The following is a 57,671-nucleotide window of genomic DNA, read 5'->3' as shown; positions in this document are numbered from 1 at the left end:
AACATCCTCCAGGTCTTACAGGGTAAATCATACAACTTCCTTCTTCTGAAAGCATTGGACAAGGTAGATTAAGAGCAAAGTAATCTGCCATAAAATGATAGATTTCTTTTTCTGCTGTTCCAGATATATAATATTTATTCTGATCTGTATCTAAACCACTTGCTTCGATGCAGTTCTTCCATTCCTCTACTTTTTCTAAAATACTTTCTTTAATCTCTGGTGCAAATTGACTCATATAAATAGCAATAGCTTTTGCTTCTGTGGGAAGCACTTGAATAGCTTGCTTACAGCATGCACTACATCCCACAATGCATACACAATGTATTCCTGTTTCTTGTTCAACCTGATCTAACTTACTTGTAACCTTTCTAATCTCGTTACTTATCCATTTTGTTAGAATCTTATCATCGATACTATTAGGTAATGTTATTAATCCTTGTTCTTTAGCTACTGCTACTTCCTCCATAGATTTTTGCCAAAGCCTATCCATTTTTTCTCCCAAATGCTCACGCATTTTATCTCCTCCTGTAATGGTCATCATTTATTGGCCTTTTTGTATGTATGATTTATCCTTTAGTTGACACTACTTCTTATACAGATACAGTACTTAATAAATTACTTTATTCTTCTATTCATATCTTGGTTATGCAATGAAGTGTACAAATGAATAAATTAGAAGTATAAGTAGTTTATTTCTAGTATAAGCAAATGTCTTTATAATCACAATATTTATAAAATATTTAAAATTTAATTTTACAAAACTTTATTTTCAAGATATGTACTGATTAGTATTTCTTATGAAACATTCATTCCTTTTAAATATGTAATTACTTTTTTGAACCCGATCATCACTATTAATCTACAAATTTATAGCTTATCGTTCTATGGTTAAAACAGAAAAAGTGTGTATCTCATAGTTTTAGTTCACTACAAGGTACACACTTTTAGGTAAAACAACGTTTTTATCATAGCTATTTTAGAAAAAACGCTTTTTAATCTCTTCATACTTTTCTGCTGTTAGAAGTGCATCTTTATCTATATCTTTAAACTTTACAATATAAGTCCAACGTCCATAAGGTTCAATCTTAGTAATTTGAGATAAATTAATAAGATATGATTTATGACTACGTAAAAATTGATCTGGTTCTAACTTAGTCTCTATATCACTTAAGCTAGCTGTAGTGGTAAAAGCATCCCCTTTAGTATAAATGACTGTACTGCTATTTTCTCTTTGAACTAAAATAATGTCATTAATATCCACAAAACTCATACTTTCTTTACCCTTTACTAACAGTTTATTAAGACCTTGTTCATATTTAACGATTTTATCAATCTCTTCGTTTCTTTGTGGCAATTTAAGTGCTTTAATTCTCTCTAACGTTTGACTTACTCTTTCCACATTAAAAGGTTTTACTAGGTAATCAAAAGCGTAGACTTCAAAGGCATTGGACATAAATTCATTATGAGCTGTGGCAAAAATAATTTTAGTTTTAGGGTCTAAATCGGCTATTATTTTAGCACATTCTAGACCACTCCCCCCATTAATTTCGATATCTAGAAATACAACCTCTGGTTTTTCCTTAGTAAACAGCGAGATAGCCCCTAGCATTTGATCACTTTCTCCTACCACTTCAAAGCCATCTACACGCTCAATAATCTTTCTTAAAAGCGTTCTTATACCTTCTTCATCTTCTACAAGTAGTACTTTTATTGCCATAGCTCCCCCTTATCTTCTATGTCTTTTCTTATACTTTGGTTCTCCTAAAACTTCTGCCCATAAAATAGCTTCTCTTAACTGCTGCTTATTAGGTCTAGAAAAACTACTTGTTGGCATCTGCTCAGATACTGTAGTCAACTTCTTTACCTGAGTCACAGGTAATGGTGGTGCTTCAAGTTCTGAATGTGTTTTCTTTTTCTTTACGAGCTTCTTCTTCGTATGTTTCTTAGGACCACTTTCCTCTTCTAAGACATACTGGCCTTCGAATTCTTCTAAAATTCCCCTATTATTCTCTTCATCATCTTTATGCTGTTTATCATAACCATTCATTTTATCCAATTGATTTTTACTATCATATACCTTTTCTCTATTGATCTGAATCCTGTTATTATAGTTATCTACCCTATCTAGCTGATTCTGACTATTGTAACTAGCTACACTTTGCAGCTGATTGCTATCTTCATTATAGAGACTCCTATAACCATTAGCAGACTTCTTTTGATTACTCACATTATTCTTTTCCCCACTTATGGAGAAACTGTCTTCTAGTTGACGTCTCAGCTCCCCTTCTAGACCTAGTAAAGCTCCTAAATTAACTGTTGAAGTTGCCATCCCTATTACCTCCTAAAGGGCTTTCCTTTTCCTTTGTTTTAGAAAGGGCAGCTCTCATCTCGGTGTCTGCTTTTAGATTTTGCATATCGTAGTAGTCCATAATACCTAACTTACCTTCCCTAAGTGCATAAGCTAGGGCTTTTGGTACTTCTGCTTCTGCTTCTACTACATAAGCTCTCATTTCTTGTTCTTTAGCCACAGCCATGGCTCTTCTTTCCTCTGCTTTAGCTTGAGCAATATTTTTGTCTGCTTCTGCTTGAGAAATTTGAAGGTGTGCACCGATATTTCTACCCACATCTATATCTGCAATATCGATAGACAATATTTCAAAGGCTGTTCCTGAATCTAATCCTTTGCTAAGTACACGCTTTGAGATATCATCTGGATTTTCGATAACTTCTTTATGAGAAGTTGCTGAACCAACAGTGGTAACAATACCTTCACCAATTCTAGCAAGTACAGTTGCTTCTCCTGCCCCACCTACTAATCGTTCAATATCAGCTCTTACTGTTACTCTTGCTTTTACTAAAAGCTCAATACCATCTTTAGCTACAGCTGATACATTAGGTGTTTCAATCACCTTAGGTTGAACACTCATTTTAACTGCATCTAATACATCACGACCTGCAAGATCAATGGCTGCAGCCTTTTCAAAAGGTAATTCAATGCCTGCTCTTTCTGCTGCAATAAGTGCATTTACTACTTTATCTACATTACCACCCGCAAGGTAATGTGCTTCTAACTGATTAACGCTTAAACTAATGCCCGCTTTAGTGGATTTGATAAGTGGTAAGACAATTCTAGAAGGTACAACACGTCTTAGTTTCATACCTATCAGGTTAAAAATACTTACCTTTACATTAGCAGCTAGAGAAGATATCCATAACCCTACTGGTATAAAGGTAAAAAAGAAAACAATAAATAAACCAATAACACCAATTAATACAATTGTTCCTACTAAATTACTCATTTCTGTTCCCCACTTTCTTCTATGGACTTAACCATTAATTTTGAACCCTTTACCTCATAAATCTGGATTTTTGTTCCTACTTGAATATACTTACCTGCTGAAATCACATCAAAATCTATCCCATCAAAGTTTCCCATCCCCGATGGTCTAAGATCTGTAGCTGCAACTCCTTTTTTGCCTAGTAAATAATTTAAATCACTAGAGCTAATATAACCCTTATCTTTATTTTGCTCCTCATTTAAAATAATTGGAGAACGTAATTTTCCTTTGGATAAAAACCACAATATTCCTGCTAGCATAACACCTAAAATTGCTAATATAATAACTGCTAAAGTTGTACCTTCTTGTAAACTATCTGCTGAAATAATAACGCCTACTACAAGGCATATACTACCCAATACACCTGGCATTGAAATTCCCGGATGAAGCATTTCGATACCAATAAGAATAAAACCTACTAAAAATAATGCTACACTTATTAAAGTAATGCCATCTAGTAAATTAACCACCTACTAGCCCCCCTTTCTTTGACTCATTTATTTGTTTCTATATTAATCATAGCCTATTCTTAAATTAACTACTATAAAAAACCTTCAAGTTATACACTTTCGCCTTTATCCTGTCATTTTTTATTATTTATATCTCACTATGAATTAATCTTAAATTTTAACTATTTACCTCCTTAGGCAATTGAATTTGAAAGCTTGTCTTCTCCTCAGTTGATGTAACATGAATAGTTCCTCCTGAGGCTCCTATAATCTTTTTCACAATATATAGTCCCATTCCATGACCTACTTCTTTCTTAGTCGTATAGCCTTGTTTAAAAATTTGCTCTAACTGATTATTGTCAATGACAGGTCCATCATTACAGATATTAAATAAGTAGCATTCACCTTCTTCATTAATATCTACAATCAAATGCCTTTCACAAGTTTTTAAAAGAAGGGCTGTTATACCATTATCGATAATATTAGCAAGTACTTTGCAAAGCTCCCAAGGTTCTATCTTAAGGTGTCTTAAATCTGTTTTTATATTTAAGGTCATATGTACCTTGTTCTTCTCTGCTACTTCTAGTTTGGCTTGTAATAATGCATTAATGGCTGGTTGGGCTGTTTTTAAAGCTCTGCTTACCTTAATAACTTCATTAAATACCGGCTCCATATACCTTTTAGCCTCTTCATACTCCTCTAATTCTATTAAGCCATATACCACTTGAAGATGGTTTAAATAATCATGCCTTTGCACTCTTAATGTAGTATTAAGCTCTTCTAAGTTTTTCATACTTTCTAGTAGATCCTCATTTCTAAGTCTATTAGCATAAAGAACACCTACTACTGTAGCTAAGCTATTAATAAGAGCAAGACCTACTACCAAATATAAGGAAAAACCTACATTTTTCCAAGCCCCTTCCCCCTTATTAATCCACATACTTAGTACTAAAATAATTTGCATGAGATTAACAAAAAGTAACACACCTATAACTTTTTTTATATTCAATTCATTCCCTCCCATAAATACGCCTAGTATCATTATAGCATATACTCATCATATATAATGTCGCATCATGGTTGAAATAAGAGATGAAATGACTACTCATAAGCATAACTTCAAGGTATTTTTCGTGCCATTCTATGCATTGTTTAATCCTAGGTCTATTTTGTCCTACTATTGCATATGTATAGAGTATCAAATTACATGGAGGTCTACTATGCCTGATAAAGGAAAAAGCAAATCTAACTCTACTGCAAAAGGTAAATCTGCAGCTGCTTCTAAATCAAAAAATGATACTAAAAATGCAAAAAATACTAAGAAAAAATAATAAATAAGAGCATAATAATAATGAGGGTGTAATCCGTGTTATGGTTTATACCCTCATTATTATTATAGATGCACTAAAAGTCATTGGCCCATTCTTATCTATGACATTAACGTTCTAATTATATATAAAAACTCTATCTTTTAACTATGCTTTTCTCTATCTTTGAATTTCTTATATGAAGTAAATTTGACTTATACTAATTTTAAACTCATCTCACTTACTTCTTTTATAAGATCAATCTCCATAATCTTAACAGCACTACTATCTACTATCACTTCATCTTGATTATGACAGCCTACAATAAAGGAAATCCCAAACTTTCTAAAGAGTAGAAGCTTGCTTTCTTCCTTATACAGTTTGCCAAAGGCTTCACTTAACATAGCCCCCAGCATTTTTATTTCATCTACTGTAATAATGGATTGTAACAGATACTTTTCTATAACTGCTAAAATAATAAGTTCCTTTTTCTCTACTTCTTTTATATCCCCGAATAAGCTATTAAATACTTCTCTAGCGGCAGTGCTTATAGCTTCTTTTGCCATAATGTACTCTATGTCAAATACCTTTTCACCCTCTTCTTTATTAAACAAGGCAGCTATTTCTTCTAATGAAGTTCCATCCTTCATAGAAAGAATTAATTCTATACGTTCTAGAATTTTATCTCTTCTAAAAAAAGTCTCTTGCCCTGTAGTCGAAGATTTCTTAATAAACCAATCCTCTGGAATAATATTCATGCGTTTCCATCTATATAACTGTCCATATGAAATATTTGTTAAATCTAATAGCTCTTTTTTTGAAATCAATTCTTCCATCGCTCTCACCTCTGCCTTTCATTCTAGATTTGATTAACTGTATCTACTATTGCTTCTGGATCAACATCAATTTGGTCACTGTATTCCACTACACCAATTCTACAGCCTTTACCAATTTTAATATTTTTACCTCTTACTACTTTAGCTTCACAGTTTTCCAGAATAATTTCATCGCCTTCAATAGTACTAGCCACAACTTTATTTTCCTTTAAAATTTTAGGCATAAAAGGTCCAAGGAACTTTGTTACACTCTCATACCCTTGTCTAATTCTTACTCTAGCAGCTCCAACCTCATTTAAAACAGATGTTCCTACAGCTGTAAACACCAATACTTCACAGTTTAAGAATTTACCACAGTTTAAAACCCCTTCAATCTCAATCATTTCTCCTGCAATATCTTCTTTTACTTCTAAAAAGCCTTTTCCTTTAACTGTATTAGCTTTCAAACATTGTTCTATTTTAGTCATCCCATTAACACGAAGTTCCTCTGACAACTCTACATTGCCCTCACACTTTAAAACCCCTGATACATCAATATTTTCGGCTAAAACATTACCTTCTACCTTACAAGTACCTGATACCCCTAACATCTTTGTTTCAAGCTCTCCTAAAAGAGTCCCAATACCTGAAACTTGAAACTTTTCGCTTTTTACGCTTTCAGTAAATTTACCACTTCCAGCTATGCTAACTTTATCAAACTCACCTCCCCCATAGGTTCCTAGGCCATCGATTTGAATTGAATGAAGTTTACTATTTTCCATTTCCATACCTCCGTAACATTGTTTTATTATTTAAACAAATATTAGCATAACATTGTTGCGTTGTCAATTAAAATTAGATTAACGTTGTAAAACTCTTTATCATCATTTTTTAATCTTTTATACGAAAAAGAGCGTGTTTAGTTTCCAATTGCTAGAATTACTAAACACGCTCAATATAGCATTTGATCACATATCAAAGCTATTGTTGGTTCTCTATCATTTATTTAATTGTATTAATGTTTGAATAAGGTCAAGTCTGCTTCCTTTAGTATATCTCTATATACTCTTCTTCGGAATATCTATATGAACCTCTCCTATATGAGCTTTTTACATCCAAAATAACTCATCTAAAGTCTTATGAAGCTCTTTACAAATTGCAATACACAGGTTTAACGACGGATTATATTTTCCTGCTTCTATGAGTCCTATGGTTTGCCTTGTAACACCTACGGCTTCTGCCAATTGCTCCTGAGATAGGTCACATTCTATCCTAGCTATTTTCATCTTTATATTCTTCATATTCTTCTCCATCTAAACATTCAGCTTTTCTTACTTCTTGGTCTGCTTTCTTTTCGCTTATAGAAATCATTAATTTCATCATGAAATAAAAAAGAACTCCCCAACTTACTGCCATTCCTACTATCCATAAAAATCCCCAAGGATTAAACATATTATCTTTAATCATATGAGGTCCCCCCATTATAATTCCAAAGAATAAGGCTCCTATACAGGTTCTCTTTTTGAATTCTTTTATTCCAGTCTTTGCTCTCTCTTTTCCGCCCCAAATTAGTAATCCCTTTTTAATAACATAAACAGTTATAATCATAGCAGGTATAAACCATACACCCATGTAAATAGATAATATATCTATATTTTTAGGAAAAATGAGCATTAGTATAAATTCTCCTATTATCAAAATAAAAAAACTTATCCCATAACATTTCGATATGACACTTTGTTTCATTCGTAAAGTCTGCTCATCTCTTGCTTTTTGGAATAATAAGCCTCTAACACCAAGACTAATTAACATATATCCTAGAGTTATTGGAATAACAAGTATCTCTATAATATACATTGTTATTTCCTTTGTAAACTGCCATTTAATGCATATCCCTAAGATAAGTAATACTAATGTCAAAAAATACATGGGACTTAATATTTTGTTGGTTTGATTTATAATTCTTTCATCTTTTAACTTTTTCATTACATCTTCCCCTTTATAAATGAATGATACTCTATGACAAATATATCTAACGCAACTATAATATATTTATTACAAAATGTCAAATATATATTGCATTTAAAAAATACTTCTTAAGGTGTCGACTTGAAATGTAATGCATATGGCTATTATAAATTCAAAAATTTAGATGTAGAATACTACACACATACAATAAAAAAGTAGCTAAGATATATTAAAAAAATCCTCTTAACTACTTATAGTTCACCATACTTAGCATACCTTAACTATTAATATAGAATCAAAAAAAGTCTTTGAAAATACTAGCTATATCATAGCTCCTTATTTTCAAAGACTTTTTGACAAATAAAAAATCTGGCAATCACCTACTCTCCCAGTCAGTCTCCCAACAAGTACCATCGGCCGCTTAGGTCTTAACCTACGTGTTCGGAATGGAAACGGGTGTTTCCCCTAAGCGCATCATCACCACAAATTTATTAGAATTCAATTTTACACTAGATCTTAAGCAACACCTCACCGCCGTTTCACTTCGGTTCGGTGCTTTGATAGTTACATCTAGCGATGAACTCTCAAAACAAAACAGTAACTATTAAACCAGCAATTCTTATTCCTTAGAAAGGAGGTGATCCAGCCGCACCTTCCGATACGGCTACCTTGTTACGACTTCACCCCAGTTATTGGTTTTGCCTTAGACGGCTCCCTCCCCGAAGGGTTGGGTCACCGGCGTTGGGCCCCCCCAACTCCCATGGTGTGACGGGCGGTGTGTACAAGACCCGGGAACGTATTCACCGCGACATTCTGATTCGCGATTACTAGCGATTCCAACTTCATGTAGTCGAGTTGCAGACTACAATCCGAACTGGGACTGCTTTTTTGAGGTTTGCTGACTCTCGCGAGATCGCTTCCCTTTGTAGCAGCCATTGTAGCACGTGTGTAGCCCTAAACATAAGGGGCATGATGATTTGACGTCATCCCCACCTTCCTCCAAGTTATCCCTGGCAGTCTCTCTAGAGTGCCCAACTCAATGCTGGCTACTAAAGATAGGGGTTGCGCTCGTTGCGGGACTTAACCCAACATCTCACGACACGAGCTGACGACAACCATGCACCACCTGTCACTTCTGCTCTAGCAAGCTAAAGAAAGAGGCATTACCCTCTAGTCAAAAGGATGTCAAGTTTAGGTAAGGTTCTTCGCGTTGCTTCGAATTAAACCACATGCTCCACCGCTTGTGCGGGTCCCCGTCAATTCCTTTGAGTTTCAATCTTGCGATCGTACTTCCCAGGTGGAATGCTTAATGTGTTAACTTCGGCACCGAGACCCGTAAGCCCCGACACCTAGCATTCATCGTTTACAGCGTGGACTACCAGGGTATCTAATCCTGTTTGCTCCCCACGCTTTCGTGCCTCAGCGTCAGTTATGGTCCAGAAAGCCGCCTTCGCTACTGGTGTTCCTCCGAATCTCTACGCATTTCACCGCTACACTCGGAATTCCACTTTCCTCTCCCACACTCTAGTTCATCAGTTTCAGAAGCAGCTTAGAGGTTGAGCCCCTAAATTTCACTTCTGACTTAACAAACCGCCTACGCACCCTTTACACCCAGTAAATCCGGATAACGCTCGCTCCCTACGTATTACCGCGGCTGCTGGCACGTAGTTAGCCGGAGCTTCTTAGTCAGGTACCGTCATTTTTTCTTCCCTGCTGATAGAAGTTTACAATCCGAAGACCTTCTTCCTTCACGCGGCGTCGCTGCATCAGGCTTGCGCCCATTGTGCAATATTCCCCACTGCTGCCTCCCGTAGGAGTTTGGGCCGTGTCTCAGTCCCAATGTGGCCGTTCACCCTCTCAGGCCGGCTATGGATCGTCGCCTTGGTGGGCTGTTATCTCACCAACTAGCTAATCCAACGCGGGTCCATCCTATGCCGATAAAATCTTTACTATAACAATCATGCGATTGTCCATAGTTTATGCGGTATTAGCGTTCGTTTCCAAACGTTATCCCCCTGCATAGGGCAGGTTACCCACGCGTTACTCACCCGTCCGCCACTAAGTTCTAGGAGCAAGCTCCTATCACTTCGTTCGACTTGCATGTGTTAAGCACGCCGCCAGCGTTCATCCTGAGCCAGGATCAAACTCTCATAAAAAAGTTTGTCCGTGTAGTATCTCTACTACTGACTATTTTACTTAGTACAAGTTGTACTGATTCTCATCTCTTATTAGAGACGTAATGAATCGACTGGTTTATAGTTACTATTTTGTTTTCAAAGTTCATTTGTCATCAGCACTTGTTCTTGCTGACTTGTATTAGTCTACACCACTTCCTTACATATGTCAATAGTAAATTTAAATAAAAATAACAAACTATCAATATAACGCAAAAATAAGAGGAAAAAACTATTCTCAAGTACCTCTTGAACAAGTCTTCCTCTTATTTTTAATATCTAGTTAAACATCAATTCTTTTATATCCAATTTCTTTACTCTTCTATTTTAATAACTGGAGGCACATCTATACCATTTGTTTCTACTCGAATACTCTCTATAACTACATCCTCTATAGGTTTATCACTTGAGTCCGTTTCTACATTTCCAATTTCCTCTATTATATCTAAACCAGAAGTTACCTTACCAAAGGCAGCATAGTTGCCATCTAAACTTGGTGTATCTGCTGTCATAATAAAGAACTGACTTCCTGCTGAATCAGGTGCCATGGATCTTGCCATAGAGATGACCCCTTTGGTGTGTAATAGGGTATTTGCTGTATACCCATTATTAGAGAATTCTCCAGCAATACTATACCCTGGACCACCAGTACCTATACCATCCGGATCGCCACCTTGAATCATAAAATCTTTAATAATACGATGGAAAGTAAGTCCATCATAAAAACCATCATTGGCTAATGTTATAAAGTTGTTAACCGTATTAGGTGCCATATCTGGATAGAGTTCTAAAGTAACTGTTCCATAATCTTTTACTATCATTGTAACAATTGGAGTTGTTTGTATTGCCTCAACTTGGACTTTTTCGGTAGACTCACTACTATTATTGGCTTGATCTTTATTATTATCTACTTGATTGCATCCTGCACCAACTATAAGCGCTGTCATTAAAAATATAAGTCCAATTACATTTTTTAAATATCTTCTTTGAAATAAATTCATTTTTCCTTCCTCTTTCTTTAGCTTTTACGTTACTACCATTTTATTCCTTGCCTATTTGTTTTTCAATATAATTTTCCGAACCTTTATACCTATTGGTCTAGATTCCTTACTTAAAACACCTAGTTTAATTAATACTGGATTTAATAGCTTCATACAAGCTTGTAAAATAGGTCCAAACAATAACATAATACAAATTGTCCCCATACCAATAGGCCCTTGCACTAACCATGCACCTATCACAAAAAGTATCTCTAATAGGATTCTGCTATTTTGAATAGAAAGATGAAATCTTTCTTTTATAGCTAGCATAATATAATCTACAGAGCTAGTAGATATCTCCATTAAAATATATAATGCGCCACCTAGGGCTGCAATAAGTAAACCTATTAAAAACATAACGCCTTTATGCGAAGGTAGTTTTGGGCTAGTGAATCGATTAAAAAGTATCCAGCCCCATAAATCAAAAATGATACCATAGAGAATAGAGGTTACAATTGGCTTCCACTCTAAACTTCTCTTTTTTAAAATAGCACCAATTATAATAAGTGTGATACCTATTAAGTTAATAACCATTCCAAAACTAAACCCTAAAATTCTTGCAAGACCTATTGCCAAAGCATCAATTCCGCCCGTTCCTAAATCTGATAATAATAATATCCTTGCACCGAGGCCTATGGTGACTAACCCCGTAATAAAGAGAATGATTCTAACCGTCTGCTTTTTTTTCATTCTTCTACTCCACTTTCTTCTATCATTCCCTTTTATTTTGCGAAGAAGTCACATTTCTATACATTTACTTTGGTTCTTTGCCGCTAATTACTTCACCTTTATAGTAAATAACAATGTGGTCACTATTTTTATAGGAATAATCATTGCTTTGATCGTATTCTTTCCATTGATCATTAGTAATGCGAATACCAAGTGTTATCTTACCCTCTCCTGCTAGACTAATATCCTTATTATTAAAATGGATTTCTAAGTAATGGTCAGCACCGTCCTTTACTTGATCCATACGCATTATCTTTCCTGATATATTGCTATTCAAATTAATATACCATGGCTCTTTATTCATATCTATTTGTGCATTGTCGCACCAGAATTGCTGTTTATCTTGAGTGTCAGACGTGTAATAGTAGTGTATACTTAGGTCTTTTAAATCAAATTGACTCTCTTTCTTTCCTTTTATTTCAAGATTTAAGTTAATCGTGTTACTTTTGCTATTACTAGCATTCGTTTGTTTCAGTTCCACTTCACCTCCGTCTGTTTGTAATTTTTCCTCTCTATTATTTGAAGAATTTACATTTTCTTTAGCTGGATTGCTATTTGTTTTTTCTGTCGTCTGTGGTTTATTAACTAAAGGAGTTCCTTGTCCCGGCTCACTTCCAAAAACAAGTATGCCTCTATCATAAAGGGCAAAGTGTTGTGCCTGAGTTAATTGATTACTACTAGTACCTTTTAAGTCTATATATGAGTAATCCTGTGTATAATCCCACTTCCTATTACCGGTTATTCTAAACTGCACTTCTAATCTTTGCTCACTTTGTCCTCCGGGATAGAGTGTATGACCAATTAAATCAACTTCAACATAATATAAATGTTTAGATTCATTCCAAGGTAATACTTTAGAAATCATTACCTTGCCACTACTATTATTGTAGCTAGTTATTAAATCACTAGGTACTCCTCCTGCTTTTATATAGTTAGTTAAATCTAAAAAGTATTTAAAAGAAAGGTTATCTGTTACTCTAGCAGGCCAAGCTGTATGGTTATATACTAGAGCTTTTACCTCTATATATTGTTTTTCATTTTGTGAATCCTCTGCATTAATGCCGGCTTCTATATAAAGTTCTTCTCCTACTTTTTCAATAGCAGTCAAATTTTCTATTGGTGCGCCACCATATTTTTTATACATCTTAGCTAGTAAACCTGTGAAGCCTGCATTATAATCACAAGCTACTTCATTGGCTGTATAGTCACTTCTTTCATCCTTGTATTCATCATTTGCATTTGGCCCACCTACTAAAGCTCCAACTAAAATATGCCTATTTTGACTAGGTTCACCTGAAACATTATTCTCCCATCCACCATGAGCTGTTCGATGATGTGGATTTTTAGGATAATTCTCTCCATAGCCAATCATGAAGCTTCTCCCTGAACTACCAAGGGCATATTCTGCTTGGCTAAGAGCAAACGCCTGATAAATCTGTTGCTTTTCTTTACTACATCCTTCCCACTCTGAATAAATACTGGCTAAAAATGCTGTGGTTGTTGCATAACGCAAAGATCCCCATGTATCTAACCAAGCTAGGCCTTTAGGCGTATATTGTATTTTCTTCCCCTCTACTCCCACAGTCCAATAGTCTAGATTATTCTCGATGGCTTTTTTATAAAGCTCCTCCCCAGTAATGCGAGCTAATAATAAGGCGGCTCCATAATGTACGTCATCCCATGAATGTGCCCAGGTATAGTTAGCTGTATATATATCCCCACCTGCATAAAGGTCAGCATAGGTTTTGGCTTTCTCTAGATATACCTCTTCACCTGTAGCTAAATATAGCCATGCTCCTGCAAAAGCTAATTCATCATAGTAGCCACTCCATGATTTGTAGTAAGCACCGGCCACTGCATCATAGCCACTATCACCTTTCATTTCCTCTGCTAAAGCATATAAAGATTTTGCAGTCTTTAAGCACGTACTAGCATAATCTGAGTCCACTTTTTTAAATACCATACTCGATGCAGCTAAAGCTGCTGCCCCTTCCCCACAAACAGCAGAACCTGGATTATTGATATCAACCTTGTAGCTTGGTCTTTCCATTTGCAGGATTTCAGCAGCTCCCCAAAAAGCATGATCAGCGCCTCCATCCCCTACTTGAAAATAATACACCTCCTCTTTGGGGTAACATTTTATCAGGTAATCATTTACCCAACGTAGTTCTGATAGTATGTAGTCATACTGGTTTGTTTCCTTATAGACCTCCTCATCTTCAATAACAGACCAAGCTAACATTGTGGAGGTATAAGCCATAGGTAAATTAAACTTAACATGATCACCTGCATCATACCAGCCACCAGTTAAATCTAGACCTACATCCTTACCATCACTTAAACCAGAATCACCTCTCCAATTACATCTTATTTGCTCTGGTAAATCTCCTGAACGTTGTAGCTCATAGAATAAAATGGCTTTTTGTAAAGCTTCTCCATAATTGTAGTTACCCGTTTGAGAACGATATTGATTTGCTTTACCCACCTCTTCTTTGCTCTCGCCTTGTTTATCTATTGTATCTCTCTCTGTAATTGTTTCCTTTTCTGAGACGAGCACATCTGTACTTTTTTTATTAATGTCACTTCCGATGACTATTGCAATCATTAATACACATAAAATGCCTACGCCTAAAATGAAATACCTCTGTTTTATCTTCATCTTTCTCCCCCTTCTCTTTTTCTTTTTCAATCTAATCTTTTCCATCATTCTCTATAAATACTTTATATCGGCCTCTATATTTCCACTCATTTATCAAAATTTTTTAACTAATTATAATATATCAACATCACTTGCACTATTCAATTTATTCTTTTATCTAATGAGGGGAGAACATTGAAAAAGTATTTTTATTATCGCTATTTTGTTTGGTTTTATTCTAATTACAGCAACTTCTAGTACAATCTTATGCAAAAATAAGCCTTTCTCACAGGTTATTGTATTTTGGGATAGCTATTCAGATACTGGAAACACTAAGATCCTTACCTCTCAAATTACTCATTTACCGCATCCTCCTGAGGGCGCTTATATTAAGCCTTCAGATAAGTTTTATTGGAATGGTAGATATTCTATATGGTAAAGTAGCCGTAGAAATATTAGGGGAACAATTGAAGATTCCTTTAGTTAATTATTCTATTTGGGGCGCTACTTCCGGTAAGTTTAACTATTCATCTTGGTTAGATACATTAGGACCTACAGGGCTTTTAGGATAAGTTGAGAAGTTTAAAACAGATTTAAAGGGAAAGCTCGCCGATTCTAATGCACTTTACTTTATATTTATTTCAGCAAATGATTTCTATTATTATATGGACTATAATCAACCTGGAACCATAAGATAAGTAGCCGACTGGTCTATATCCAATATAGTAACTGCAATCCAAACTTTATCTGACCTAGGTGCAAGACATTTCTTTATTATTGGCAGTGCTGATCTATCACTTAATCCTTACGAAATCATAACGCAACGTATCGAGTCTGCTCAATTATTTACCTCCTATTTTAATAGTAAGCTGGCTATGTCACTGAATCAGCTACCACCTGCCAGGTATGCTTCTTTGCAAATTTTTGACTTAGCTAAATTTAATCTCTTGATTATGTCCAAAGCAAAACTTATGGCATAGATGAGCTTTATATCCCTTATCAAATGACTTTCCTGAAATAGGAGCACCGCATACCAATCCAGAGAAATATTACTTTTGGAATGAATCGCATTACTCGGCTAGGGTTAATGAACTTTTAGGTAAATATATGTATCAGCAGCTTCAAGAAGGCTGTTAATTTATTAAGCTACTTACTAAACAAAAAGATAGAACTTATTCGCTAAAAATGCTAATAAGTTCTATCTTTTAATTTATTAGTGTAAATTGAGAGTAAAGCTAAGTTCTGATTTATTACAAGTCACTTGTAACGCTTTATTTTCTTTACTCACCTTGATATGAGTAAAGTGAGCTGGATTATGATAATCCTTACTAAAACCATCATCTTGATAAAGCTCGTAAGAGGCTTCATCCTTTATAAAACCACATAGTTCTAGATGATTTTCATCTAATGCTTCTATATATTCTCCTCCACTACAGAGTGGTATGAAATGATTTGGCTTAATAAAGCATACCATTTCTTCAAGTTCTACTTGTATATAATGATGCCCCTTTTCCATGATTTTATAAGATCTATCTGTGAGGCTTTTGAATTTTATCATAAGCATTTCTTCTGGCAGATAAACATAACGTCCTCTTGCATTTTGTTCATAAACCGGAGCAACCATTAAGCTTTCTCCTACCATTAATTGATCTTCTACATTCTCGGCAAAGCTATCTTCTGGATAATCCATCATGAGGGTTCTAAAATAAAGTTCATTACGAAGTGCTGCCTTCATATACTCGCTATATAAATAAGGTACTAAACCATAGCGAATACCTATAATATTTTTAAAGCTTTCTAAATCTGTAAATTGATAAGCTTCTTGCTCTCTCGTTCCAAGTGCTGAGTGATTTCTCATAAGAGGGGTAAAGCAACCAAATTGTAGCCACCTTAATAATAAATCTTCTGTCGTATTCCCACCAAAACCACCGAGGTCTGCACCAGTATATAGTATGCCGCACATATTAAGAGATGGCATCATTTTAATATTTAAAAGTAAATGGCTCCACCATGATATATTATCACCTGTCCAAATACCACCATAACGGTGCATACCAATATAAGAAGCTCTAGAGAATAAAAGAATTCTCTTATCAGGTTCTAAAGTTTCAAAAGCTTCACCTGCTGCTCTTGTCATATTATAGCCATATAAATTATGCACCTTGTCATGACGAATACGCTGGTCTCCTACTTGATGATAAAAGCGCTGATAGTCCTTTGGATTATTCCCTGTGTGGGATACGGAATCTTTAAGGTCAAAATATTCATAAATACCAATATTATCTTTTTGTCTTATTTCATCTACCTTTTCAAAAGCTTCTTGTAAACCTTCTGGTGTGTAGAAAATAGCAGGCTCATTCATATCATTCCAAAAGCCCTCTATGCCTTCATCTAATAATATCTTATATTTTTCTCCAAACCATTTTCTTGTATCCTTATTTAAAAAATCTGGGAAATGAACAAGACCTGGCCAAACAGCAGCTACGAAGTCTTCTCCTTTTTCATTGGTACAAAAATAACCTTTTTCTACACCTTCTTCATAAACATCATAGCCTTTTTCTATTTTTACCCCTGCATCTACAATAGGTACCAACCGTATACCTTGCTCCTTTAATTCGGCAACAGTTGCTTTAAAGTCTGAAAAACCGTTAGGGTCAATGGTAAAGTCTTTAAAATTATCCATAAAGTCAATGTCCATATAAATGGCATCTAATGGAATATGATTTTCTCTGTAGCCTGCTACCACCTTTTTTAGATCTTCTTCGTTTTTATAGCCCCAACGGCTTTGCTGATAACCAAAAGCCCATTTAGGTGCTATGTAGCTTGGCCCAATAAGTTCTCTGAAGGCTTTGATAATAGCGGTGAAACTTTTTTCTTCTATAATATATAAATCAAAATCTTTACTTGTAACTGTTATCTTTAATTGATCTTTATGACTATAGCCACAGTCAAAAATCACCTTACTAGGCATATCAATGAATAATCCAAAAGTCTTTTCGCCTTTGATAATAAGAAAATTATGGGCCCCATATAAAGAGCTTTTCCCTTCATCGTGCATAGGATCATCACTGCAGTTGCTTTCATAGATATGGCCTCTTTTGTTGATACCCCTTATATTCTCACCAAGCCCATATAAACGGTCGTATGCATTCATATCGTATTCAAAAACATAAGCCTCTTCTGTTTCAGTTGCTGCTAAATAAGGAACTGTTCCTTCTGTAGGCGCTAATGTTTTTACAACTGCCTCTGTTTCTATAGGCTTACCATATATATAACGTTTAATCATCATTAGTTCCCCCTTGTTTACCAACTATTTCATATATGTTATTATAATATAAAAAATTAGGGATTTCTTGCAAAATATCCATTAAAACTAACACTATTCTGCTATGGAGGTACCAAAATGATTGTTAAAAAAGATTTAAGTTTAAAAGAAAATAATATCCATGGTGATTTTTTACTTCCTATTATGAAATATCACTGCATTGTTCCTGAACATTTTGCTTTACTCCCTCTCCATTGGCATGAAGAAATGGAATTTACACTCATACAAGAAGGAACTGCTCTTTATCACATCAATTTAGAATCCTATGAAGTTAAAGCTGGGGACCTCATTATCATTACCCCTTTTATTTTACATGACATTCATCAGCAAACGACTTCTTCTATGACCTCAGATACCTTTGTTTTTAATCTCAGCATGCTTAATCTGAAAACACCAGACGCTTGTTCTATTAAATATCTGTCTCCTATATTTGAGGAACAATACACCTTTCCCTACATTATTCATCCAGAAAACCCTAGCTATCCTAGACTTCTGGCTTTGTTTCATCAGCTTAATTCTTTCTATACAAAGCAAAAAGAAGGCTTTGAATTAGGTATTAAGGCTACTTTATTTGAATTTTTTGCTGTGCTTTTTTCCCATGGACTAGCACAAAAAAATTATAATGTTACCTTGAATAGCTCTCATTCGGAAAAGCTTAAATTAGTTTTAGATTACATTAGCCAAAATTTAAATAAACCACTATCTATTAAAGAACTGGCTAACATTTGCCAGTTTAGTGACTATTACTTTATGAATTTCTTTAAAAAATATACCGGTATGACCTGCGTACAATATATCAATATCCAACGTTTAGAGCTAGCTGCTGATTATTTACGTACAAAAAACCTACCTATTATGGACATAGCCTTAGAGGTAGGTTTCGATAATATTTCTTATTTTAATAAATTATTTAAAGCTAAATATCATGCGACTCCCAAAGAGTATCGTGCTGCTTGTAAAGCACTTCATTTTTAATACTACTTACTATATATCCAGCCTAATAAGCCTTGTAAAAGCATAAAAAATGTGCCAACTACTATACCTGTTATTGAGATTCCAAAAATAAAAATAAGCACTGCCATTTTATTTTTTCTTTCATCTTTAGTAGCATATCGACTAGGTATAACTGGTAGCTTATAATTATATTTTTTGTCTATGAAGAAACGAGCTACATAATAGATAATCAATCCTCCAACAAACATAATAATAATTTCCATATAATCTCCTACTTCTTGATTCTTATAACTATCTATCTTTAATCTAACGCCACTCATTAGCAGCTTCTAGATAATATTCTATAAGCTGTGGCCTAGATAAGGTATTCGCCAGTATTATGCCTTCATCAATCTTTTCGTCTTTGCTAAAGACAAATAGCCTCTCTAATGTCTCATCATTTAGAAATCTAGTAGGTACCTCTAACGTTAGTTTACTTACATCCATTTTATTTTTAGATACCAATTGAAATCCCCAGTCACCAAAGCTTGGCACTTGTACATGGTAAGGGATGACTTCTAATCCTTCTTCTTTTATAGTCTTATTAATGCACCAAAAAGCCTTGGGTGCATAATAAGGGCTAGTGGATTGAATACTCATGACTCCTGTCTCTGTTAAACGATTAGCTGCCAAGCGATAAAAAATATTGGTATAAAGCTTATTTAATGCATCATTATTAGGGTCTGGCAAATCAATAATGATGATATCAAAGTACTCCTGTGAGTTCTCTAAATACTTATAAGCATCCTCAATAACGATTTGTAATTTTTCACTACTTAGTGCATCTTTATTAACGGCTGTTATTTGGGAATTTGTTTTACACAGTTCCACAATCTCAGCATCTAAGTCTACTAATGTAATCTCCTTGATTTCATCATACTTAAGAAGTTCTCTCACAGCTAGTCCATCACCACCACCTAAAATAAGTGCTTTTTCCTTATGAGGATTTGCCATCATTGGAATATGTACTAAGCATTCATGATAGCGGTATTCATCACTGCTACTAAACTGCAAATTACCATCTATAAAAAGTCTTAAATCATCTTTATGTTTAGTCATGACCAGTTTTTGATAAGGCGTTTGCTTAGAGAAAATGACTTGATCTCTATAGAGGTGCCCCTCAATATTATTAGCAATATCTGCAGAGAATAAGGAACCTAATATCATTACCACTAAGCTTATTCCTGCTATGCTTCCAAAAAGCCTACTGTTCTTGATCTTCCTACGATACTCATAAACAATGATTAAGGCCACTGTAATATTAAGACTTCCTGTAATGAAAGCTGTAGTAAAATAGCCAAACTGAGGTAGTAATAATAATGGGAACGCAATAGAACCTACTAATCCACCAATATAATCAAAGCTAAATAAAGTAGATAAGGTCATTCTTAGATTAGGACTATTTTCTTCTATAATCCTCGTTAAAAGTGGAATTTCCAGTCCTACTAAAATGCCAATCAAAATGATTTGTATATACATCACTAATGCGTAGGCCTCTATATAAAGATAAGCAAAAAATAAGATAATCGTAGTAAGTCCACCTATGATCCCTACACCAATCTCTACAAATACAAACCAATCAAATAACGCTCTTTTTAAATACCTTGATAAATAAGACCCTATTCCCATAGCACTCATATATAGGCCTATAGTAATAGAAAACTGTTTAATACTATCCCCTACTAAATAAGAGCTTACCGAACTAATCAGTACCTCATAAATAATAGAGCATCCTGATATAAGTAATGTCGTAAGCATTAAAAGCCTTACATTAAATTCTTTTTCCTTGGTCACGTGATTTCCTCTATTCCGTCTTTTGCTTTTGAATTTACCCTTTATTCTTCATTCCTAATAAATAACCCCACTTATAACGATACCAAGCCCAATGAACATTCCCATAATCATAATACCTGCAGCCGTATTGCCCTTACCAATTTCATCATTTAAGTTATACTTTCTATTAAATAAAAGCATAATTAAATAACCTAAAATACAAAGTATAATGCCCGCTGCTGAATAAAGAAGTGTCCCTGTAATGCCTTCTAATAAAGTTTGCTCTACTACCGTGGCTACTGCTGGTGACATTACTGCACTTTTCACGATAATCCCAATAGCAATAGAAGCACCTGCCATAATAAAACCAACTGCTTGATTTCCTTTTTTGATTTCTTCTGGAAAATCACATGGAATAGCTAGGTCCACTAAAAAGCAACCTATCATCATTAAAATCACACCTAACACTGAATAAATCACTACATTTAATAAATCCACCAACATCTTATTTCCCCCTTTATTTTCCTGAACTTGTTCCGCCACCAGAAGATTGTCTAGCAGCTACACTTTCTTGTTTGATTGTATCTGAATATTGCTTATAACGATTATTACTATTTGTACTTACTGTACCATCTGTATAATCATCAAATGCATTAACACCTTTATAATGATTATAATCATCGTTATAGCCCGTAGTATAATAATAGCTTCTATAAAAACTCCCCGTATGAAGATAGCTATGATATGGTCTATGACGACTACTATAAACATATTTTCTAGTACTTACTTGTACCAATGTAGTATTTTCTTCTGATGTATATACAAGACAATAATGTGAATTTGTAATAATGGCAACTGAGCCATCTTCAGCATTCTCATCCACATTCTCTACACTTTCACCGGCTAATAGCAAAATGATTTTTGCAGCATCTTCAACTGTTGTATCTACCTGATAAACATCTGCTTTTTGATTATTATCAATATCGGCTGTCATAGAGGTGACGTATGTAAAACGACTATCTCTTTGTATTGCGCTGCTTAAATCAACTTTTTTATGTGAATTACCTGCAAAAATACTCCCCGCAATGGATATAAGTATACCAATACCTATAAAAGCAGCCACAAATAAAATAATTTTTCTATAGGGGTTAAGGTTAACAGAATTTCCTCTTCCATAGTCGTTACTAGAATAATTATGACTTGAATAATCACTTCTATTAGAGCTACTATCAAAAATACTATTACCATTGCTTACATTACTATAAGCTACCGGTCCTCTTTCTATCTCTTCTTCATCTAGATAATATCCTGTAGAGTATTCTACTTCATCCTCCCACATTTCTATGCCTATAATTTTTTCTTCTGTTGCATCTTCATATTCTGTAAAACTTACTTTATCAGAATAAGCTACATCTACATTCCCCTTGAAGTCCATAACCTTCGCTGTTCCTCTGTCTACCTCTTTATAGCCATATTGCTTAATATGCTGTTCTACCTGGCTACTACTTTGCGTATAAAGTGCATACTCACTATATGCAATATCTACGCTTAACCATTTGATTACTTGGTTATTTTCATCTATTAGTTTGTATTCTGTCCAGTTACAATCGTCTGCTACATTTAGGAAATTAATGTAGCCATCAATCAAGTAGCTTCTTCCATTAATCCTAATACGGTCACCTACTCCAAAACACATGTTACCTTTTGCCATATCCCCACACTCTCCGCTTTTATTTTCCTAACTTCCTACTAAATACTATTCATTCTATCAATTATATATAGATCATCTCCCCATACATTAAACCACACATATATTCTATCAATTCAAATTTGTTTAATCAACTTTTTCTCTATAATCTATTTGATTATTTCTTTTCAATTAATAAAAGGTTTAGGTAAATTTTGCTTACCTAAACCTTTTATTAATATTGTTTTAAGAGTTACTCTCTTACTATTTAAGCACCTTATTATGAAACTTACTATCTTTTAGTATCAATAACATTTTGAACAAGCGCTTTACATCTACCACAAGCTGTACCTGCTCCTGTAACTTCTCCAACCTTCTCAACTGTGTCAGCACCATTTTTTACTGCCTCAACTACAGAAGCTAAAGATGTTCCTGTACAACCACATACAGAAGCTAAAATTTCTTCAATAGCTCCAGTGCAGCGACCACAGCTTGTACTTGCTCCTGTTTTTTCTTTGATTTCTTCTATAGTACGTGCTCCTTCAATCATTGCTTTTCTAATAGTTATATAGTCAACTTGTTTACAGTGACAAATCATTCTGTTTCCTGCCATTTTTATTTCTCCTTAAATAGGTTTTATAATATATAGTATAACTTATTATAACAATAAATCTACCTATTTTGAAATACTATTTAATAATAATTATTTTCCACTTCTTGCAAGTTTGTTATTTCTTAAGGACAGGTATCTTTTCATCCTATTTTTTTTAATATATTGAGCTTTCTCTCATGGTTCCTTTTCTGGTTTTCATCTATAAAATCTTTCTCCTGATTTTCTTCAAGATCATGCCTAGAAAATATTATCATATCATTTATATTTTAACTGAAATTATAAACGTCTAGATATACGTTTATAACTGTAATTTCTTTTAGCATAAATCTTTTACAAAATAATGGTGAAAGCTCGTATCAGTCGTTAATTCTGGGTGAAAGGAAGTCGCCAGCATATTTTTTTCTTTGCATGCCACTATTTCTCCTCTTACTTCCGCTAAAATTTCTACCTGTTCTCCTATTTTACTTACTAATGGTGCTCTAATAAAAACAAGAGGAATAGCTTTCTCCACAGCATTAACCTGCTGCATTGTTTCAAAGCTTCCTAACTGTCTTCCATATGCATTACGTCTAACCGTAATATCCATGACTTCTAGATGCTTAGTAGTTTCTTCTTCTATTTCTTTGGCTAATAGAATCATACCTGCACAAGTCCCCCATACTGGCAAACCTGCTAGAACCTTTTGTTTTAAAGGTTCCAGCATATTAAAGACTCTAAGCAATCTACCTAGTGTCGTACTTTCACCACCAGGAATAATTAAACCATCTATTTCCTCTAATTGGCTGATATACTTAACATCAATACTTTTTACTTCTGGTAACTGAGCTAAAAGATGATGGTGTTCTTCTACACCACCTTGTAAGCCTAATACACCAATATATTTCATTCTACCATCCCCTTGATGCATAAAGCTGCTTTTCATCTAACTGTCTTATATCTAATGAATCCATGGCTTCACCTAATTCTTCTGATACCTCAGCTAATACATTTGGGTCATTGTAGTAAGTTGTTGCTTTAACAATGGCTTCTGCTCTTTTTTGTGGGTTTTCAGATTTAAAAATACCAGACCCTACGAACACACCATCTGCACCTAATTGCATCATAAGTGCTGCATCTGCTGGTGTAGCTATTCCACCTGCTGCAAAGTTAACTACTGGCAATTTACCAGTTTCTTTAATGGTTAAAATAAATTCATAAGGTGCACCTAATTCTTTGGCAATAGTCATTAGTTCTTCTTTAGTAGCTCCTACAACTCTTGCGATATCTCTATTCATGGTACGCATATGTCTAACAGCTTCAACGACATTTCCTGTCCCTGCTTCTCCCTTTGTACGAATCATAGAAGCTCCTTCTCCAATACGACGAAGTGCTTCTCCTAAGTTACGTGCACCGCATACAAAAGGCACTTTAAAATCATGCTTATTAATGTGATAATCTTCATCTGCAGGTGTTAATACTTCACTTTCATCAATATAATCAATCTCTAAACACTCTAAAATTTGTGCTTCTACAAAATGTCCAATGCGCACTTTCGCCATAACTGGAATACTAACAGCAGCTTGAATCTCCTTAATCATCTTAGGATCAGACATTCTGGCAACTCCACCATGTTTACGAATATCTGAAGGGACTCTTTCTAAAGCCATAACCGCTACAGCTCCAGCTTTCTCTGCAATAATAGCTTCCTTAGCATTAACAACATCCATAATAACGCCGCCCTTTAGCATTTGGGCTAAATTCTTATTAAGCTCTAATCTATCACTCATATCCATTCTCCTTCTTACATTTTTGTACCGATACAATTGTTTTATTTCTTCCGGAAATTAAAGGTATGTTAGCATAAATGATAGTATATGGAAACATTTATTTAGATTATTCACTATTGTATTTTATTTTGTATCCATACAATTTTATAACATAATAAAAGCCGTCCAATTTTAGACGACTTTTTGTTATCTTCTATTGTGTCAATGCTTTTAAATCTTTCTTCTCATACCTGTTATGTCCTTGAATACTCTTTTTATATTTCCAACACTTAATAGCATCTTCAAGAGTCTTGCTTTCATTATCAGCAAAGAAATCTCTAATATAAGTATTATATTCAAACTGTTTATCTATCTTGGTTAATCCTTGTTTCTTCTCTTCTACTATTTGATAATAGACTTCTATAGCTTCCTGATAAGTTTTTCCACTATTTGACTTTAACCATTTCTGAAATATTACATTAAAGGAAAATGATTTTCCTATTGTTTCCTTAAAAAACGCTCTATGTTTTTCAGAACATCTAAAATTATTCTCAATTATGCTATCTTTGGTTATATCTCCTATATCAATTGTTGTTTTATTCGCTGGTATTGCTCTCTTCTTTTCACCTGTCTCTAAATAATGTGCAATACGTTCTGTTAACTCTTGCTTTCCTCCAGTTGTCGAAAGCTTTTCTGCACGACAAAAGGATACTAGCTCCTGTTTCAGATAATAAAAGTCTCTAAATTGATCACTATTTATATTTTTTGATAAATTGGGTCGTTCATTCATAACTATCCCCTCTCACTATGTTACTATGCTTTATTTGAATAAGTTTAAGTAAATATCTGATAGGGAGCTAAGCTATATAGGTAAGCTTACAGGAGCAGGAACCTCTAGGTAATTTGCAAACTCTTTTATACTGCTGTCAATTGCCTCTAACATCTCACTTGTAATAGTCACTCCTGATTCCCACCACCAATTTTTAATAGTTAATGGTGTATTTCTCCTTATCTTTTCTGGTTCAAATCTAGCAATCATTCTATCTCCATATAAAACGGGTAAAACATAATAACCATACTTTCTTTTTTCTATAGGCGTATATACTTCCCAACGATAGTCAAAATCAAATAATTTAGAAACCATCTCTCTATCCCATAGCAAATTATCAAGGGGTGCTAAAAATTTCACCTTACTTTTACTATCATCAGCATCAAAAAATTGTATATGTTCTTTTGCCAAATAAAAAGGCACATTTATGTCTTCTACAAATAACTGTACTATTTCTCCCTCTTCAACTAACCTCTGCAATACTCTTTCCCTAAGCTTCTTCTCTGAAAAAAACTGTCCTTGCCAAGCACCGCCTCTTTTATCCCACAATAAACCAACACTACATACTCTGCGTTTTACATACCAATCTAGAAAATCCTCTTCGCTTTTAAAATCTTCTATTTGTAAATCTTTCTTGTTTAAAACATGAGCTGTAAAGTCATATATCTTTTGGGTCCCTATTTTATCGGCTACGCATAACTCACCTATATTATACAGATAATCAAGTGCTGCACTTGAAAGTTTCTTATGCCCCCAACGACTTTCTCTATTTTCACCAATAGAGATATCCTTTGATCCTATTCTCCCCTTTGTGATAATGCATTCCCTAATTTCATCTAATATATCAAGTGCACCAAGTTGATTACGGTAATTCAATGTATTTTTCGTGCTCTCACTTTGAGCAATTCTTACTCTGTTAAATCTATTAAAATCTTCTGCCAAGTAGATACACATTTCTTTGTCAAACCCATCCACTAGCTTATGTTGTGTATATAAAAGTTCTTGTAGCATTTCCGGTTTATAATCTTTTACCCTAGACTGTAATACTAAGTCTGCATTTCTTCCTACTACATTTAATGGATCATATTGAATACTACCTACCTGCTTAAAATAAGCAACTATTCCTGCCATTCCTACGTAACCTTGACTATCATTTAAGTTGTGATAGTTGATAAGAAACTGCCTAGCTTGCTTTCTTGATATCATTTGTTTTGAATCCCCCATAAAGTTCCCCTTTACATTTATTATCTCAAAAGATATATGACAACAGCATATCATAAAAGTAACACTAATGCCTTCCTTTTGTATAATAAAAAGCACAAAAAGATATCTTTTTGTGCTTTTTATTAACTGTTCTATGCTATTGTTCTAATTGATCTTCTATCTCCCACGCCATACAACGCTTAACGGCTCTTTTCCAACCTCTATATGCCTTATCTCGTTTCTCTTCTTCTAAGCTTGGTATAAAAGTACAATCCACTCGCCATTCTTCTAAAATCTCACGCTTATCTTTCCAATAGCCTACAGCTAAGCCTGCTAAATAAGCTGCTCCAAGTGCTGTTGTTTCAACGACCTTAGGTCTCACTACTTCTGCTCCTATAATATCTGCTTGAAACTGCATAAGGAAATTATTCTTGCTGGCTCCACCATCTACTTTAATAGAAGTCAGCTTATGTCCTACATCTTCTATCATTGCATCAATGACATCTCTACATTGATAACCTATAGACTCAAGAGATGCCCTTATAATATGATTTCTATTAGTACCTCTGGTTAATCCAACAATGCCACCTCTGGCATACATATCCCAATAAGGTGCCCCCAATCCCACAAAGGCAGGTACTACATAGACGCCTCCACTATCTTTTACCTTACTTGCAAAATAATCTGTGTCGGAAGAGTCATTCACTAATCGTAGTTCATCTCTAAGCCACTGTACTACTGCTCCACCTACAAATACAGAACCTTCAAGTGCATATTGTACTTGTCCATCTAATCCAATAGCAATAGTTGTTAAAAGTCCATTTTTACTTTTTACTAGCTCATCACCTGTATTCATGAGTACAAAGCAACCTGTTCCATAAGTATTTTTTACATCGCCTTTATCAAAGCAGCCTTGTCCAAATAAAGCAGCTTGTTGATCACCAGCAACGCCTCCTATAGGAACACGTATCCCACCTTTTGTTCCTAGATTAGCATACCCATATACTTCAGAAGAATTTTTCACTTCTGGCAAAATGCATCTTGGAATATCAAGTAGGTCTAATAATGTTTGATCCCATTCCAATGTATTAATATTAAAAATCATGGTTCTAGATGCATTCGTATAATCTGTTACATGTACTTTCCCATTGGTTAATTTCCAAATAAGCCAAGTATCTACCGTTCCAAAAAGTAACTCTCCCTTGTTAGCTCTTTCTCTGGCACCTTCTACATGATCCAAAATCCACTTAATTTTAGTAGCTGAGAAATAGGCATCTAAAACGAGTCCTGTGTTTTGCTTGATGTAGTCTTCCCACCCCTTTGCTTTGAGTTCTTCACAAAAGTCAGCTGTTCTTCTACATTGCCATACAATTGCATTGTAAATAGGTACTCCAGTTGCTTTGTCCCAAATGATTGTAGTTTCTCTTTGATTAGTAATGCCTATGGCGGCAATATTTTCCTGTGTTAAATTGTTCTTTGCCATAACCTCTTGAAGTACACCGTACTGAGAAGCCCATATCTCCATTGGATCATGTTCCACCCAGCCTTCCTTAGGATAAATTTGTGTAAATTCCTTTTGGCTACTTCCTATTATATGTTGCTGTTTATCAAAAATAATAGCTCTTGAACTCGTTGTTCCTTGGTCCATTGCAATAATATATTTTTCCATCTTATCGCCCCTTTAATAAATTACCTTTTCACCCATTCTTCTCCTAATTATATGTGTAAAGTACTAGTTAAGTCAAAAAGTATTATTTCAATCTTTACTATTTTATCTTGATATTGTTTTAGTTTTTACAGGTCTATCTTTATAATATTCTCTATGTATTCTATACATAAAATACCCTATCATAGATTGTAGATAAACTATTTTATGTAATCATTTTCAATCTTTTCGATCACTCCAAGTAAAATCCCTATATACATAAACTATATTTGCAATTGGTTTATCTACACCTATTAATCTAAGACCTATATTACAAAGGAGCGTGCTAAAATGAATACTAAGAATTTTTCAACTGCAATCTTTTTTAATGAACCTGAAATTAATTATATTAGCCAACATAATCTGTGGGATTTTTTAGATGAAAAACTCAACTGGATTACTGCTCGTGCGCCTATTGCAAAAATCTATCTAGAAACTCATCGTGGTGGCAAATATGTTTCAAAAGAAACACTTATAAGAATGAAGGATTTGTGCCAAAAAAATAATATTGAAACAGCTGGAGGAATTACTTTAACCACTACTCCTACAAATCATGACTCTGATTTATTTACCACCTATTGCTACTCCAATCCTAAAGATTTAGAAGATATTAAAGCTATTGTACGATATACGGCTGAGCTTTTTGATAGCTACGTCATCGATGATTTTTTCTTTACTCACTGTAAATGTGAGCTTTGTATTAAAGGAAAAAAAGATTTATCTTGGGCAGAGTATCGTACGCAACTTCTTAAAAAAGTATCAGAAGAAATTGTTATCAAAGAATCTAAAGCTGTTAATCCTAATGTACAAGTGATTATTAAATATCCTAACTGGTATGAAGAATATCAACAATCTGGTTATAATCTAGAAATGAGCTCATTCCTATTTGATGGTATTTACACAGGTACAGAAACCAGAGATCCTCTTCATACCCAACAAAATTTACAACGCTATTCTTCTTACTTTACAATGCGCTATTTAGAAAATACCAGACCAAATGGCAATATGGGGGGATGGTTTGATACATTAGACTGTAGCTATAACTTAAATAGTGTAGCCGAACAAGCTTATCTGACATTGCTTAGTAAGGCTAAAGAAGCAACTATTTATTCTTTAGGTACGCTTATTAGAGAAGATCTTATATCTGTTCCTGTTCTTGGCTATGCTTTTGAACATGTTGATAGACTTATGCCTATGTTAGGATCACCTATAGGTGTAGCTACTTATAAACCTTTCCACTCTTCTGGTGAAAATTACCTTCACGGTTCTTTAGGTATGTTAGGCATTCCTTTCGAGCCTACTCCATATTTTCCTATGGAGGCAAATACACTTTTCCTAACAGCATCTGCTGCTTGTGACAAACATATTATCAGTAAGCTAAAAGACTACTTAAAAGGAAAGCATACACTTATTCTTACCTCTGGCTTCGTAAAGGCCATGGCCCAAAAAGGATTAGATGAATTAATAGATATTAAAGTAACTGATTCTAAAATAAGTTCTAATCATTTTGGTGTTGGCTGGTACAGTTGTGCTTATAATCACTATGCTACAAGCCCAGAACCTATTACTTTCCCAATACTTGAGTTTGCTACAAACGATACTCAAAATACAATTGCAGCACTTACTAATAATAAAAGTTACCCTATTCTTCTACAAACCAACTATCACAATAGCCAAGTGTATGTTTTAAACATACCTGATGAATACGGTAGCTTAGAAAAGCTCCCTCAAGATGTATTAAATTATATAAGGAAATTATGCCTTAAAGATTTTAAACTTGAAGTTAATGGACCTGCTCCTTTTAGTGTATTCCTTTATGATAATGAAACGATTATCCTTTATAACTTCACGGACCATGTAGGTGAGTATTCCTTGATAATTGATAATAACTGCTGTAAACTACAAGACTTGGATAGTAATAGCTTCATTACTGGTGATATCGTAAATAGTAAAAATACCTTTAATTTTAAAATTAACTCTCACCGTTTCAAGGTGTTAAAAATAGTATCTAACTAAACCCTATCTTATATCAACTTTATATAAAAAGAAGCCTTGAGTTTTAAGCTTATAAAGTCATCTCTATAAGCTATACCTCAAGGCTTCTTTCTACTAATCATGTGTCTATTGCAAAGTTAAATATTCTCATCATTTATACTCTTATTTCTATAAACTAAATCATCTCGCTCACTAAAACCTATGCTTTTCACCCCACCTTCTACTTAATAAGTACTTTTGTTATTCAATCTCTGTTGGCAACATTTATGCTTATTTTATAAGTTATCCTCTGCTTTTGTCATAAGCACTGCCAATATAATAGCTATAAAACCACTACTTAATTTTGCTATAATCATCGGTAATAACATATCAGGAGCCACATCAGCTGTATAACCCAGATGCGCAGCAAATACCGCAATACCACTTACAAAAAATGCTGTAGTTACTACTTTTCCTCTTTCATTCATCTCTGGAAAAAGTTTAAATACCGGCAACACACTAATGCAAGAGAATAAAATTCCACCAATAGAAGATGCATTTAATCCAAGTAATTCACCTAACTTTTCAAAAGGCTTCTTAAGTAAATTTAAAATAAGTGTCATCAGTGGTAAACTTCCTAAAAGTACAATACAAATACCTGATACTGTCTCCATACAACTCATAATACTTGGCATATTAGGAATAACCTCTATATCAGTTAAATATGTAAATGCTGCTAAACCCAGTCCTATGATAGTAACCATTTTTATACCTTTTCCAAAATAGCTGAAACCTTTTACCATCTGCTTTTGCTTAAAAATAAGACCTAGCATTAAACATAGTGCAATGAGTAAAATAGGGATACTATTAATGATAACAACTTTTATAGGTAGTCCCATTAAAATACCACCTATAATGCTTCCAAAAGGAATAGGAACTAAACCTATTAATAAACCTTTAGCAAAATAGGTATGATCTTGCTTTGGAATCAAACCTAATCCTACAGGAATAGTAAAAACAATTGTCGCCCCCAACATAGTTGAAACAATAAGTCCCGAAAACTGTCCTATTTGTGGATTCTCTGCTAGTGCCATTGCTAATGGATAACCTCCCATATCAATAGCCAAAATACTAGCAAACATAGCCGGATCTGCACCTAACAAGTGAAAAGCAGGTATAATAACTGGCTTTAATACTTCTGCCAGAAAGGGGGATAAGCAAATAATTCCCACCATACTTAAAGCAGTCGGTCCTAAGCACATAAAACCCTCTTCAAATTTTGCACCTAATCCCCACTTATTACCCAGAATAGAATCAACCGCTCCAATTATAACGCCAATTCCCATAATAAACATTAAGACTTCATTTAATGACATGCGATGCCTCTCCTCAGATATTAAATATTTGTAATTATTCAGTCCTTATTAAAAATTAAAATTTAATGTTCTCCTTATCAGTTGGATATAATTTCGAGATATTCAAGTGTTCACACACTTTTATTTAATCATTTCATAAGCTAGTTATAGTTTATCTCTATCTAGCTTACCAAGTATTTCTGCCATATAACTATAAAATGCCTCTAAAAAATCCTTCTCATCTTTTAATATATCATCTAATAAATTCTGTTGTCTTCGACAGACTTCTTCTAACTGTCTTATTTCATTCTCTACATTAGGTCGTCCCATTTTTATTTTTGCTTTCAGACTATGAACAATATCAAATAAATCCTCATGCCCGATAATCCTTCCAGCTCCCCACTTTACTCTATCTATAGGTTGACAAAGCACATAGTCTGTAAAATATTCATAGACTTGTTTTTCAAATAAAAAGGCATATTTGTTATTATCAATTTGATAAATTGAAGATAATGCTTCTATAATCTCTTTTTCCTCTAAAGCTAAAATAGCTTTCTTTATACACTGTAAATTCTTAATGATTATTTCATGTGGAAAGTATACCTCATCATGCCAATTAAGTCTTACAAGTTCGTCCTGTTCTCTAGCAAAACCGGCTAATAACTGTTTTTCTAACCAACGATAATCCCTATATATCTCCGCCGCTTTTTCAGTATTCTCCTGCATTAAATAGGTCAAATATTGCTTATTTACACGCTGCACATAGGCATAAAGCTGTTTACTCAATCCTTTTAGCTCATTTAGTAAGATATTAATTACCTTTATATCCATTAATGATTGATCTATGGAACAGAGACTTCTCCCCATTTCTTCAAATAATCTCATAAAGTTTAGTGGTACAACTGCTGTCTGATCTAATGCCATAACTAACTTGGTATAAAACTTATGATGGAATGTATAGACTGCCTCATTGTAAAAATCTTTGTTATCAAACTGTGAGTGATAGTGTGTCTCCATAAAGCTACCACTACTAAAATCATTCACCATAGATGGAATTCCTGCTATAGCAATAGAAAAATCATCTGACCATGTTTCAATAGGATAGGTCACTTCAATCCCTTCCGGATAGGCTTCCTCAGGAATTTTTATTTCTTTAATAAACGCATCAATAAACTCTGCATACTCATAAACACAACGTACTTTATCCTTCTTCCCGTGTGCATGAGCAGGTAATTCAAAATTCAAATCTGCAATTACTTTTCCTTTCCAATCAGGGTGTACATGGAAGACTTCTTCATAAGCTCCTGTAGACCAGTCATACTTAGAATTAATAAGTCCCCACTCTTCTGCAGCCATAGCGGCAAAAACAAGTGTACGCTTTGGCTTATAACCACTTTGCTTTATTGCCCTTGCAATGCCCAGAATCATAGCCACTGCCACATTATCATCTTGAAAACCTTCAAAATAAGAATCATAATGTGCTGAAAGCAAAATCATAGCATCAGGGTCTGTCCCCTGTATCTTTCCTACGATGTTATACGTCTTTTGATTGGGCTTTACAATAGAAATAGCATCAAAGGTAACCTCTATTTCCGACCTAACCTTTAATGCCTCTTTTAAATAATAGGCATCTCTTTGTGAAATAGAAAAAGCCACCGCTTCACTGGGGCCAGCTATATCTTGTGCATTAAGTGCTGTTTGATCTATCTCACCATATCCACTTGCTTGTACTGCAATTAAAGCTGCTGCACCTTTTAAATAAGCTTCATAAACCGGAAAATTAATCCACCATTCATCTCTTTGATTAATATCTACTAATACTAACTTTCCTTTTACATCAACACCTTTATAATCCTCAGCTGTCCCCTTTTCTAAATAAACCATGGAGAATTTTTGTGGTCCTTCAGTTTGAAACTGCGTTTGATAAGCTCCTAACTCAAATTGATAACTCTGACCATCTAAGTCCTCAAAACTTAATTGCGCCTTTTGGAATTCCCAACTATCTACAGTAATTTCATCCTTAGTAATATGCTCTAATCCAATTTGCTGCATCTCTTTATAAATAAGCTGCCCTGTTAAGATTTCTGCCCTAGATCCAGCTGTCCTAAAACCAAGTTTTGTATTACATTTATAGGTCTCTAATTTTTTTGCAAATTCATAAGCATAATGAATATCAATATATTTTTCTACTTGATCTCTCATCTCTTCTTCGCTTCTTTCTTATAAATTCAAAATACTTATGCACCTATTATCCCATATTCATCATTATTTTTCCAGTCGGATGAAATGGACTACTAATCTACAACATGTATAATGTAAAAAATTCCAACCCTAATAATAAGGTTGGAACTAAGATATTCTTTAGTATTTTACCTGTCTACTTGACTGGAAACACTTTAATCTTCTTTTTGTTTCTCTTTTCCTTTTACTATTTAACTTTTTAATTTACTTTTATTATCTTTTATTGTTTTTGTTCTATATATCTATAATCTTATTATTTCTTATACTCTTAATGCCTTAATACTTATCCATAACTGCTCTAAAGCTTGATTTAGAATCTCTCTAGGACAAGCAATATTAATCCTCTCAAATCCTTGTCCTGACTCTCCAAAAATTGAACCACTATTTAGCCATAAATTTGCTTTCTTTACAATAAACTCTTCTAGGGCTTCTTCCTTTAACCCTAATGCACTAAAATCTAACCATACTAAGTATGTTCCTTCTGGTTCTACTAACTTAATTTCTGGTAACTTTGTCTCTATGAATTTCCTTAAATATTCAAGGTTTCCCATAAGATAAGTTTTAAGTGCCTCAAGCCACTCTCGCCCTTCTGTATAAGCTGCTTCACAAGCTACTAACCCGGCACTATTTAATCGACTATAACCTATTCTAGCAATTTCTTTTCTTACCTTCCGTCTAACACTTGCATTTGCAATAAAAATATTAGATACTTGAAGGCCTGCTAAATTAAAAGTTTTACTCGGGGCTGTACAAGTAATCGTAATCTCTTCATACGCCTTATTTAGATTCATAAATACTTCATGTTTATAGCCTTGATAAATAAAATCTTGATGAATCTCATCACTTACCACAAGAATTTGATGCTTTAAGCAAATATCTCCTAGCTTGATAAGTTCCTCTTTGGTCCATACTCTTCCTACTGGGTTATGTGGATTGCAAAGAATGAAAAGCTTAACCTGATGTTCTACAATCTTTTCTTCAAAGTCATCGAAGTCAATAGAGTATCTCCCATCTTGATAAATGAGCGTATTACTCACTAACTTTCTATCATTATTTAAAATTATCTTACTAAAAGGATGATAAACAGGTTGTTGAATTAGTATACTATCACCTTCTTTCGTTAAGGCTCTAATTGCCATAGCAATAGCAAATACTACTCCTGGTGCCTTGATTAGCCATTCTTCTTTGACCTTCCAGTTATGATAAGTCGCCATCCAATTAGAAACCGCTTCAAAATAGGATGTACCCACTTCACTATATCCAAAAATACCATGTGCTGCTAACTCATTTAACCTCTTAGAAACCACCTCAGGCACTTTAAAGTCCATATCAGCTATCCATAATGGTAAGATATCCTTTGGTTTTCCCCTCTCTTCAGCAAAATCATATTTTAAAGAATTAGTTCCCTTCCTTGGGATAATTTCATTAAAGCTATATGACATCTTACTCATCCTCTCTGTCTATTTTTTCTCTAAGCTATCATCTTTGTCCATTCATACATTCTTATATTTAAATTTCTTATTTGTCTGATTTTTCTTATTGTATGCTTAGTTCACTCTTCATTGCTAATATTTATGCTGAGGTATTAGTGAATTCTTCTGCTGTTTCAGTTCAACGGATAATCTTGCAATATATTATCAATGTCTAGAGCTTTTTCTATTTCCTCTGCCATTTCTGCATGAATTTAATATTTGTATATGTATAATTTACCTGATACTTTCACATCTTTTCATAGTCTCTATAAACTGGGGACTTCAATGATATACGTGAAAATAAAACATAGTCCTGGCATATAAATATACATATACATATAATTACAGTATCGCATATCATTGCCTTTAGTTTCTTTACCGTGCTTTTCACAGGCTTATATTTTTATAGTATTTTAATAGTATTTTTATATGTTTAGTACGTTTTAATATCATAAAATAAATATTCATAATTGTAAATACCATTGCGGAAATTATTAAAAACAAAAAATAAGAGGTATCTACTTAATCTCCAAAATAGATATCCCCTACCTTCTTATAATTATTGCGCTCTCAAAAGGAGCTTTTCTCTTTTTAAATACTCATCTGATTTAGCCCTATTCTTCATGCAAATTACTTTCTTTTGTAGTTTCCTTATAAAATCAGACACTTTCTCATTCTATTATATAAGCCAATCTATTTAATTTACCTTTGTCATCTCCATCTTTAATCCTCTTCCTACTGTAAGTAACATTGTCACATAACATGCTATTCCACCGATAAAATTAGAAATTGGCTCAGCCATAAATACCCCCGTTACTCCATATCCCATTCTTGGTAATAGTATGGTAAGAGGTACTACAATAATAACCTTTCTAAAGATTGAAAAGAATACTGCTTGTTTTGATTTGCCTAAAGCCACGAAGGTAGATTGCCCAGCAAATTGAAAACTCATCATAAAAAATCCAAAAAAATATGTAGCAAGTGCTGGTACAGCAACCTTTACCAAATCAGATTCATTGTTAAAAATCTTAATAAAAAAACTACCAAAGAAATGAACCATCATCCATGCTAGTGTTGCATAAACCACACAGACAATAGTTGAAAACTTGATGCCAGTTATCACTCTTTTGTAAGCTTTAGCACCATAATTATAACTCATAACAGGTTGTGCCCCACTAGTTATTCCCTGCACAGGCATCATCACAATTTCTCTTATAGAATTAATAACGGTCATAACCCCTATATAAAGATCTCCACCAAAAACTGATAGCGTTGCATTGCAAACTACCTGAACACTGCTATTTGTAATGGCCATAACAAAACCAGAAGACCCTAACCCTAAAATTCTTTTCACAATCTTACTATCTAACTTCATATCCTTTTTCCTTAGTTTTAATATAGTTTGTTTTCCTGTTAAGAATCTAAGAATCCAAATGCAAGAACAAAATTGTGAAATGACAGTCGCCCATGCAGCTCCTGATACTCCCATTTCAAGCATATAAATAAAAATAGGATCTAAAACTAGATTAATAACCGCACCTAATGCTACTGATAGCATTCCTACTTTTGCGAAACCCTGTGCATTGATATAGCTATTAAGCCCTAAACCCATCATAACAAAGATAGTCCCTAATAAATAGATACTAATATAACTGTCTGCATAAGGAAAAGTTATATCACTCGCTCCAAACAAATAAAGAATTGGCTTCTTTACCAATAGACCAACTATAGTCAGTACTATTCCCAGAATTAAAAGCATTGTAAAACTATTACTCATGATTTTTTCTGCTTTCTCATTATTTCCTTTGCCTCTTTCAATAGAAGACAATGGTGTTCCTCCCATTCCTATTAAATTAGCAAATGCTGTAATAATGGTAATAATCGGGAAAGTAAGCCCTAATCCTGTTAAGGCCACTTTTCCATCTCCAGGAATCCTTCCTATATATATACGATCCACCACATTATATAAAACATTAATAAGCTGAGCTATTGTCATAGGTAATGCCAATTCTATTATGTTTCTTGCTACGCTTCCTTGGCTAAAGTCATTTTCCCTTTTCATTTTCTTCCTCCTACTATTATGATAGCACGGATTTCACTATTATTTAATTATCCTTTATCTTCATTTATTAATAGTTCTTAATAGCATATAAACTTTCTATGTTTTTAGATGCAAAAAAACACCCTTTCGGGTGCTCTCTTCTCATACTCTCAAAAACAAATACTACAACTATTTAACCTTCATTATCTAGGTCAAACCCTCGAACCGTTAGTATTGGTCACCTTAATGTATTACTACACTTACAGCTCCAACCTATCTACCTCATAGTCTCTAAGGGGTCTTACTCCTTTCGGATGGGAAATCTTATCTTGTGGTCTGCTTCACGCTTAGATGCCTTCAGCGTTTATCAGATCCAGACTTGGCTACTCTGCTATGCCATTGGTATGACAACAGATGCACCAGTGGTCCGTCCATCCCGGTCCTCTCGTACTAAGGACAGCTCCACTCAAATTTCCTGCGCCCACGACGGATAGGGACCGAACTGTCTCACGACGTTCTGAACCCAGCTCGCGTACCGCTTTAATGGGCGAACAGCCCAACCCTTGGAACCTGCTTCAGCTCCAGGATGCGATGAGCCGACATCGAGGTGCCAAACCTCCCCGTCGATGTGAACTCTTGGGGGAGATAAGCCTGTTATCCCCGGGGTAGCTTTTATCCGTTGAGCGATGGCAATCCCACTTTCATACCACCGGATCACTAAGTCCTACTTTCGTACCTGCTCCACCCGTCGGTGTCGCAGTCAAGCAACCTTATGCCTTTGCACTCTTCGAATGGTTTCCGACCATTCTGAGGTTACCTTTGAGCGCCTCCGTTACTCTTTAGGAGGCGACCGCCCCAGTCAAACTGTCCACCTGACATTGTCCCAGACCCGGGTAACGGGCCATGGTTAGAAGTTAAGTATTACAAGAGAGGTATCCCACCGGCGACTCCACCTAGACTGGCGTCCAGATTTCTCAGTCTCCCTCCTATCCTGTACATGTAATACCCAACCTCAGTATCAAGCTACAGTAAAGCTCCACGGGGTCTTTCCGTCCTGTCGCGGGTAACCAGCATCTTCACTGGTACTACAATTTCACCGGGTGCGCTGTCGAGACAGTGCCCAAATCATTACGCCTTTCGTGCGGGTCAGAACTTACCTGACAAGGAATTTCGCTACCTTAGGACCGTTATAGTTACGGCCGCCGTTTACTGGGGCTTAAGTTCAAAGCTTCGTCCTTAGACTAACCTCTCCCCTTAACCTTCCAGCACCGGGCAGGCGTCAGCCCTTATACATCACCTTTCGGTTTAGCAAAGACCTGTGTTTTTGTTAAACAGTTGCTTGGGCCTATTCTCTGCGGCCTACCTAAGTAGGCACCCCTTCTCCCTAAGTTACGGGGTCATTTTGCCGAGTTCCTTAACAACGCTTCTCCCGTCGGCCTTAGGATTCTCTCCTCATCCACCTGTGTCGGTTTACGGTACGGGTACCTATCACGCAATAGCAGCTTTTCTCGGCAGTGTGGATTCAGCAACTTCTCTACTTTTATTTCGATCCCCATCACACTTCATCCTCGCCTAACGGATTTGCCTGTTAGGTGCGACTTTGTGCTTGGCCCAGGATACCATTCCTGGGTTTGCTTATCCTCCTGCGTCCCTGCAGTTCTGATAATAGGTAGTACTGGAATATGAACCAGTTGTCCATCGACTACGACTTTCGTCCTCGCCTTAGGTCCCGACTTACCCAGAGCAGATCAGCTTTACTCTGGAAACCTTGGATATTCGGCCTACAAGATTCTCACTTGTATCTCGCTACTCATTCCGGCATTCTCACTTGTAATTACTCCACAGCTCCTTACGGTACTGCTTCTGCGTCGTTACAACGCTCCTCTACCAATCCACTATTGTGAATTCCATAGCTTCGGTGGTGTGTTTTAGCCCCGGACATTTTCGGCGCAAGATCTCTCGACTAGTGAGCTATTACGCACTCTTTGAATGAGTGGCTGCTTCTAAGCCAACATCCTAGTTGTCTTCGAAATCTCACATCCTTTTCCACTTAACACACACTTGGGGACCTTAGCTGATGGTCTGGACTGTTTTCCTTTTGACCACGTGTCTTATCACTCGTAGTCTGACTGCTGACGGTATCTTGATGGCATTCTTAGTTTGATATGCTTCGGTAAGCTTGTGGGCCCCCTAGGCAATTCAGTGCTTTACCTCCATTAGACTCCTATCAACGCTAGCCCTAAAGCTATTTCGAGGAGAACCAGCTATCTCCGGGTTCGATTGGAATTTCTCCGCTACCCACACGTCATCTCCACCTTTTTCAACAGATGTGAGTTCGGACCTCCATTACCTTTTACGGTAACTTCATCCTGCACATGGGTAGGTCACCCGGTTTCGGGTCTACTAACAATGACTATTTTGGCGCCCTATTCAGACTTGGTTTCCCTTCGGCTTCGTACCTCCTGGTACTTAACCTTGCCACAGCTAGTAACTCGCCGGACCGTTCTACAAAAAGTACGCGGTTGCGCATCATATGGCGCTTCCACTGCTTGTAAACATAGAGTTTCAGGTTCTCTTTCACTCCCCTCCCGGGGTTCTTTTCACCTTTCCTTCACAGTACTATGCGCTATCGGTCACCGAGGAGTATTTAGGCTTGGGGGGTGGTCCCCCCGGCTTCCCACAAGGTTTCTCGTGTCTCGTGGTACTCTGGATACTGCTAGGCTTCACTTGGATTTCGCTTACGGGATTATCACCCTCTTTGATGAGACTTTCCAGACTCTTCAGCTATCCGCATTCTTGCCATGACGCAGTCCTCAACCCCAGATTACAAGTAATCTGGTTTGGCCTGTTTCCCTTTCGCTCGCCGCTACTTAGGAAATCGATGTTTCTTTCTCCTCCTGAAGGTACTTAGATGTTTCAGTTCCCTTCGTTCCCTTCCTATAGTTATGTATTGGCTATAGGATGACAGAGGTTTGCTCTGCCAGGTTTCCCCATTCGGATATCTACGGATCAAGGTTTATTTGCAACTCCCCGTAGCTTTTCGCAGCTTATCACGTCCTTCATCGGCTCTCGGTGCCAAGGCATCCACTCTACGCTCTTAGTAGCTTGACCTATTTAGAGACAGTTGATGAAACAAGCGATCTTCTTGTTGAATTTACTGACTCTCACACCCGGAGGGTGTTTGTTTGTACAGCGTTCAACTTTATCGAAGCCTTATTCCACGACTTTCTCTGGTCGTTTCGTGCCTTGTTAATTATCATTTCTGATAAAAACAAAGAATGTTTTAAGTCATTTCTGACTATATCGGTTAAATTGTAGATTTTACACCCTGACAAACATTTTTGCACTAATGTGCGTGTACATTTATCGTTAGGCGCAAGTTATATTGCTATAACTTACAAATCTATAATTGTTGTAGTATTTGTTTTTCAAAGTACAAGTAGTACATTTAGTACAATCATGTCCATTATTTGGACAGTGGAGATTAAGGGATTCGAACCCTTGACCCCCTGCGTGCAAGGCAGGTGCTCTCCCAACTGAGCTAAACCCCCATAAATGTGGCAACCACTTACTCTCCCAGTCAGTCTCCCGACAAGTACCATCAGCCGCTTAGGTCTTAACCTACGTGTTCGGAATGGAAACGGGTGTTTCCCCTAAGCGCATCATCACCACAAATTTATTAGAATTCAATTTTACACTAGATCTTAAGCAACACCTCACCGCCGTTTCACTTCGGTTCGGTGCTTTGATAGTTACATCTAGCGATGAACTCTCAAAACAAAACAGTAACTATTAAACCAGCAATTCTTATTCCTTAGAAAGGAGGTGATCCAGCCGCACCTTCCGATACGGCTACCTTGTTACGACTTCACCCCAGTTATTGGTTTTGCCTTAGACGGCTCCCTCCCCGAAGGGTTGGGTCACCGGCGTTGGGCCCCCCCAACTCCCATGGTGTGACGGGCGGTGTGTACAAGACCCGGGAACGTATTCACCGCGACATTCTGATTCGCGATTACTAGCGATTCCAACTTCATGTAGTCGAGTTGCAGACTACAATCCGAACTGGGACTGCTTTTTTGAGGTTTGCTGACTCTCGCGAGATCGCTTCCCTTTGTAGCAGCCATTGTAGCACGTGTGTAGCCCTAAACATAAGGGGCATGATGATTTGACGTCATCCCCACCTTCCTCCAAGTTATCCCTGGCAGTCTCTCTAGAGTGCCCAACTCAATGCTGGCTACTAAAGATAGGGGTTGCGCTCGTTGCGGGACTTAACCCAACATCTCACGACACGAGCTGACGACAACCATGCACCACCTGTCACTTCTGCTCTAGCAAGCTAGAGAAAGAGGCATTACCCTCTAGTCAAAAGGATGTCAAGTTTAGGTAAGGTTCTTCGCGTTGCTTCGAATTAAACCACATGCTCCACCGCTTGTGCGGGTCCCCGTCAATTCCTTTGAGTTTCAATCTTGCGATCGTACTTCCCAGGTGGAATGCTTAATGTGTTAACTTCGGCACCGAGACCCGTAAGCCCCGACACCTAGCATTCATCGTTTACAGCGTGGACTACCAGGGTATCTAATCCTGTTTGCTCCCCACGCTTTCGTGCCTCAGCGTCAGTTATGGTCCAGAAAGCCGCCTTCGCTACTGGTGTTCCTCCGAATCTCTACGCATTTCACCGCTACACTCGGAATTCCACTTTCCTCTCCCACACTCTAGTTCATCAGTTTCAGAAGCAGCTTAGAGGTTGAGCCCCTAAATTTCACTTCTGACTTAACAAACCGCCTACGCACCCTTTACACCCAGTAAATCCGGATAACGCTCGCTCCCTACGTATTACCGCGGCTGCTGGCACGTAGTTAGCCGGAGCTTCTTAGTCAGGTACCGTCATTTTTTCTTCCCTGCTGATAGAAGTTTACAATCCGAAGACCTTCTTCCTTCACGCGGCGTCGCTGCATCAGGCTTGCGCCCATTGTGCAATATTCCCCACTGCTGCCTCCCGTAGGAGTTTGGGCCGTGTCTCAGTCCCAATGTGGCCGTTCACCCTCTCAGGCCGGCTATGGATCGTCGCCTTGGTGGGCTGTTATCTCACCAACTAGCTAATCCAACGCGGGTCCATCCTATGCCGATAAAATCTTTACTATAACAATCATGCGATTGTCCATAGTTTATGCGGTATTAGCGTTCGTTTCCAAACGTTATCCCCCTGCATAGGGCAGGTTACCCACGCGTTACTCACCCGTCCGCCACTAAGTTCTAGGAGCAAGCTCCTATCACTTCGTTCGACTTGCATGTGTTAAGCACGCCGCCAGCGTTCATCCTGAGCCAGGATCAAACTCTCATATAAAAGTTTGTCCGTGTAGTATTTCTACTACTGACTATTTTACTTAGTACAAGTTGTACTGATTCTCATCTCTTATTAGAGACGTAATGAATCGACTGGTTTATAGTTACTATTTTGTTTTCAAAGTTCATTATTATCAAGGCTTAATGCCTTTTCTTGTCTGCTGCTGTTTGCTGCTGACTCGTATAATACTACAGCATCTTTTTATCAGCGTCAACACCTTTTTTAAACTTTTTTTAGTTAGGAACAACTTTTTTAAGTTATTCACTTATTATCCACAGCATTTATAGATTTATACACAAAATTATCCACCTTTAAGCGTTATTTTTGCAAAAACAGGTCAACTTTTGCCGTTGTTTTTAATAAAAACACATCACTAATATCCTTATTTCTTTCTTAAAACTAATCTTTCTAATAAAATAAACTAAGATTTACTTTTTTTGTTACTGCCTTCTCTTTTCTTTGGTAAAAATACTTTCTAAAATATATCTTTTAATCTATGTTAAAAATACTCTCTTTTCTATAATAGCTAAAAAGGACTGTTACTCTACTGCTAATGAATAAGCTATCTGTATTTACAGTCCTTTTTATAACTCACGAATAGATTATCCTATTTTCCCTAAATATAATTCTTTTACTTGCTCATTATTTAATAAATCCATTCCAGGTCCCTCTAATCCTATGGTACCTGTCTCCATGACATAACCATAATCTGCAATCTTAAGTGCAGCATTAGCATTTTGCTCAATGAGTAGTATCGTCATTCCTGCTTTTTCATTTACTTCTTTTATAATGGCAAATATATCTTTTACCACTAATGGTGCTAATCCTAAACTAGGCTCATCCATCATAAGTACTTTTGGTTTTGACATAAGCGCTCTACCTACTGCTAGCATTTGCTGCTCTCCCCCAGATAAAGTTCCCGCTAGCTGATTTTTTCTTTCTTTTAAACGCGGAAAGATATCATTAACATAGTCTATATCTTTTTTAATTTCACTTTGATCTTTTCTAGTATAAGCCCCTATTTTTAGATTTTCTTCTACTGTTAGGTCTGCAAATACCCTACGCCCTTCTGGCACTAAGGTAATGCCTTTCTTTACAATATCCTGAGTAGTGCAACTCATTATACTTTCACCTTTATAGATAATTCTCCCTGATGCTGGTGTAATTAATTTAGTAATTGCTCTAAGAGTAGTAGATTTCCCTGCTCCATTTGCACCTACTAAGGTAACGATTTTACCTTCTGGAATTTGCATAAAAATGCCTCTAAGTGCTTCTATTCCTCCATATCTTACATATAGATTCTCAATGGTTAACATTCTTATTCCTCCTCTCCAAGATAAGCTTTAATAACAGCCTTATTATTTTGGATTTCAGTAGGTGTTCCATGAGCTATGGTTGTTCCATACTCTAATACATAAATACGTTCTGATATCCCCATAACCAATTGCATATGATGCTCTATTAATAAAATAGTTAAATCAAACTGATTTCTAATTTGTCTAATAAACTCTGTTAAATCTTCACTTTCCTTAGGGTTCATACCAGCTGCTGGCTCATCTAATAAAAGCAATTTAGGTTTTGTTGCCAAAGCTCTGGCTATTTCAAGTCTTCTTTGTAAACCATAAGGCAAACTTGAGGCAATATCGTCTTTATGTTCCAAGAGGCCAGTACATTCTAATATAGAAAGAGAATACTCTAACATTTCCTTCTCTTCTTTTTGAGCATTGGGTAAATGAAGCACTGAACTAAAAAGACCACTTTTTAGTCTGAGATGATTTGCAATCAGTACATTTTCTAATACTGTAAGGTTTTTAAATAGCCTGATATTTTGAAAGGTGCGAGCAATACCTAATTCAGCAATTTTATTTGGTTTCATTTTATTAAGACATTTACCATTAAATAGGATGCTTCCTATAGTAGGTGTATAAACACCTGTTATCATATTAAAAGCTGTAGTCTTTCCTGCTCCATTAGGCCCAATGATGGCCACGATTTCACCTTCATTTATTTCTATATTAAGTTCATTAACTGCTATTAATCCACCAAATTGCATGGTGGCATTTTTGGCTTCTAGCATCGGCATCTGCTACACCTCCTTAGTTTCTTGTGCTACTTTAGTTTGCTTTCTTTTAAATAGTCCCAGCAAACCACTCCAAGAAAATTCCTTGTTTCCAAATATACCTCTGCTCCAAAACAAAATAATACACATAAGCATGACAGAGAAAACAACCATACGCATACCTTCGATGCCTGGATAATGGATAAAACCAAAGTTAATTGGCTCATCTACAAATCTTAATATTTCTTGAGCACAAGTAATAATGAAAGCCCCTACAATTGAACCAGAGATGGAGCCTTGTCCTCCTAGAACAACCATCAACAATAAGGTATAAGCAAATGTAAATTTGAATTGTGTAGGATCAATCGCACCTACTAACGAACCTAATAACCCCCCTGCTATGCCTGCGATAAACCCAGACAATACAAAAGCTAACATTTTATGCTTAAATAAATTAACTCCCATTGCTTCTGCAGCTACTTCGTCTTCTCTAATTGCTTTTAAAGCACGTCCATAAGAAGTCTTCATCATAACTAACATAAATATCGTAATAATAGCTAATACACCAAATGCCATCCACATACTAACGTGATTAGGAATTTTATTAATACCTAGTGGGCCATTGGTGATATTTTGCATATTTTGAAGAATAACACGAATTATCTCTGAAAAGCCAAGGGTAGCAATTGCTAAGTAATCTCCCCTTAATCTTAAAACTGGAAAACCTATGATATAAGCACAGGCTGCTGCAAGTAACCCTCCTAAGACAAGAGCCACAATAAATGGAAGATGTGCACTCTCTAAAAATGCTGGCATAGGTGACATATAAAATACAGATTGTTTATCAGACTGTGTGAGAGTTAATATAGCTGTAGTATATGCACCTATTGCCATAAAACCTGGTTGTCCTAATGAAAACAAGCCAGTGAAACCATTAACCATATTCATGGACAGAGCACAAATAGCATAGATAGCACTTAATTTTATAATGCGAGAAACATATTTTCCGAATACAGGTTCTGCAATAAATAAAAATATGATCAGCACTGCAATAGCAATTAAAGAAAGGATCATATTGTTTTTTTTACTTAAGTTGATCTTTTTCATTATAATCCCCCCTATACCTTTTCAGCTATTTTCTCACCAATAAGCCCATTTGGTCTTACAAGTAAGATAATAATAAGTAAAATGAATGAAAAAGCATCTCTATATCCCGTTAAAGATGGAATAAATGCTACAATTAATACTTCTATTAATCCTAGTAATAGCCCCCCTACTACAGCACCTTTGATATTACCAATACCACCAATTACTGCTGCAATGAAACATTTCATTCCCGGCATAACACCCACATCTGGTTTAATCTGCAAGTATTTCATTCCCCACATGATAGCTCCAACTGCTGCAAGAGCTGAACCTATCCCAAAGGTGGCTGTAATTACTTTATTAACACTAATCCCCATAAGTCTTGCTGTTTCTACATCTTTTGAAACAGCTCTCATAGCCATACCAGTTTTTGTATGATTGATGAGATAGAGAAGTGCCAAAAGTAGCACTAAAGTAATAATAGGCACCATAATGGCAAGACGTTGTATATGTATACCTCCTATAGTTATCATATCCGTAAAAAAAGGAATTTGAGGAAAGTTTTTAGGACGCCCTGTAAAAAGCACTGTTGCTAAGTTTTCCATAAGATAAGAAGCACCTATTGAAGAAATCAATAGCGAAATGCTTGGAGCCCCTTGCTCTCTAAGAGGTTTATAAGCTACTTTTTCTGTTGCAATTCCCAATAAAGCGGTTAAAGCAATAACTAATATAAAAGAAATGTACCAAGGTACACTGAATATGCTAATACTAAAAAAGGCTATGTACATGGCCATCATAAATATATCACCATGAGCAAAGTTGATAAGTCGTAAAATACCGTAAACCATTGTATAACCAATTGCTACTAGAGCAAACAAGCTACCTAACGTTAGCCCATTAACTAGTTGTTGCAAAAAAATCTCTAAGGTCATAGATCTGCCTCCTCATTTTTATTACTACTCCTCTTTCATCACATTCTAGTAAGGTTTTCTTCCATATGATTAGAAACAAGAGGGGTTATCCCCTCCTGTTTTAATACTGTCTCAATAAGTATCTAGTTTTGTAATACTTTAATAGCGTGTTTTATTAATTACTCTGCTGATACAGAATCTACATAAGTAAATTTACCATCTTTAATTTCTTTGATAACAGCACTCTTAGTTGCATCCCCGTTTTCATCAAAATTAATGTACCCTGCTACTCCCGGGAAATCTTTTGTCTCTTTAAGCGCTTTTTGAATAGCTGCTGGATCTGTACTACCCGCTCTTTCAATGGCATCAAGTACTACATTGTATGCATCGTAAGCAAGTGCTGTAACAGCTGCTGGTTCTTCCCCATTATGGCTAGCTTTATAGTTTTCAACAAAAGTTTTAGTTTGTGGTGTGAAATCTGCATTGGAATCAAAGAAAGTAGAGAACAATGCACCTTCTACTTCTGTACCACCAATCGTTATGAACTCAGGTGTTTCCCAAGTATCTCCACCCAAGAATGGTGTTGTTACGCCTAATTGACGAGCTTGTTTGATAAGCATTGAACACTCTGTAAAGTTACCTGGTGCAAAAATAATATCTGGATTGGCTTTGGATATATTAGTGATTTGTGCATTAAAGTCTTGATCTCCTGATTGATAATCTGCTGTGGCAACAATACAGCTCTCATCTCCGCCATTTAAGCGGATGAATTCATCAGTGAAGAACTGTGCAAGGCCTACTGAGTAGTCAGCTCCTACTTCACGAGTAACTGCCGCTGTTCTAGCACCTAATTTATTGTACGCATAGTTGGCCATTACTTTTCCTTGATAAGGATCGATGAAACAAACTCTAAAGTACCAATCATTACCTTGAGTAACTAATGGGTTAGTACAAGATACACCTACAGTTGGTATACCTGCTTCTTTAATAACATCTCCAGCTCCGATAGAAGGTGTTGAAGAATATGAACCAATAATAGCAGCAACTTTATCTTTTTCAATTAATCTTGAAACGGCATTAGCCGCTTCTACTTTTTCAGATTTATTATCTGCAATAACGAGTTCAACTTTTTTACCTAATACTTCGCTTCTTTCAGCATAGGCAATCTCAATCCCTTCTTTTTCAATAGCTCCGCCTGCTGCTAGGCTTCCTGTTATTGGTTCAAACACTCCAATTTTAATAACATCCTCGTTAGAGCTACTTGCTTTGTCAGTTGCTTCACCTGTGCTAGTACAACCTGTTAGAAGCATACCGCATAATAATACGCTTGTTGTAAGAGCAGTTAACCTTTTAACTATTTTTTTCATATTAAATCCCCCTTTACATAATTCTTTTTAAAAAACAAAAAAGGTGCTATGAGCTGTACTGGCTCATAGCACCTTTGCTATTTATCCCTATCATATAGCCGAACAATACATTTGTCAATATTTTCTTCACATACGAATTATATCGACTATTCCAACTGCTTGTTAGTATTTCCTGTCAACGAAAAAGTGGTACAGCATTGAACTGAATCATTGCCATACCACTTTTATATAACGGAGAGACTGGGATTCGAACCCAGGGAGGTGTTACCCTCGCCGGTTTTCAAGACCGGTGCCTTAAACCAACTCGACCATCTCTCCTTATTAAATTAAAGTAGAATTTATCCTACTAACAGGGCTAGGAGGATTCGAACCTCCGAATGCAGGAATCAAAATCCTGTGCCTTACCGCTTGGCGATAACCCTACATTACTATTTTTATAGTAAAGGGTGGGTAATGGGGCTCGAACCCACGACACCTGGAACCACAATCCAGTGCTACTACCAACTGAGCTATACCCACCATCTTGCATTCATGTCGTCCTGACGACTTGTTTAATATATCATGTATTATATACATACGTCAAGCGGTTTTTTACTTTTTTTATAAATTATTTATGAGCAATTTTTACACCCCTGACAATTACCGCATTCATGCCCTATTTCTTCAAAACCTATTTGTGTGGTGCTCCACTTAAAATCATCTTTGTTAAGTCTATAAGTAGTATGCTCATCTACAATCATAACTTGATTTTCGAGAAAGCTAATTGTTATAGGTGAAATAACCCATCTCTCAATATCTAACTGACTTCTTACTAAATGAGGTGCAATCACCTGTTCTTCTCCTTGATCGTTATTCATTCGTATAGCAGTTGATACAGTTGTTATTCCTTTTATTCTTCCATCTTCGTCTAGAATAAGAGAATTAGTGTCGCCGTGTATACCAATAGGCTCATTGCTATAGGCCATAATATCTCCTATTGGTGTCTTTATCTTGGTAGGTACATATGGTTCTAAGGACTTAATATTACCATTCTCATAAAAAGCTATACCTAACCTTATAGCAATATTCTTCTTATGAAGCTGAACTATTAGAACTTCCTTACTCCATAAGCTAAGACTTTTTAAATATCCACTAGGATAAAAGCAATAGCTATTCATTTTATTACTTACTTGCAGCTCACCTATTTTAAAAGTAGCTTTTTCTGCCAATTGGTATTCTTCTTCTTCTGACCAATACCCACTGACTTGACCATAAAGAGGAAATAAGCGGTGAATAGTTCCTTGTTTATAAAATGTAATAAATTCTCCCTTAAGAGTCCCTACTGTAGTATTTACAATTACAGGCTCTTTTAAGTAAATACTTTTAAGTTCTCCTGTATCATAAAAGCTGATAGCTTCCCTCAATTTAGTACGTGTATCCATGTCTCCATATTGTGGCACAAGAAAGCCTATGGAAGTGGTTATGGCATTATATTTTTCTAGTTTGCAGCTTCTAAGATTACCATTTTTATAATAAACAAGATCTGTAGCCCCTTCTAATACACCATAGGATGTTTCTATTCTTTTCATATCATTTCCTCCTTAACTTTATCATCTATTCTAATTAGGTGCCTTTATACAATAAGTGAACACTCTTCACGAAATAAAATCTTTATATAACTTTAAACAATAGATCTATATCTCAAGTCATAAGTTAACTATTAAAAAGATGAGTAATATATTTATTGACTATAAACTTAGCAAGAACATACTTTATGAGTGATACTAAGTGTATAGATTCCTTGCCCCCTACTGATACTCATTATTAAACTATTCTGCTCTAAATAATTTTCTAACCAAGGCATAACATGACTGCAATTAACTTTTAGACTACGAAATATAGTATTGCTGAAAAAAGGAAGAAGTATTTTCTTAGAACTCATTTCCGGATAAGCCTTTTGTACGGCTATCATATCAATAAAGTAGTTATCCGCCCCATCTAATGGTATGGGAGACCTACTTATATGCTCTGTTGACATCAAATGATTACTCCCTTCACCTTCTAATTCCATTGTTTGTTTTTTGCTTGTTTCCTCTGGTATTTTGTAATAATCTTCGTAGATTTGTTCTAAAAGTAGCATTGAAAATGTAGGTGCCTCACATAATTCATATCCTGCTCTGATTAATAAATAATAAGGCACACCAAGAATAAGTGTGCCTACTATGACTTTGCAGCACTTTAATTTTTCTATAAGCGCTAAGGTAAAGTTCTTTATGTCATTTTCTCTTTTGTATGCTAAATCTTTTGTTTCTGTCATTTGTGTTACTTGCCATTCACCTGCTTTTTCATAAATATAGATTAATGTAGCATCTACAAAACTAGCTAGTTGTTTTTCCTCATTTAATAATACCGCTATCTTATTACTCATTATTGTCCTCCTTAAACCCATCTTTTTTAAGTATAGTATCGCTCCTCTTTGATTCTTATCTTTCATAGATTACTTTACACTATACACATTCTTCTCAGGACTTCTATTTCTCCATAGCGTGATACAGAGACTTTATTGGTATGAAAGCTTCATGCTAATTGACCTTTGCCTAGGATTTGCTCTAATCTTTGTTCTACTTTTTTAATATGACTCTTATTAATTCCGAAGTCAAAATACCTTTCAGTTGCATGAACTAAATCATAAAGGTTGCAGTTACCTGTACGTTCCCCAAGTCCACCTAAGGTACAATCTACATGACTAGCTCCTGCTTTAAGCCCTTCAATAGAGTTTGCAACCGCCATACCTAAATCATTGTGAACATGAATTTCTACCTCTATGTCTACTTGATTCATTAATTCCTGAACCATAGATCTTGTACGGCTTGGTGTCAAAACACCCACGGTATCTGCTATACGAATAAGCTTTATCCCTAATTTACTTACTAATTTTGCAGTACTAATAATATAACCCATATCCGCTCTTGAGGCGTCTTCGAAACCTATAGTCACTTCTATTCCTTGATTATGGGCTATTTCAATGCAATCTACTAAATTTTTTTGTATCCACACTTTATTTTTCTTTAACTTGGTATAAATCTGTATATAAGATATAGGCGTTCCAATATGAATAATATCCGGGCTGCAACAAGTAGCATGTTTGATATCCTCTGTATTAGCTCTAGTCCAAACAGAAATTTGTGCTTGTTTTTTTCTTTTCATCACGGCTTTGAGATAGCTTATTTCTCCTGCTCCCAAACTAGGAATGCCCGCTTCGATTTCATGAACACCTATAGCATCTAATAGTAATGCTATTTCTAATTTTTCTTCTGGTCTTAAGGCTATGCCTGCTTGTTGTTCGCCATCTCTTAGGGTCGTATCAACTATCTTTCTCTTTTCTCTCATAAGCCATCACCTCTCTTACTATGACTATAAATTCTTCATCACTTATGCTCCTTCTTTTTTTCATGCTTACTTGCTTTACTGCGAGAAGTAACCGCCTCATATGCGCCTCATCTAGCATGGGGATTTGACACTCTTTAAGCTTCGCTGCTACAGCTGAGCTTCCTGAATGCTTTCCTATAACAATGGTTCTCTTTTGACCTACCTCTGTTGGAGAATATGCCTCATAAATCGCTTCCTTTTTCATAATGCCATCTACATGAATGCCTGATTCCACACAAAAAATAGCTTCTCCAATAATAGGTTTATTCTTTTGTATATGTTCTCCTGTCATTTGTTCAAAAAGAGTTTTAAGCTGAACTAAAGCACTTATATCTTGATTAATCTTATATCTACTGGTTATTCTTAATGCCATTAATACTTCTTCTGTGGCAGCTAATCCCCCTATACCTGTAAAACTAGTTGTTACTTCTTTTCCCCCTTTTAAAGCCCACTCTACAGCAATTGCAGTGGCACAATGATACAGATTTTCAGGGCAAAGATTAACTTTGCTATTTTTTAATGTAGTCATAATCTCTTGCATTACATAGGTATAATTGTGACAAAGCAAATCGTCTAAGCCTATAATTCTTATATAACTACAGTGTTCATAGGCTTTGAGCTGCACAACCTCTCTAATATCATTCATTTGAATTTGGCCAATAGTCCCCTCTATTTGAGACCTAGGGATAATCAGCTTATAAACATCAGGATAAACTTTTACACTCTCTGGTGTATTTAATAAAGTCAAATAAAACCTAAAGCCTTCTGGTAAACTCTCTAGTAGCTTATAAATCTTTACTGAAATCTCTAAATCTACAATGCCAATGTCTCTCATGAGGTAGCAAAATGTAAGTACTTGCTCCTTACTTGGAAGGCAATGATCGAGTCTAGCTAAGGTTGAATCGATTATTCTAATCATTCCTCTCCCTCACCTTCTCTATTTTTATAGTTTTATTAGATAAGTAGGTCACTAACAGGTCTGCCATTTTCAAAATGTTCTTCTACAATGCGCTCTACATCATCTTCCGATACATTACCATACCATGCTCCTTCTGGATAAACCACTACGATAGGCCCTTTATCGCAGATGCCGAAGCATCCTGTATTGTTAATAACTACATCTCCTGATAAGCTCCTATCTTCAATCTCCTCCATAAATCTTTCTACAATCCCAACTGAGTTCTTAGAATGACAAAAACCTTTTTGCTGACCATTAATCCTGCAACTCGTACATATAAAAACATGATATTTAGGTTGAACCATTTAAAACATCCCCTTTTTAATTTGACTTTTATTAACTTAGTATTTATGAAAATAGAGAGCAAAGCTTTGAAAAGAAAACCCCTCCTCTAATCTCTTGTCTATTGCCTATTAACATCTCTTTTTATTACATACTTAAACAAATAATATTTTACATAGCTTCAACTGCTTTTTTAATAGCATCTGGTATACGATCATAGGTGCTAAACACTTGAATGCCCTTTTCTTTTAGCTTACTTTTTGGCGATTCTCCTATTCTTAAAGTAATAACGCCTTGGCAATCTTCAATAGAATCTATAATTCTTGTAATCTTATCTTCTTTTTCATCACAAGCATCTTTACCCATACAGTACTTATTAATTTTTCTCTTCTCTATGTATGTTGCTTCTTCTCCTTGGTAATCGTAAATGTAAAATTCTTCAACATGCCCAAAATGTTGGTCTACAATCATGCCACTCTTAGAAGCTACTGCAAAACGATATGGCTTTTGGATTTGCTGTTTAATAGGACTGCACTTACCTCGGCAGCTACCTAACTCAATGCTTAAGTCCTCACCTAAAATACCAATAGCATCTGCTCTACATTGCTTGCAGTGATACATTTGTTTCATAGTTTCACCACAATTTTTTCTAATCTTATTAATCTCTACTTGACTAGCCATAGGTAAATCTTCAAAAGCACTTCCCTTAACTGGAATAAGCTGCATAATATTAGTCATGTAGCAATCTAGCTCCTTCATCTTAGCTACTACCTCTGGAATATGCTCATCATTGATACCTTTCAAGGTAACAATATTTATTTTACAAACAATACCCTTGCTGGTTAATAGTTTAATACCATTGAGCTGATTGGTTAAAAGAATTGCTGCTGCTGTTTCCCCAATAAAATGCATACCCATATAATCTACATACTTATAAACCTTCGCTCCTATTTTAGGATCCACAGCATTTACAGTGACTGTGACATGACTGACTCCTAAATCCACTAATTCCTGTGCATAAAGTGGAAGCATTAAGCCATTGGTAGATAAACAAAAGGTAATATCGGGATCATAGTCTCTAATGATCTGCAAGGTTTTCTTGGTTTCATCAAAGTTCGCTAGAGCATCTCCAGGTCCTGCAATACCTACCACACTGAGATTTGGCAATTTTTCTTTAACAATCTTAAAACGCTCAAATGCTTCTTCCGGCGTTAGAATAGTAGTTGTTACACCTGGCCTGCTTTCATTAGGGCAATCAAATTTTCTGACACAGTAATTGCACTGAATATTACACCTAGGTGCTATAGGTAAATGAATTCTTGCATGCTCATGAGCGCCACAATTATAGCAAGGATGTGTCTTGGTTTTCTCTAACATTGTTTCTTTACTTAACATGTTCTTCACCTCCAGCATGTCATTACTTTGTGTGAATTCTTTTTCTTTGGCTTTATCTTTTATTATTTCTTCTACTTTGCCAGCACTTTCTTCTTTATAATAAGCATTAAACAAATTTTCTCTAAAACTGGTTTCTGTTACAGCTAAAAGTGCATTAGAAAGTTCATCTAAAAAGGTCAGTGAACCTTCATAGCCTAGAGTACGCAGTCTCTGTCCTCCTACCCTGTCATGAATAGGAAAGCCTCTTCTTACTAGTGGGATATGGTATTTCTCCTCTATACGCCTGCCATCTGAATTACCTATTAATAAGTTGGCCTTATACTGAATGGCTAAAGCTTCAATAGTTTTGAAATCAATATCATCTACAACTTGAAAGTCTTCTATAAAATAGCGTGCTGCTACATCTCTTAATTCTTTTTCTAATAAACTTTTTAATTCTGGACAAACACTACCTGTAGCTACTACTATTGGCATAATGCCGTTCTCTGCAGATAATCTAACTGTTCCAAGAATGAAATCTGGATCGCCATAAATAACAGCTCTGCCGCCACTATTATATTTATGACTATCAATCATAGCATCTAAATATCTGCTTCTCATCTCTACAAGCTCTTTGGGAATAGGGTTACATGAAACTTCTGATAATACCTTATAGAAAGTATCTGTATCTCTAAGCCCCATGGGCAGATTTAATACTTTACAAGGTACACCATAATGCTCTTCTAAATATTTCCCGGGCGATAAAGCTAGGGGAACACTGCAAAACTCTATGGTCATTCTAGAACCAGCCATTTTTTTGATTTCTTCTATAGAAGTTCCACCAGAAGGAAGTCTATTATAAGCTTTTGAAAAACCCGCATCTAAGTTAGAGGATAGATCAGATAATAAAATAGCTTCTATATTAAATAAAGCAAATATCTTCTTTAAATACCTAGTATCAGCCGGACTAATCATTCCTGTAACCACATTGACTTTTTCATGTTTTTTCATAGACATTTTCACTTGAGCTACTATTTGAGTAAGGGTATTAAAATAACCATTAAACTCTGTACCGCTGTAGCCTGAGGAATGCACCGGTAAAATAGTGATATTCTGATACTCTGGATAACACTCATAGAATTTTTCCACAATACGCTTAATATCTTCTCCTATGGTTTCTGCAAGGCAGGTAGTCGCTACGCCTATTACCTCTGGCTCATATAAATCAATGACATTCTTTAAGCCTTTGAGAAGATTTTCTTCTCCTCCATAGACTGTACCATGCTCAGTTAAAGAGGAGGAAGCCACATCTACTGGTTCATTATAATGAGTCGCCATATGCCTTCTAATATAAGTACTACAGCCTTGGGAACCATGCAAAATCGTAATACACTTTTGAAGCCCATAAAAAGCTGTTACAGCACCCATAGGCATACACATTTTACACGGGTTTGTATTCAAATGAACCAATGGTTCTACTTTTGTCTTCATCCCCATCCCTCCTCTAGCTTTAAATAATCCCATATTGGGTGATTGATACTTGAATTAATTTCTTTTGTAAAATTAACAACGCCTTCAAAGCCTGCTAAGGGATGCTTTCTTTCATGGTTATGATCACAAAAGGCAATGCCTAGTTTATACGCAAGTGGCCTTTCTTTCACACCCCCTACTAAAATATCTGCTCCTTTTTCCTTTAAAAAGGTTTCTAGTTCTGCTGGATTGGCATCATCTAAAATAACAGTATCTGAATCTACTAAGCTGGCTATAATCTCATAATCTTCCTTTTTACCTGTTTGCGTACCAACCACTACCGTTTTAATCCCTAAGGTTTCAAACTGTCTAATAAGAGAAATGGCTTTAAAGCCTCCTCCTACATAAATGGCTGCTTTTTTCCCATTTAAATTATTTTTATATTTATTCATGAAGGCTTTTAGCTCCGCTGTTTTTCGCTTTGTTAACTCTATAGCCTTTTCTCTAGCTTCCATATCTCCTAGAGCCTCTGCTATTCTAATAAGAGAACTGGTAGTATCCTCTATTCCAAAGAAACTAACCTTTATAAAAGGTATTCCCATCTCTTCTTCCATTCTTTTAGCCAAATAGGTACTAGATCCTGCACATTGCACTACATTTAAAGCAGCACCAGGTGCTTTAATTAAGCTTTCATAATCTGAATCTCCTGTTAAGCCTGCTACAACTTCTATACCGATTTGTTTTAGATAATCTTTAATAATCCACATTTCCCCTGCTAGATTAAAATCACCTAATATATTAATTCCTTTTACCTTTTCTCTATCCTTATAAGGTTTTATAACCTCCATAATCGCATTACAGGCCATACGATATCCTGTCGATTTATTCCCCGAAAAGCCTGGGGATTTAACTGGAATAACTGGAATCCCATATTTACTAGACATGGTTCTGCAAACTGCATCTACATCATCACCTATAACACCTACGATGCAAGTAGCATAGATAAATATCACTTTAGGATGATACTTAAGAGCCACTTCTTCAATAGCTGCAATTAACTTCTTCTCTCCTCCAAAAATAACATCTGTTTCTCTTAAATCTGTAGAAAAACTATTGCGATATAAATCATCTCCACTACTTAAGCTTCCTCTAATATCCCATGTATAGCTAGCACACCCAATAGGTCCGTGTACAATATGAAAAGCATCCGTTATTGGATTAAGTACAACCCGCGCACCACAATAGACACATGCCCTTTGGCTAACGGATCCAGAAACACTGTCCGTGTCACACTTAATGCCCTGCCCACTGCAAGTAGATTCCATTAACCGTATAGAGTCTTTTCTATCTTCTAAAATGCTTTTTTCCAAAGTTGTTTTCTCCATTAAGCCCATTTTTAACACTTCCCTTCGTTTCCTTCTCCTGTTAATTCAAGTACACAAGAGTGGATAGAAGAAACGGTCCTCTTTCCTGCTCTTGTGTATATACCTATTAATATTTTGAGGGAATATTTAATAGATTTTAGATTCTACATAACAACTTCTAAGTCTTTTTCTTCACAGTGGCTATCTTGATAATCCATGAGTGCATTAGCTATAAGCTCTGCCATTCTCATGGCTCCTTTATAACCTACTAACGGCATATAAGAATGAATATATCGGTCAATGATAGGGAAGCCCATTCTTACGAGTGGTATATCTTCTGCTCTAGCAATGGTTTTGCCATGAGTACCACCAATGAGTAAATCAACCTTTTCATTTTTAATCCATTGATGTAATAAAAATAAGTCTCCATCTGCCTTGACGGTGCAACCTTCCACACCGAATTTGTCTAGTAGCGCTTTTCCTGCGCTTTCAAATTGGCTACCTGGCGTACCTGTTAACATATATTTAGGAATCATACCTAATTCAAGAGCAAAAGCTGCTATGCCTAATACTGTATCTGGGTCACCATAAATGGCTACCTTTTTACCATAGGTATAAGGATGAATGTCAATCA

The 57,671-nt window shown here is 35.7% G+C and carries 44 protein-coding genes, 4 tRNA genes and 5 rRNA genes (2 of these 53 running past the window's edge); 3 read left to right on the top strand and 50 right to left on the bottom strand.

The features are described from left to right. From EKH84_RS05780 to EKH84_RS05710, 15 genes are all read right to left on the bottom strand, one after another. On the bottom strand, positions 1-514 hold the 5' portion of the coding sequence (locus tag EKH84_RS05780) for a YkgJ family cysteine cluster protein (RefSeq protein ID WP_190283498.1). The gene continues 179 nt to the left of window position 1, outside the view; only the first 514 of its 693 coding nucleotides appear in the window; it begins with the start codon at positions 512-514; the stop codon falls past the left edge of the window. Between the two features lie 462 nt (positions 515-976). Next, positions 977-1,717 carry a LytR/AlgR family response regulator transcription factor gene (locus EKH84_RS05775; protein ID WP_127065539.1) on the bottom strand — a complete coding sequence of 247 codons (741 nt, stop codon included), beginning with the start codon at positions 1,715-1,717 and terminating at the stop codon, positions 977-979. Between the two features lie 9 nt (positions 1,718-1,726). Continuing rightward, positions 1,727-2,329, bottom strand: coding sequence for a hypothetical protein (locus EKH84_RS05770; protein ID WP_127065538.1), 603 nt, complete (start codon positions 2,327-2,329; stop codon positions 1,727-1,729). Beyond that, a complete protein-coding gene (gene floA, locus EKH84_RS05765) occupies positions 2,310-3,299 on the bottom strand; it encodes a flotillin-like protein FloA (RefSeq protein WP_127065537.1) in 990 nt (329 codons plus the stop codon). Before floA ends, EKH84_RS05770 begins: the two co-directional genes overlap by 20 nt. Beyond that, a complete protein-coding gene (locus tag EKH84_RS05760) occupies positions 3,296-3,808 on the bottom strand; it encodes an NfeD family protein (RefSeq protein WP_013655532.1) in 513 nt (170 codons plus the stop codon). The genes floA and EKH84_RS05760 overlap by 4 nt, the downstream gene beginning before the upstream one ends. A gap of 157 nt (positions 3,809-3,965) precedes the next feature. Continuing rightward, a complete protein-coding gene (locus EKH84_RS05755) occupies positions 3,966-4,796 on the bottom strand; it encodes a sensor histidine kinase (protein WP_243118643.1) in 831 nt (276 codons plus the stop codon). Positions 4,797-5,309: 513 nt separating this feature from the next. Beyond that, positions 5,310-5,930, bottom strand: a complete 621-nt coding sequence (locus tag EKH84_RS05750) for a YhbD family protein (protein ID WP_127065535.1) — start codon at positions 5,928-5,930, stop codon at positions 5,310-5,312. 23 nt (positions 5,931-5,953) lie between these two features. After that, positions 5,954-6,691, bottom strand: coding sequence for a hypothetical protein (locus tag EKH84_RS05745; RefSeq protein WP_127065534.1), 738 nt, complete (start codon positions 6,689-6,691; stop codon positions 5,954-5,956). A gap of 327 nt (positions 6,692-7,018) precedes the next feature. Continuing rightward, the gene (locus tag EKH84_RS05740; protein WP_127065533.1) at positions 7,019-7,210 is read right to left on the bottom strand and encodes a helix-turn-helix transcriptional regulator; all 192 of its coding nucleotides are present in this window, start codon (positions 7,208-7,210) and stop codon (positions 7,019-7,021) included. Beyond that, positions 7,182-7,895, bottom strand: a complete 714-nt coding sequence (locus EKH84_RS05735; RefSeq protein ID WP_127065532.1) for a DUF6773 family protein — start codon at positions 7,893-7,895, stop codon at positions 7,182-7,184. Before EKH84_RS05735 ends, EKH84_RS05740 begins: the two co-directional genes overlap by 29 nt. Before the next feature lie 349 nt (positions 7,896-8,244). Further along, positions 8,245-8,362: ribosomal RNA gene (gene rrf / locus EKH84_RS05730) — 5S ribosomal RNA — on the bottom strand. Positions 8,363-8,507: 145 nt separating this feature from the next. After that, positions 8,508-10,033, bottom strand: a 16S ribosomal RNA gene (locus EKH84_RS05725). 332 nt (positions 10,034-10,365) lie between these two features. Next, positions 10,366-11,052 carry a peptidylprolyl isomerase gene (locus EKH84_RS05720; RefSeq protein WP_127065531.1) on the bottom strand — a complete coding sequence of 229 codons (687 nt, stop codon included), beginning with the start codon at positions 11,050-11,052 and terminating at the stop codon, positions 10,366-10,368. A 51-nt stretch (positions 11,053-11,103) separates the two neighbouring features. Continuing rightward, positions 11,104-11,781: a YczE/YyaS/YitT family protein gene (locus EKH84_RS05715; protein ID WP_127065530.1), complete on the bottom strand. Its 678-nt coding sequence runs from the start codon at positions 11,779-11,781 to the stop codon at positions 11,104-11,106. Positions 11,782-11,845: 64 nt separating this feature from the next. Further along, positions 11,846-14,479, bottom strand: coding sequence for a glycoside hydrolase family 9 protein (locus EKH84_RS05710; RefSeq protein ID WP_127065529.1), 2,634 nt, complete (start codon positions 14,477-14,479; stop codon positions 11,846-11,848). Between the two features lie 395 nt (positions 14,480-14,874). Between EKH84_RS05710 and EKH84_RS21890 the strand changes: the two genes are divergently transcribed. Beyond that, positions 14,875-15,030 carry a hypothetical protein gene (locus EKH84_RS21890; RefSeq protein WP_190283497.1) on the top strand — a complete coding sequence of 52 codons (156 nt, stop codon included), beginning with the start codon at positions 14,875-14,877 and terminating at the stop codon, positions 15,028-15,030. A gap of 641 nt (positions 15,031-15,671) precedes the next feature. Here the strand turns inward: EKH84_RS21890 and EKH84_RS05705 are convergent. Continuing rightward, positions 15,672-17,744 (bottom strand): TIM-barrel domain-containing protein, encoded by a 2,073-nt coding sequence (locus EKH84_RS05705; protein ID WP_243118642.1) that lies wholly within the window; start codon positions 17,742-17,744, stop codon positions 15,672-15,674. A 117-nt stretch (positions 17,745-17,861) separates the two neighbouring features. Between EKH84_RS05705 and EKH84_RS05700 the strand changes: the two genes are divergently transcribed. Continuing rightward, positions 17,862-18,758 (top strand): AraC family transcriptional regulator, encoded by an 897-nt coding sequence (locus EKH84_RS05700; RefSeq protein WP_127065527.1) that lies wholly within the window; start codon positions 17,862-17,864, stop codon positions 18,756-18,758. Between the two features lie 2 nt (positions 18,759-18,760). On the opposite strand, the gene EKH84_RS05695 is transcribed toward EKH84_RS05700, so the two are convergent. The 10 genes from EKH84_RS05695 to glpK form a co-directional block, all read right to left on the bottom strand. After that, the gene (locus EKH84_RS05695) at positions 18,761-19,057 is read right to left on the bottom strand and encodes a hypothetical protein (RefSeq protein ID WP_127065526.1); all 297 of its coding nucleotides are present in this window, start codon (positions 19,055-19,057) and stop codon (positions 18,761-18,763) included. Next, on the bottom strand, positions 19,044-20,570 hold the full coding sequence (locus EKH84_RS05690; RefSeq protein ID WP_127065525.1) for a polyamine aminopropyltransferase: 1,527 nt from the start codon (positions 20,568-20,570) through the stop codon (positions 19,044-19,046). Before EKH84_RS05690 ends, EKH84_RS05695 begins: the two co-directional genes overlap by 14 nt. A gap of 54 nt (positions 20,571-20,624) precedes the next feature. Beyond that, the gene (locus EKH84_RS05685; protein ID WP_127065524.1) at positions 20,625-21,053 is read right to left on the bottom strand and encodes a DUF350 domain-containing protein; all 429 of its coding nucleotides are present in this window, start codon (positions 21,051-21,053) and stop codon (positions 20,625-20,627) included. 13 nt (positions 21,054-21,066) lie between these two features. Further along, positions 21,067-22,260, bottom strand: a complete 1,194-nt coding sequence (locus EKH84_RS05680; protein WP_127065523.1) for a DUF4178 domain-containing protein — start codon at positions 22,258-22,260, stop codon at positions 21,067-21,069. Positions 22,261-22,528: 268 nt separating this feature from the next. Then, complete coding sequence (locus EKH84_RS05675) at positions 22,529-22,849, bottom strand: (2Fe-2S)-binding protein (protein ID WP_127065522.1); 321 nt, start codon at positions 22,847-22,849, stop codon at positions 22,529-22,531. 316 nt (positions 22,850-23,165) lie between these two features. After that, positions 23,166-23,735 (bottom strand): pyridoxal 5'-phosphate synthase glutaminase subunit PdxT, encoded by a 570-nt coding sequence (gene pdxT, locus EKH84_RS05670; protein ID WP_127065521.1) that lies wholly within the window; start codon positions 23,733-23,735, stop codon positions 23,166-23,168. Position 23,736: 1 nt separating this feature from the next. Beyond that, entirely contained in the window at positions 23,737-24,615 is an 879-nt protein-coding gene (gene pdxS, locus EKH84_RS05665; RefSeq protein WP_127065520.1) for a pyridoxal 5'-phosphate synthase lyase subunit PdxS, read from the bottom strand. 193 nt (positions 24,616-24,808) lie between these two features. Beyond that, entirely contained in the window at positions 24,809-25,384 is a 576-nt protein-coding gene (locus EKH84_RS05660; RefSeq protein ID WP_127065519.1) for a DUF6434 domain-containing protein, read from the bottom strand. 72 nt (positions 25,385-25,456) lie between these two features. Next, a complete protein-coding gene (locus EKH84_RS05655; protein WP_127065518.1) occupies positions 25,457-26,647 on the bottom strand; it encodes a DNA glycosylase AlkZ-like family protein in 1,191 nt (396 codons plus the stop codon). 136 nt (positions 26,648-26,783) lie between these two features. Continuing rightward, a complete protein-coding gene (gene glpK / locus EKH84_RS05650; RefSeq protein ID WP_127065517.1) occupies positions 26,784-28,295 on the bottom strand; it encodes a glycerol kinase GlpK in 1,512 nt (503 codons plus the stop codon). 327 nt (positions 28,296-28,622) lie between these two features. On the opposite strand from glpK, the gene EKH84_RS05645 reads away from it, so the two are divergent. Beyond that, the gene (locus tag EKH84_RS05645; protein WP_127065516.1) at positions 28,623-30,347 is read left to right on the top strand and encodes a permease; all 1,725 of its coding nucleotides are present in this window, start codon (positions 28,623-28,625) and stop codon (positions 30,345-30,347) included. Positions 30,348-30,601: 254 nt separating this feature from the next. On the opposite strand, the gene EKH84_RS05640 is transcribed toward EKH84_RS05645, so the two are convergent. The 24 genes from EKH84_RS05640 to nifK all read right to left on the bottom strand — a co-directional run. Continuing rightward, positions 30,602-31,681 (bottom strand): ethanolamine utilization protein EutH, encoded by a 1,080-nt coding sequence (locus EKH84_RS05640; protein ID WP_127065515.1) that lies wholly within the window; start codon positions 31,679-31,681, stop codon positions 30,602-30,604. 144 nt (positions 31,682-31,825) lie between these two features. Next, positions 31,826-33,862 (bottom strand): M28 family peptidase, encoded by a 2,037-nt coding sequence (locus EKH84_RS05635; RefSeq protein WP_127065514.1) that lies wholly within the window; start codon positions 33,860-33,862, stop codon positions 31,826-31,828. A 299-nt stretch (positions 33,863-34,161) separates the two neighbouring features. Beyond that, positions 34,162-35,343 carry a MalY/PatB family protein gene (locus EKH84_RS05630; protein WP_127065513.1) on the bottom strand — a complete coding sequence of 394 codons (1,182 nt, stop codon included), beginning with the start codon at positions 35,341-35,343 and terminating at the stop codon, positions 34,162-34,164. Between the two features lie 727 nt (positions 35,344-36,070). Beyond that, positions 36,071-37,435 (bottom strand): MATE family efflux transporter, encoded by a 1,365-nt coding sequence (locus tag EKH84_RS05625; protein ID WP_127065512.1) that lies wholly within the window; start codon positions 37,433-37,435, stop codon positions 36,071-36,073. A 187-nt stretch (positions 37,436-37,622) separates the two neighbouring features. Further along, positions 37,623-40,525 (bottom strand): 23S ribosomal RNA (locus EKH84_RS05620). A gap of 367 nt (positions 40,526-40,892) precedes the next feature. Continuing rightward, positions 40,893-40,965, bottom strand: a tRNA-Ala gene (locus EKH84_RS05615). 4 nt (positions 40,966-40,969) lie between these two features. Continuing rightward, positions 40,970-41,087 (bottom strand): 5S ribosomal RNA (gene rrf, locus EKH84_RS05610). Between the two features lie 145 nt (positions 41,088-41,232). Continuing rightward, positions 41,233-42,758 (bottom strand): 16S ribosomal RNA (locus EKH84_RS05605). Together the 16S, 23S and 5S rRNA genes with 1 tRNA gene alongside form the textbook arrangement of a ribosomal RNA operon. 602 nt (positions 42,759-43,360) lie before the next feature. Then, positions 43,361-44,074, bottom strand: coding sequence for an ABC transporter ATP-binding protein (locus EKH84_RS05600; protein WP_127065511.1), 714 nt, complete (start codon positions 44,072-44,074; stop codon positions 43,361-43,363). A 2-nt stretch (positions 44,075-44,076) separates the two neighbouring features. Then, positions 44,077-44,835, bottom strand: a complete 759-nt coding sequence (locus tag EKH84_RS05595; RefSeq protein WP_334290677.1) for an ABC transporter ATP-binding protein — start codon at positions 44,833-44,835, stop codon at positions 44,077-44,079. Positions 44,836-44,844: 9 nt separating this feature from the next. After that, positions 44,845-45,924: a branched-chain amino acid ABC transporter permease gene (locus EKH84_RS05590; RefSeq protein ID WP_127065510.1), complete on the bottom strand. Its 1,080-nt coding sequence runs from the start codon at positions 45,922-45,924 to the stop codon at positions 44,845-44,847. An 11-nt stretch (positions 45,925-45,935) separates the two neighbouring features. Further along, a complete protein-coding gene (locus EKH84_RS05585) occupies positions 45,936-46,835 on the bottom strand; it encodes a branched-chain amino acid ABC transporter permease (RefSeq protein ID WP_127065509.1) in 900 nt (299 codons plus the stop codon). Between the two features lie 158 nt (positions 46,836-46,993). Beyond that, positions 46,994-48,181, bottom strand: coding sequence for an ABC transporter substrate-binding protein (locus EKH84_RS05580; RefSeq protein ID WP_127065508.1), 1,188 nt, complete (start codon positions 48,179-48,181; stop codon positions 46,994-46,996). 232 nt (positions 48,182-48,413) lie between these two features. Continuing rightward, positions 48,414-48,499 (bottom strand) — tRNA-Ser (locus tag EKH84_RS05575). A gap of 32 nt (positions 48,500-48,531) precedes the next feature. Then, positions 48,532-48,603, bottom strand: a tRNA-Gln gene (locus tag EKH84_RS05570). A gap of 23 nt (positions 48,604-48,626) precedes the next feature. Next, positions 48,627-48,700 (bottom strand) — tRNA-His (locus EKH84_RS05565). 92 nt (positions 48,701-48,792) lie between these two features. Continuing rightward, a complete protein-coding gene (locus EKH84_RS05560; protein ID WP_127065507.1) occupies positions 48,793-49,749 on the bottom strand; it encodes a hypothetical protein in 957 nt (318 codons plus the stop codon). Between the two features lie 167 nt (positions 49,750-49,916). Next, positions 49,917-50,588: a Fe-only nitrogenase accessory AnfO family protein gene (locus EKH84_RS05555; RefSeq protein ID WP_190283496.1), complete on the bottom strand. Its 672-nt coding sequence runs from the start codon at positions 50,586-50,588 to the stop codon at positions 49,917-49,919. Positions 50,589-50,737: 149 nt separating this feature from the next. After that, positions 50,738-51,550, bottom strand: a complete 813-nt coding sequence (locus tag EKH84_RS05550; protein WP_127065505.1) for a homocitrate synthase — start codon at positions 51,548-51,550, stop codon at positions 50,738-50,740. After that, positions 51,525-52,508 (bottom strand): homocitrate synthase/isopropylmalate synthase family protein, encoded by a 984-nt coding sequence (locus tag EKH84_RS05545; protein WP_127065504.1) that lies wholly within the window; start codon positions 52,506-52,508, stop codon positions 51,525-51,527. The genes EKH84_RS05550 and EKH84_RS05545 overlap by 26 nt, the downstream gene beginning before the upstream one ends. 35 nt (positions 52,509-52,543) lie before the next feature. Further along, on the bottom strand, positions 52,544-52,852 hold the full coding sequence (locus EKH84_RS05540; protein WP_127065503.1) for a 2Fe-2S ferredoxin: 309 nt from the start codon (positions 52,850-52,852) through the stop codon (positions 52,544-52,546). 148 nt (positions 52,853-53,000) lie between these two features. Then, positions 53,001-55,694 carry a nitrogenase cofactor biosynthesis protein NifB gene (gene nifB / locus EKH84_RS05535; RefSeq protein WP_127065502.1) on the bottom strand — a complete coding sequence of 898 codons (2,694 nt, stop codon included), beginning with the start codon at positions 55,692-55,694 and terminating at the stop codon, positions 53,001-53,003. After that, positions 55,691-57,043 (bottom strand): nitrogenase iron-molybdenum cofactor biosynthesis protein NifE, encoded by a 1,353-nt coding sequence (gene nifE / locus EKH84_RS05530; protein ID WP_330547589.1) that lies wholly within the window; start codon positions 57,041-57,043, stop codon positions 55,691-55,693. The genes nifB and nifE overlap by 4 nt, the downstream gene beginning before the upstream one ends. Positions 57,044-57,201: 158 nt before the next feature. Next, a protein-coding gene (gene nifK / locus EKH84_RS05525) for a nitrogenase molybdenum-iron protein subunit beta (protein WP_127065501.1) crosses the window boundary here: on the bottom strand, positions 57,202-57,671 show its 3' portion. The gene runs 895 nt beyond the window's last position; 470 of the gene's 1,365 nt are visible here — the last part of the coding sequence; its start codon lies beyond the right edge, outside the window; the stop codon is at positions 57,202-57,204.

Origin of the sequence: Cellulosilyticum sp. WCF-2, from assembly GCF_003990395.1 — a bacterium.
GTDB lineage: Bacteria > Bacillota > Clostridia > Lachnospirales > Cellulosilyticaceae > Cellulosilyticum > Cellulosilyticum lentocellum.
The sequence above is the reverse complement of the archived record's forward strand: the minus strand, read 5'-3'. Positions and strand labels throughout refer to the sequence as shown.

Bases quoted from the DNA above. Each gene is read 5' to 3' on its own strand.
- glpK (WP_127065517.1), bottom strand. From the start codon at position 28,295: ATGGAAAAATATATTATTGCAATGGACCAAGGAACAACGAGTTCAAGA.
- pdxS (WP_127065520.1), bottom strand. From the start codon at position 24,615: ATGAGTGATAGATTAGAGCTTAATAAGAATTTAGCCCAAATGCTAAAG.
- EKH84_RS05720 (WP_127065531.1), bottom strand. From the start codon at position 11,052: ATGAATTTATTTCAAAGAAGATATTTAAAAAATGTAATTGGACTTATA.
- EKH84_RS05595 (WP_334290677.1), bottom strand. From the start codon at position 44,835: ATGCTAGAAGCCAAAAATGCCACCATGCAATTTGGTGGATTAATAGCA.
- EKH84_RS05680 (WP_127065523.1), bottom strand. From the start codon at position 22,260: ATGGCAAAAGGTAACATGTGTTTTGGAGTAGGTGACCGTATTAGGATT.
- EKH84_RS05550 (WP_127065505.1), bottom strand. From the start codon at position 51,550: ATGAGAGAAAAGAGAAAGATAGTTGATACGACCCTAAGAGATGGCGAA.
- EKH84_RS05685 (WP_127065524.1), bottom strand. From the start codon at position 21,053: ATGTTGGTGGATTTATTAAATGTAGTGATTTATTCAGTGTTAGGTGTG.
- EKH84_RS05635 (WP_127065514.1), bottom strand. From the start codon at position 33,862: ATGAGAGATCAAGTAGAAAAATATATTGATATTCATTATGCTTATGAA.
- EKH84_RS05645 (WP_127065516.1), top strand. From the start codon at position 28,623: ATGAATACTAAGAATTTTTCAACTGCAATCTTTTTTAATGAACCTGAA.
- EKH84_RS05585 (WP_127065509.1), bottom strand. From the start codon at position 46,835: ATGACCTTAGAGATTTTTTTGCAACAACTAGTTAATGGGCTAACGTTA.
- pdxT (WP_127065521.1), bottom strand. From the start codon at position 23,735: ATGAAATATATTGGTGTATTAGGCTTACAAGGTGGTGTAGAAGAACAC.
- EKH84_RS05545 (WP_127065504.1), bottom strand. From the start codon at position 52,508: ATGATTAGAATAATCGATTCAACCTTAGCTAGACTCGATCATTGCCTT.
- EKH84_RS05715 (WP_127065530.1), bottom strand. From the start codon at position 11,781: ATGAAAAAAAAGCAGACGGTTAGAATCATTCTCTTTATTACGGGGTTA.
- EKH84_RS05695 (WP_127065526.1), bottom strand. From the start codon at position 19,057: ATGAGTGGCGTTAGATTAAAGATAGATAGTTATAAGAATCAAGAAGTA.
- EKH84_RS05735 (WP_127065532.1), bottom strand. From the start codon at position 7,895: ATGAAAAAGTTAAAAGATGAAAGAATTATAAATCAAACCAACAAAATA.
- EKH84_RS05740 (WP_127065533.1), bottom strand. From the start codon at position 7,210: ATGAAGAATATAAAGATGAAAATAGCTAGGATAGAATGTGACCTATCT.
- EKH84_RS05600 (WP_127065511.1), bottom strand. From the start codon at position 44,074: ATGTTAACCATTGAGAATCTATATGTAAGATATGGAGGAATAGAAGCA.
- EKH84_RS05705 (WP_243118642.1), bottom strand. From the start codon at position 17,744: ATGATTAAACGTTATATATATGGTAAGCCTATAGAAACAGAGGCAGTT.
- EKH84_RS05580 (WP_127065508.1), bottom strand. From the start codon at position 48,181: ATGAAAAAAATAGTTAAAAGGTTAACTGCTCTTACAACAAGCGTATTA.
- EKH84_RS05540 (WP_127065503.1), bottom strand. From the start codon at position 52,852: ATGGTTCAACCTAAATATCATGTTTTTATATGTACGAGTTGCAGGATT.
- EKH84_RS05700 (WP_127065527.1), top strand. From the start codon at position 17,862: ATGATTGTTAAAAAAGATTTAAGTTTAAAAGAAAATAATATCCATGGT.
- EKH84_RS05750 (WP_127065535.1), bottom strand. From the start codon at position 5,930: ATGGAAGAATTGATTTCAAAAAAAGAGCTATTAGATTTAACAAATATT.
- nifB (WP_127065502.1), bottom strand. From the start codon at position 55,694: ATGAAGACAAAAGTAGAACCATTGGTTCATTTGAATACAAACCCGTGT.
- EKH84_RS05775 (WP_127065539.1), bottom strand. From the start codon at position 1,717: ATGGCAATAAAAGTACTACTTGTAGAAGATGAAGAAGGTATAAGAACG.
- EKH84_RS05655 (WP_127065518.1), bottom strand. From the start codon at position 26,647: ATGGGGGATTCAAAACAAATGATATCAAGAAAGCAAGCTAGGCAGTTT.
- EKH84_RS05625 (WP_127065512.1), bottom strand. From the start codon at position 37,435: ATGAAAAGGGAAAATGACTTTAGCCAAGGAAGCGTAGCAAGAAACATA.
- EKH84_RS21890 (WP_190283497.1), top strand. From the start codon at position 14,875: ATGGTAGATATTCTATATGGTAAAGTAGCCGTAGAAATATTAGGGGAA.
- EKH84_RS05710 (WP_127065529.1), bottom strand. From the start codon at position 14,479: ATGAAGATAAAACAGAGGTATTTCATTTTAGGCGTAGGCATTTTATGT.
- EKH84_RS05630 (WP_127065513.1), bottom strand. From the start codon at position 35,343: ATGTCATATAGCTTTAATGAAATTATCCCAAGGAAGGGAACTAATTCT.
- EKH84_RS05675 (WP_127065522.1), bottom strand. From the start codon at position 22,849: ATGGCAGGAAACAGAATGATTTGTCACTGTAAACAAGTTGACTATATA.
- EKH84_RS05555 (WP_190283496.1), bottom strand. From the start codon at position 50,588: ATGAGTAATAAGATAGCGGTATTATTAAATGAGGAAAAACAACTAGCT.
- EKH84_RS05660 (WP_127065519.1), bottom strand. From the start codon at position 25,384: ATGAATGAACGACCCAATTTATCAAAAAATATAAATAGTGATCAATTT.
- EKH84_RS05770 (WP_127065538.1), bottom strand. From the start codon at position 2,329: ATGGCAACTTCAACAGTTAATTTAGGAGCTTTACTAGGTCTAGAAGGG.
- EKH84_RS05745 (WP_127065534.1), bottom strand. From the start codon at position 6,691: ATGGAAAATAGTAAACTTCATTCAATTCAAATCGATGGCCTAGGAACC.
- EKH84_RS05640 (WP_127065515.1), bottom strand. From the start codon at position 31,681: ATGTCATTAAATGAAGTCTTAATGTTTATTATGGGAATTGGCGTTATA.
- EKH84_RS05590 (WP_127065510.1), bottom strand. From the start codon at position 45,924: ATGAAAAAGATCAACTTAAGTAAAAAAAACAATATGATCCTTTCTTTA.
- floA (WP_127065537.1), bottom strand. From the start codon at position 3,299: ATGAGTAATTTAGTAGGAACAATTGTATTAATTGGTGTTATTGGTTTA.
- EKH84_RS05560 (WP_127065507.1), bottom strand. From the start codon at position 49,749: ATGAAAAGAATAGAAACATCCTATGGTGTATTAGAAGGGGCTACAGAT.